The following is a 57,671-nucleotide window of genomic DNA, read 5'->3' as shown; positions in this document are numbered from 1 at the left end:
AAATCGTGGCTTATTGGCAAGCCAATAAAATAAACAAACAAATAAATACATAAAGATGACAATCAAGCATTTAGCATAAACATTGGCATTAACTTTTTAAATGATAGGAGCTGTCCATGCCAAAAAAAATCATTCATACCAATGACGCCCCAAAAGCGGTGGGAACATATTCCCAAGCTGTCAAAGTGGGTAATACTGTCTATATTTCAGGTCAAATTGGACTTGACCCTGTCAGCATGACCTTGCGTGATGGATTTGTCGCCCAAGCCAAGCAAGTATTTGATAATATTGAAGCCATCGCCCAAGCTTCTGGTGGCAGTTTGGCGGATGTGGTTAAGTTTAATGTATCACTGGATGATTTAAATGATTTTGATGAATTAAATCAAATCTTTGAGTCTCGTCTGACCGCTCCTTATCCTGCTCGTGCCGCCCTAGAAGTGGCAGCCTTGCCAAAAGGAGCATTGGTAGAGATTGAGGCGATTTTGTATATTGAATGAACTTTTTAACTTATCGTGCAATCGTACATAAGGGCGAACACCGCCCTTATTTATTTGGTGTTTATTTGGTGTTAAAACATGTCCATCTTATGGTATGTGGGATATTTGCCATAAAAATGTCTGTTTAATACTCTGATGTTTAATAATGCCTTTATTTATAATGTCTTGTTTTTGTAAAGATGACACTATGTTAATCCAAGTTGCTCTGCCTGTACCGCTTTATCGTCTTTTTGATTATCGTGTGATAGGCGTGTTGCCCAAGGTGGGTGTGCGTGTCAAAGTACCATTTTCTCACCAAGAGCTGATTGGTATCGTGGTGGGGCATGTTCATCCTAATGACAGTGATGTGCCACAAAATAAGCTAAAATCGCTCATTGATGTGATTGATGATGAGCCGATTTTTGATGAATATTTTTTTAAACTTGCCAGATGGTTGTCATCTTATTATCATCATCCATTTGGCGATACGATGGCGGTCATGTTACCCACGCTTATCAAGGCAGGGGTGGATGTTAGTGATGACATACGGCGGTATCGGGTACCTGCCCATGTTGATGATGATTTTGTCAAAAACGTGTTAAGCAAAACCGCCAAAAAACAGCATGCCAATTTTGCCATTATTCGTGATAATCCCAATGCAACCAAATACACCTTGCACATGCTTGGGGTAACAGAGAAAAATTTGGCATTATTTGCCCAAAAAGGGCTGATAGAATGCCACACCACACCAAACACACCTCCCCCACAGGTTCAGATGGCACAAGAACCGCTGACCCTAAACGATGAACAACGCTCGGCACTGATGCAGATAAGCCAGAGCATTCATGATGGGTGTTATCGGGGCATCTTGTTAAATGGCATCACAGGTTCAGGCAAGACCGAAGTGTATCTACAAGCGATGGAGCAGGTGTTGGCACAGGGCAGGCAGGTACTGATTATGGTGCCTGAGATAGGATTAACCCCACAAAATCGGACACGTTTTTTGGCACGTTTTAGGGCGAATGTCGTTGTTTTGCACTCAGCACTCAATGACAAAGAACGACTGTTGGGATGGCAGGCATGTCGTCAAGGACAGGCTCAAATCATCATCGCCACACGTTCGGCACTGTTTTATCCATTTGCCAATTTGGGGCTGATTATCATCGATGAAGCTCATGACACAAGTTTTAAACAACAAGACCATTTACGATATCATGCCTGTGATGTAGCGTTGTATGTGGGTGTGCTAAAACAAATCCCCGTGGTGCTAGGCACGGCAACGCCCAGTCTTGAACAAATCAAACTTAGCCATGATAATAAACTGTATGAATGTAAACTGACCAAACGGGCAGGGAATGCGACACCGCCCACCTTTGACCTTGTGGACATGCGAGTAGGCACACTGTGGCAGACGGACATGGCAGGCGAGAGCCGTGATACTAAGTTGTCTCATCAGACAGTACAGGCGGTGCGTGATACTTTGGAGCGAGGTGAGCAGGTGCTGATGTTTTTAAATCGGCGTGGCTATGCTCCGATACTGCTGTGTGGGGCATGTGGCTGGCAAGCGGACTGTGTGCGGTGTAGCAGCCATCTGACTTTACATAAAAATCCCTTTAAAAAAGCACATCACGCCAATGAGCAGTATCTGTATGATTACCTAAAATGCCATCATTGTGGCTATCAAGTGGTCACCCCTAAGATTTGTCCAGGTTGTCACAGTCCCAATCTTGTGCATTTGGGTCAAGGAACAGGGCAATTATATGAAAGGTTGCATGGTATTTTTGCTAATCCTCAAACCGTCCAAACCCCTTATCCCATCGTGAAGATAGACCGTGATACGGTGCGTGGTCAAAGGGCGTGGGATAAGTTGTATGAGCGTGTCAGCACAGGCGAGCCGATGATATTGGTAGGGACGCAAATGCTGGCAAAGGGTCATCATTTCCCCAATGTAACGCTTGTGGTGATTGTCAATGCTGATGGTGGTTTTTTGTCACCTGATTTTCGCTCACCCGAACGCACCGCTCAGATGATCATGCAGGTGGCTGGCAGGGCTGGGCGAGCAGGGCGAGCAGGGAAGGTACTGATACAGACGCTAAATCCTGATAATCCGCTACTGCTTGATTTGATACGTCAAGGTTATGATAAATTTGCTCATGATTTGTTGGCAGAGCGATGCGAGTTGGGACTGCCACCTTATAGCCATGCGGTGCTGATTCGGGCAGATGGGAATCGGCTTGATGCTGCCAAAAATGCCATTATTGGAGCAAAAAATCATCTGCCCAATGCCCACCCTTTTGCTGTGCTTGCTCCCATTGATGCCCCAATGGTCAAAAAGAACAATCGTTTTCATGTACAAATGCTCATCCTTGCCAAAGAACGCAAAGCTCTGCATGATGTGCTGTCATGGTGGTGGCAGGGTGTGCTTGCCCTGCCCAGCTCTCGGGGGGTTAAGATGGCGATAGACATTGACCCTGTGGGGTGGTAGGCTTGATAAAAACGCCCAAACGATGTGGTTTGGGCGTTTTGTTGTTGGGTGGTTATTGGGCGGTAGTGGATGAGACTTGGATTTTTTGCAAATCTTCAGAGAGCCATTTCTTCTGAATCTCTGCCAAGCGTCCGTTTTCTTTGAGCTTTTTGATGCCAGCATTGATGTCATCTAACAGCTTGGTATTTTGTTTATCCACAATAACCCCAACGTGAGCTTCGGCGACAGATTGGCTTTCGTAGGGATTGCTTTCTAAGTTGAGCTGGGGAAAACTTTTTGCAAAGTGGTCAGCGATAGAACCTTGGATGGCAAAGACGTCAATCTTGTCTTGGGCAAGAGCTTCGACCAAACTATAAGGGGTGGGGTACTCGGTAAGCTCAGCATAACCACCCACCGCTTCGATGTCTGCACGCTGTTTACCGCCAACGATGATGCCAACACGCTTGCCTGCCAACGATGTCAAACCATCATAAGTGCCAGAGCCTTTGACATAATTTTTGAAAGGATTTGTAAAGTTTTGTGTGTACGATAGTTTTTTTGTTAGGGCGTGCCTGCCTTTGGTATTTGCCATGAAAAATGAGAAAAATCGCATGTTTTTCAAGGAAAAAACAAAGGCTGTGAGTTTTCTATCAGGCAAGTTTTTATTATGAAAAACAATCCGACCACTTAACTGGGTAAATTTTAAGATTTTCACTTAATTTTTAAATTAAATCTCTTTCCAAACTAAAAATAAACCCTTATAAGTATTGGGGTTGAAGTTTTTAAAAATCCATAAAAATCAGGATTTGGAAAGAAGTCTATTAAGTGGTCGGATAGCCATTTTTCATGCAAAAATTGATAAAAGCGTTAAATTTTCATCGTTTTTATAAAGAATGTTACACCCAACGAATTTGATATTTACCACAGGCTTTGTAGGGACGTGCTGAGCACGTCCTTTGATAATACACCAATTTTATAGGCGTGCTCAGCACGCCCCTACATCCATACAGCATTACGTTTATAGTAATTTTAAAGTTTATTGGGTGTATCAACGTTCAACACGCCCTAATCTTTTATGTAAAAAATAAGTCATGCTAATCGGATGTTGGCATGACTTGTGTTGAAAAGATGGTTTTTTAAGAATCACTCTTTACGTGGCACGCTATCCACGTCAATGGCGTCTTTCATGAGTTCGTCGCTGATGGTTACGCCTTGATTTTGGGCGTGTTTGGGGCTGACATAGAGCGTGAGCTTGTTCATGACCTCAGGGGCGATGTCGGTAGGCTTGGTGCCGTCTAGGGTCTGGGCGACCAGTTTGGCAGTGGTTACCCCAAAATCAAAATCATTAACCCCAAGCCCTGCACTCGCCCCACGTCTGACACTAAACTCATCGGATGCGATGACGGGGATTTTTAACTCATTGGCAACCCCAACCATGGCTTCCATTGCCGATGCTACGCCATTATCAAGGGACGTGTAAATCAAATCGGCACGCCCGCCCAAAGCACGAGTGGCGGCAGCGACATCAGATGAGCGGTTGGCAGGCACGTCCACAAGGGTCATGCCACGTTTGGGTAGTTCGATGGCAAGCTGTTCTTTGATGACCACAGAGTTCGCTTCACCAGGACTGTATACAAAGCCGATACGCTTGGCGTCAGGCTTGATTTGGGTGAATAAATCAAGCTGTGGTTCGAGCGGTAGCTGGCTAGACAGTCCGGTAATGTTCGCTTGTAGGGCTTGGTTGTTATTATCGATAAGTTTGGCTGCCACAGGATCGGAGACGGCAGTATAAATCAGGGGGATACTCTGGGTCGCCGCCGCTAGACTTTGGGCGGTGGGGGTGGTAATGGCAACGATGGCATCAGGGGCGTCGGCAGCGAACTGCTTGGAGATTTGCCCCATGGTCGCCATGTTGCCTTGTGCTGATTGGAAATTTACCGTTAAATTTTGCCCTTCTTGGTAGCCATTTTGCCCCAAGCCGTAAATCACCCCTTTTCTGATGTCATCAAGCGATGGGTGTTCCACAATGGCACTGATGGCAATGGTTTTGGGGGCTTTTTGGGTGGCGGTGTCTTGGGTGGTTTGTTCGGCAGGCGTGGTGGTAGGTTTGTCATTGCCACAGCCGGTCAGTAGGGTGATGGCGAGCGTTAGGGCGGATAAGGCGTACGTTTTCATAAAAATCCTTAATAAATAGGTTGCCTATACTCAACTTAATATTAGTGCTTGCTTTATTAAGGGCAAATGGCGATTTACCCCTGCAATTTAAAAACAATCATTGAACAATGAATAAGTTGTCATATTAAGTTGAGATTGGCGTTATATACTAAAACGCAGATAATTTAACATATTTAACCCAAAAATACAGCGGTTTTTGTAAAAATATTGTCATTTTATCATCGCTAAATTTTAATTATACCCAAAAATATGCTATTATTAATCGCAAATTTAATAAGATGAGCAAGCAGACATGAGCGAGAATAAAAGCGGATTTTTTGCCCGCATGAAAGCAGGATTGTCCAAATCCAGTAAGAATTTATCAGAAGGTCTGATGAATGCCTTAGTCGGTGGCAAAGAAATTGATGATGAGTTGTTAGAAGAAGTCGAAGACCAGCTTCTTGTGGCGGACATTGGCGTGGATGCGACCAACAGGATTATCACAAGCCTGACCGAGCAGACGGCACGGGGCGATTTGATTTATTCGCATTCGTTATATAAAGCCCTAAAAAAAGAACTGGTGGACATCTTAGAGCCCAAAGTTGCTCCGCTTGTCATTGACACGACCAAAAAGCCGTTTGTGATTCTCATGGTGGGGGTCAATGGCGTGGGTAAAACGACAACCATTGGTAAACTTGCCAAACGTTTACAAGGCGAAGGCAAGTCAGTCATGCTGGCGGCAGGCGACACCTTTCGGGCGGCAGCGACCGAACAGCTCCAAGTGTGGGGCGAGCGTAACGGCATTCCTGTGGTGGCACAGGGGCAGGGTTCGGACAGTGCATCGGTGATTTTTGATGCCATGCAGTCTGCCAAAGCCAAAGGCATTGATGTGCTGATTGCCGATACCGCAGGGCGACTACAAAACAAGACTTATCTTATGAATGAGCTTGAAAAAGTCATTCGTGTCATGAAAAAAGCAGACGAGACCGCCCCACATGAGTGCATGATTGTACTAGATGCTGGTACAGGTCAAAATGCCATCAGTCAGATTAATCTGTTTGGCGAGGTTGCTCCATTGTCAGGTGTTACCATCACCAAGCTAGATGGCACAGCAAAAGGGGGTGTGGTTTTTAATGTCGCCCAAACCACCGACGTGCCCATTCGTTTTATTGGGGTGGGTGAACGTATTGATGATTTACAGCCCTTTGATTCAAAAGAATTTGTAGATGCACTCATCGGCGAGGAAAAATGACAAAAAGGCGAATGTATTTCGCCTTTTATTATATAGGATAAATTAAAAACAAACTTATGATAACCACACACTATTATCCGCCCATAGATTTGCCGATGATTACTTTGACGGTAAAAGATGGCAAGTTATTGGCATTGGATTGGTATAATAATAAAACCGCCCAAATTTTTGATAAATTAAATCAGCATGCAGTTTTTATAAAACAGGCAGATTTAAAAAATGATGATAAAAATCAATCAATCGCCTTGCAGGTCATTACCCAGTTAGACGAGTATTTTAATGGTGAACGCATGGTATTTGAATTACCGCTTGATTTATCACATGGTACCGATTTTCAGATAAAAGTTTGGCAAACGCTCTGCCAAATCCCTTATGGACAAACGATAAGTTACAAAGCGTTGGCAACCATGATAAATAAGCCCACCGCACATCGTGCCTGTGCTAACGCCAATGGCAAAAACTTAATCTCGCTTATCATACCGTGTCATCGTGTGATAGCGTCGGACGGTACGCTGGGTGGGTATACAGGTGGGGTGTCAATTAAGCGAATATTGCTTGATTTGGAGAGTAAGAATTTGATATAAAAACCCAAAAACTTTATAGGGCGTGCCTGCCCCTTTATAACAATATTTACAATATAGAAATATTTTAGAAATAGACTAATCATTTTTGCATGAAAAATGGCTAAATCTTGTGGCTCGAAGTCAAAAGCTCGTTTGATAGAACGACTATCAAACTTCGCTTTTTCCTTGAAAAACGTGCAATTTTTCGTGATTTTAATTGCAAATACAAAAGGCAGGCACGCCCTAATATTTGAATCGGAAAATACAAGGTGGGTTATATCCATTTTAAATGCCAATAATGTCATAGGCAAAATATAACCCAGCTCTACAATCTTTATACAAAATTTACGGTCTGGCAGGTAAAATAAGTGGCAATAAAGCTCCATAACCCTCTTTTTGCATCTGTGCTTTTGGTATGAATTTTAGTGCATTGCCATTGATACAATAACGCAAACCCCCTCTGTCTTGCGGTCCATCAGTAAATACATGTCCCAAATGTGAATCCGCCACTCTTGAACGCACTTCTGTGCGAATCATATTATAACTGTCGTCTTTGTGTTCGGTGATGACCTCTGGGGTGATGGGTTTTGTAAAGCTTGGCCAACCACAGCGAGAATTGTATTTGTCGGTAGATAAAAATAAAGGTTCACCACTAACAACATCTACATACAAGCCGTCATCAAATAATTGGTCATAGTCATGACTAAATGCCCATTCTGTTTTTGCTTGTTGCGTGATGCGATATTGGGCATCGGTCAGGGTTTGTTTTAAATTATCTTTATCAAAATTTTGATAGCGTGTTGGTTCTAATGCTTCATCAACGGTCTTTGCCTCATCCAAAGTATTGGGGCTGTTTTTGGTGATTTTTTTATTGGCAAGACTTAAATCAACATGACAATAACCGTCAGGGTTTTTGGTAAGATAATCTTGATGGTAGTTTTCTGCCATGCTAAAATTGGATAACGGCAGGTTTTCAACGGCAATTTTTTGTTGGTACTTATCTTGTAAGGCGTTTAGTGCTTTATCAATGACCGCTTTATCTTGTGTATTGACGTAATAAATGCCCGTGCGATACTGTATGCCACGGTCATTGCCTTGCTTGTTGATGCTGGTGGGGTCAATAATGCGAAAATAGTACTGTAATAATGTATCTAAATCCACTTTGTCAGCATCATATGTTACCTTGACGGTCTCGGCATGACCTGAACCTCTGATGACCTCCTCATAGCTTGGATTTGGTAGATTTGGACTGCCATTGGCATAGCCACTTACCGCATCCAAAACGCCGTCAATGCGTTCCATATAAGCCTCAACACCCCAAAAACAGCCCCCTGCCAAATAGATGGTGCTCACGTTAGCCGTATTGCCATTACTGTTGTAATAGTTGGTGTTTTGGCTGGGTTGGGTCATGGTGCTGTTTTGTGTTTTTAAGGCTTCTAGGGCATTAGGATTATCTGCCAAATAGTTCATTTGTTCTTGGCTTAGATTTCCCCTGTTAAGATACACAAGTTTACCGTGTTTGTCTAATATTGCCCAACTTGGATAGGCTTGTACGCCCAGCTGAGTGATGATTTTCGCTTCTGTATCAATTAGTACAGGTAAGGTAGGATAGTCTGCTTGTAATACTTGATACCAATCTTTAAAGGCCTGAGTGGGTTTTTCTCCAAGGTGATTTGGGCTGACAACAGTAACAATATTAAAGTCTGAAAATTTGGGGTCGTTGTGCCAGTCTTGTGTTTCTTGTAGTGTGCCTAGGCACAGAGGACACCAACTTGCCCAGAATTTTACCAATGTGGGTTTATTTGGGTTAATGACATCTTTGCCTGTATCGCCCAATCCTGAGGTTATCTGAGGTAAGTTGTGCAGTTGCGATAATAACTCATTGGGTAATACATCGCTACTTTGGTGTAGCTCGGTTTGGTTGCCATGATGGTTACCGATGCCTTTGCCACAAGCGATGAGCGTAAAGATGCTTGTGGTGGCACTAAGTCCAAAAATGCCAATATTTTTGATGAATCGTTTGGAAAACATGCTTAATTTACTCCTGTTGTAACCTATTATCTAAATGGTGTCGCCAGCTGATTTTATCAATGATGCACGTGCGACACCGTGCCTATATTACGTTTAGTATTTGTACTCACTTGCCTTAAATGGGCCGTTCACATCTACCCCTAGATAGTCCGCTTGTTCTTGGGTGAGTTTGGTCATCACACCATTAAAACCTGCAACCATGGCAGCAGCCACCTCCTCATCTAGCTTTTTGGGTAGGACTTTGACATAGACGCTGTCTTGTTTTTTATCAGTTGGCAGGTTGGCAAAGGCTTCTTGATACAGATGAATCTGGGCAAGTACTTGATTGGCAAATGAACCATCCATGATGCGAGAGGGGTGTCCTGTGGCGTTGCCTAAGTTGACAAGACGACCTTCGGATAAAACAATCAGATAATCCATGTCATCATCGGAGCGATAGACTTGATGAACCTGTGGTTTGACCTCTACCCATTTCCAATGTTTACGCATAAAATCAGTGTCAATCTCGGTATCAAAATGCCCGATATTACACACCACGGCGGTGGATTTTAGAACCTTTAACATCTCGCTGTTGCACACATGATAGTTGCCTGTGGTGGTAACGACAAGGTCGGTATCCGCCATAAGAGCGGTATTAACCCCTTGATTTTGTTCACCATCTATAAATGGCGATACCAGCTCATAGCCATCCATACATGCTTGCATGGCACAAATGGGGTCAATCTCGCTCACACGCACAATCATGCCCTCTTGACGTAGGCTTTGAGCTGAGCCCTTGCCCACATCACCATAGCCGATGACAAGTGCACGCCGACCAGATAAAAGCATGTCCGTACCACGTTTGATGGCATCATTTAAAGAATGACGACAGCCGTATTTGTTGTCATTTTTGGATTTGGTAACAGCGTCATTGACATTGATGGCGGGGACTTTGAGTTCTCCTTTGTGAAGCATTTCAATCAAGCGGTGTACACCTGTTGTGGTTTCTTCGGAAATGCCGTGAATACTATCTAGCATTTGTGGGTATTTATTATGAATGAGTGCAGTCAAGTCGCCACCGTCATCTAGGATAAGGTTGGCGTCCCACAGTTTGCCGTCTTTGTGGATTTGTTGCTCTAAGCACCATTCGTACTCTTCTTCGGTTTCGCCTTTCCATGCAAAGACAGGGATACCCGCGGCGGCAATGGCGGCGGCGGCGTGGTCTTGGGTGCTAAAAATGTTGCATGACGTCCAACGAACTTCTGCCCCTAGTGCCACAAGCGTTTCAATCAAGACAGCCGTTTGAATGGTCATGTGGATACAGCCCGCAATCTTCGCCCCTGCTAGGGGTTGTTCGCTGGCATAGCGTTTGCGAATGCCCATAAGGGCAGGCATTTCGGTTTCGGCAAGTTTAATCTCTTTGCGACCAAACTCGGCAAGGCTAATATCGGCGACTTTGTAGTCGGTAAAATTTGACACTGCGTTCATGCAGTTTTCCTTAAAAATAAATTGATAAATAAAAAACACAGATGTCGTTGTTTTATAATGATTAAAATATTTTAAAAATATAGTTAAGAAGTTTAGGGTAAATTGCAATTTGCCCCTACAATCTTATCCAAATATAACCAAAGGACTTGAAAATTACCACAATTTATGATGTGTGGATGTAGGGACGTGCTGAGCACGTCCTTTGACAATGCCAATTTTATAGGCGTGCACAGCACGCCCCTACAAAGCTGTGGCAAACATCAAGTTCGTTAGTATACAATATTAAAATCATTAAACCAAGCCTGACTTAAAAAAGTTGCAACATCTCTTGGTGTGCTTATTATAGCCTAGTTAATAATAAATTTCAAAATAATAAAACAAATAACAAAGCCCAGACCAAGTAAATTTGCAATGTTTATGTAAAACAGCCATTTTTCATGCAAAAATTGGTTGAAGTTGTCAAACTTTACCATATTTTATAAAATTGTTATCAATGTTCAACACGCCCTATAAATTGTGTTATAAAGGTTCAATATGTCATGGATTACATGATAAAATAGCCGATTTTAAAAATAAGCTCATTATCAATTGATTTAATAAAACCACATTCATCATGCCTACCGTGCCAACATCTGTATTTCGTCCGATAGTTTTTATTAAGTCCTGCCTTGTCATCGTCCTAGCGGTGTTGTCCCTTGCCGTGCCTGTGGCAGGCTTTGCCAATGCCGCCTTGACCGACACCGCCCCAAAGAGCGAGACGCCCACGCCCCAAGACAGCTTTGGGCGAGACACACCACGCAGTACCATGCAAAACTTTGTCAAAGCCTTGTCGGATAAGGACGTGGAGCTGACAGTAAAGTATTTGGATTCTGACTTTTTAAAAAAGCAAAAAACGTCCGATACAGTCATCCACGACCTAAAACTTGCCCTTGACAAAGGCGGACGGCTACTACCTGATTTGTCAATCAGCGACAAAAGCGAAGGCGATTTGGCGGACAGATTGCCAAGCAATCTAGAAAAAGTCGGGACGATTGATGTTGATGATACCAAAATAGATTTATTGCTTATCAGAAAAACCGACAAAGACAACGTGGTTTATTGGCAAATTTATAAAGAAACGCTGGATAACCTGCCCAAAGATTTGACCGAAAATCGTACCACGCTTGCCGATGCCTTTGGGCTGGATTTTTTTGGCGACAGGCAACTGTTGGGGCATAAAATCTCGGATGTGGTGTCGCTCATCATCTTGATTGCTATTGGCTTATCGCTTTTGTGGGGTGGTCTGTGGGTAGTGTGGGGCGTGTTTGCGTTTTTGTATCCGAAGGTGCGTGGCAAACCCTTTGGCATACCCTCCAAAGCCTTGTTGCCGTTGGCGGTGGTGATTTTGGCGTCCATGCTCCCTGAGATGATGGTGCAAATGGCGGTGCCTGTTACGCTTCGCTCGGCGGTAACTCGGGGTATTGAAGTGGTGGCGTGGCTGGCGACTGCTTGGCTTGCCTTGCGTGTCATTGATGCGGTGTTTATGCGTGCCGAAGAAAACAGCCGAAAGCACAAACGGCTTGAACAGGTGTCTATTTTAAATCTGTTTAGAAAGGTTGCCAAAGCCTTTATGCTCATTTTGGCGATTATCATCATTTTTGGTAATTTGGGCTTTGATTTGACCACAGGGATTGCCGCTTTGGGGGTGGGGGGTCTTGCTCTTGCGTTCGGAGCTCAAAAAACCATTGAAAATCTCATCGGCTCGGTCATGGTCGTGGCGGACAGACCTGTGCGTGTGGGGGATTATTGTCGATTTGGGACGATGGAAGGGACGGTGATTGATATTGGTATTCGGTCAAGCCGTATTCGCACGTTGTCTCGGACGATTGTAACCGTGCCAAATGGCGAGTTTAGTGCCATGCAGATTGAGAATTATGACGCTCGGGATATGTTTTATTTTTATCATTTTTTGTACCTAAAACGCACGGCAAACCCTGATGAAATTGGCAGGCTTATCAATGACTTGCAGTTATTTTTGGAAAATCACGTTTATGTCAATAATGAATGGACACTGGTAAGGTTAAGTGAGTTACGCCAAGATGCTTTTGTCATTGAAATGCGGTGCTATCTCAATGCGTCCGATGTTACGGTGTTTTGGAAAAAACAAAGCGAACTGCTCATTGATGTGTTAAATGAAGTAGCACGATATGACGTAGAACACGCCTTGCCCAGTCAAGAGATTAAGATTAAAAAGGATAGTGAATTTGATGGGTTTGATGAGTTGGCAACATAAAAAGGGGTATAGCCCCCTTTTTTTGATTTGAATGCCAATGACACTAAAAATCAGGGTGTAAAAATCCCAACAAGCCAAATATATACCCTAGCACCATCGACGTTACGACAAAGCCAATCAAAGCACCAATGCTAATTAAGATGGGTTTTAGCCATGTTTTTCGCTCATACTCATCACCTATCTCATCTTTGACATAGGCAACCTGCTTTTTGCCAAGACCGAAATACCAAGCAAATAGGATGATAAGCCCTGTGGCATTAGGTAGACTAATACCTGTCGTCATTTCAAAAATCACCAAGCCAAACATGATGGCAAGTACAATAAATGCCAAAGTTTTGCTTTGCTGTGCTAATTCATCTTCGCCCAATTCCTGCCAGTTTAGAGCGTGCATATAAATGGCGACAGGCACGAAAATTAGGGCAATAAAGGTGGCTTTATTGGGGTTCCATAGATAGGGCGTGTAATATTCATCTGCACTAGAATCATAGCTTGGGCTTTGATAGGGGTTAAAGCTTGGCTCGGGTGATGGTTGGTTGTGATGAATGGGCTGTGGCGAGGTAAAAAAGTGAGGTTCTTGGGTTTGTAGTTTGGCGTCATAGCTTGGACGGACGGTGGGGTTTAGTAGCCATTCATTGACTGCTTTGATGACTTTGGGGTCCAAGGTCTGGGCATGGGTATTTAGAGCTTGGCGGATTTGCACATCCGTGGCGTGTGCCGACAATCCTAAGACTTGATAAAGGTTTATCATGTATTATCCTAATATTTCAAAATATAACCATATCATACCACAATATTACTATAAAATAAAAAGAAAAATTATTTATGAGTGATGATTTCTTATTAACCCATGAAAATTTATTATCAATGACCCAAAAAAGCTTTGTTTTGTAAAAATATTGTTACAATGCCCATCTTTATAAAAATATGGCAACAAAACAATCATGAACAAAAACACGCTTATCATTGGCTTTATGCTATTTGCCTTTTTCTTTGGTTCGGGCAATTTGATTTTTCCACCCAAATTGGGCTTTGAAAGTGGGCAATTTTTTATCCCTGCTATGTTGGGTTTTATCTTGACAGGTGTGGGTCTGCCTTTGGCGGTTTTGATGATTGGTTCAAAGTATGACGGTGGCTATCAGCATGCTCTTGCTAAGATTCATCCTTGGTTTTCGGTGGCATTATTGTCAGCGATTTATCTGACCATCGCTCCGTTTTTTGTCATTCCACGTACAGGAGCGGTGGCGTATGAGATGGCGGTGTTGCCATTTTTGCAGGCACCAAACTGGACAAGCCTGTTCATCTTTACCGTGATTTATTATGCCATCTCACTGTGGCTGTCTATCAATCCGAGCAAATTGGTTGACCGTATTGGAGCGATTTTAACGCCCATCTTATTTGTTACAGTATTGGCACTTATTATCATCGCATTTATTAAGTTGGGTGCTAATCCTGCCAGTATTGCCCTGCCAAATTATGATGGTAAGGCGTTTTTTATTGGTTTTTTAGAAGGATATAACACCATGGATATGATTGCATCTGTGGCGTTTTCAGTGCTGGTCATGAATGCCATTAGCCAAAAACTCGGTAAGCGTGCTGATTTGTTTGTTGAAACCACAAAATCAGGGCTGATTGCCATCTCTGCATTGGCACTCATTTACCTGTCGCTTGGCTGGATTGGCAACCATTTACCCCTATCGGCAGATGAGCTGATGCAAGTGGCGGACAAAGGGCAAAACATCGGCACGTTTATTTTGAATAAATCCGCGGTGCTAGGTTTTGGCTCATCAGGTGGGGTGGTGTTAGGATTGATTGCTTCTTTGGCGTGTCTGACCACAACCGTGGGTCTGACTGTATCAGCATCGGAGTATTTTCACAAAATTTTTCCCAAAATCGGTGCGGTGAAATTATCTTACAAATCCTATGCCATCACCTTTACACTCATCGGTTTTATTTTGGCAAATCAGGGACTAAGTGCGGTAATTGACAAATCCATTCCTGTGCTGTTGATATTGTATCCAATTACCATGACAGCGATGATTTTGCTTGGGCTAAATATCATAAGACCCGTGCCTGTTTTTGCCAAACGCATCAGCCTTGCATTAGTTACGCTTGTATCGGTGCTGTCTGTGGCGGGTATGAATATTCCTTTAAAAGAATATTCGATGGAGTGGCTACCATTTGCCATTGTCGGGCTGATTATAGGGCTTATTTTTGATAAGATTAAAAAATAAGTCAAAATAAACCCCAAACTTGCATATTTGGGGTTTATTTTTATTAAGGCATTTCTATTGCTGAGTATGTGCCTGTAAAGCCTTTTTTGCCCACACCCTTTTACTAATGCTATGAATGATTAAGGTAATCAGTAGCCCCCAAAAATAACTCATCATTTGATATATCATGCCTCCATGTCGCCATGCAATCGGCTCTACCTTATCATCAATGAGTTTATAATGATATTCGACGGGGTCGGCAAGGCTGTCGTTCCATGTTTTTAATAAATAGGTTTGGTCGGGATTTTGATGAAGTTTAAGTCGCCATACGCTATTTGTAGATTGTATGGGATTTTTGCATAATTGGTAATCGTTGGGTGCTTGTTCATACTCTTTTAGGATAACAAGTGGTAAAAGTTTGTCGTCTTTTGTGGTTGTTGTGGCACAAATATTAAAATAGTCGCTCGGCTGTCTAAATGCAGGTTTGTTAAATAGCGAGATAAGCTGGCTTAATGCTATCCATATTAAGATAAATAAGAAAAAGCGGACGATTTTGTATTGAAGTAATTTTTTCATGGGGTTGGGTTGAATTGGGTTATTGAATTTTTGTTTCATTGACGTGAGTTTAATCAATTATCAAATTTTAAAATAGGGCGAATTGCAATTCGCCCCTACACATCTATTTAAATAAAATAATGGGGCGTATATCTCATACATCAATTAAATCCAAAACATTATACAAAACCCACCCCACCCACGCAACCGCCCCAAATCAACGCTATGCAAATTCCCCCTATCTATATGCCATTTTTGCATTACCCTTTTTGACGGCTTTTTTTTACCATATCGCCATTAACAGCCAAACGGAACCAGCCATGTATCAATATTCCTATGCCGACCAAGCCCTTGTCAATGAACGTGTCGCCCAATACCGCCGTCAGACCGAGCGGTATTTGGCAGGCGAGTTGCCCGAAGATGAGTTTTTGCCCATTCGCCTACAAAACGGACTCTATATCCAACGCCACGCCCCCATGCTTCGTATCGCCATTCCCTATGGGCTTTTGGCAAGCTATCAAATGCGAACGCTGGCTCACATTGCCGACACTTATGATAAGGGCTATGGGCATTTTACCACTCGCACCAACATTCAGTTTAACTGGGTCAAATTGCCCGAAGTCCCCGACATCTTACAACTACTGGCGGACAACCAAATGCACGCCATTCAGACATCGGGCAACTGCATTCGCAACACCACGACCGACCCCTATGCGGGCATTCATGGCGATGAGATTGCCGACCCACGCCCCTACTGCGAGATTATCCGCCAATGGAGTACCTTTCACCCAGAGTTCGCCTATTTGCCACGCAAATTTAAAATTGCCGTCATTGGCACAACTGCCGACCGTGCCGCCACGCAGGTGCATGACATTGGGCTTCATGTGGTACAAAAAAATGGCGAGATTGGTTTTGAAGTCATCGTTGGGGGCGGACTTGGGCGGACACCGATGATTGGTAAAGTCATTAACGAATTTTTGCCACGCCGTCATTTATTAAGTTATTTGGACGCTATTTTAAGGGTGTATAATTTAGAAGGACGGCGTGATAATAAATACAAAGCTCGTATTAAGATATTGGTTGAGAGTATGGGTAAAGATGAATTTGCCAAAAAAGTGGATATAGAATGGCAATATTCCAAAGACGGCGATTTGACATTGACCGATGAGCATTTTAAAAAGGCAGAAAGTTATTTTAGCGAGCCTGATTATGAAACGATTGACCCATTAACTGCCAATGACATTTTGCAAAAACAATTAAATGCCGATAAAGAGTTTAAAAATTGGTATGAGCATAATACCGTCATTCATAAAATAAACGGTTATAAAGCGGTTGTGATTTCACTAAAAGCAGGCGTGATAAATGACAAATATATTCCAGCAGGCGATTTGACAAGTTACCAGATGAATAAACTTGCTGATTTGGCGGATAAATATTCCTTAGGCGAGATTCGTGCCACGCATCAGCAAAATTTGGTATTGGGCGATGTTAAAATCACCGACCTGTATGACTTATATCACGCCCTAAAAGAGCTTAATTTGGCACGAGCCAATATCGGCACGCTGACTGATATGATAGTTTGCCCAGGGTTTGATTGTTGTTCGCTTGCCAATGCCACCACGCACAATATCGCCCATAACATTGAAAATGCCTTTAATGATTTGGATTATTTATATGATTTGGGGCAAATTCGCCTAAATATGTCAGGCTGTATGAATGCCTGTGCTCATCATCATGTGGGCGATATTGGCATTTTGGGCGTGGACAAAAAAGGCGAACATTGGTATCAGATTAGTCTGGGCGGAAGTTCTGGGGCGGACGCACGACTTGGGCAGATATTGGGGCGAGCGGTATCGGCTGATGATGTGGCGGATACGATTTTAACCATTGCCAATGTTTATAAAAACAATCGCCAAGAGACGGCGGACGATATAGAAACCTTTGCCGATTATGTGCAACGAGCAGGTATTGCTCCATTTAAAGAAGCGGTATATGGTTAATATAAAAAGGATAAAAATATGAAATTGATTATTTTAAAAAATGACGTAATAAGCCAAGAAGTTTCGGACGTGGTGTTATATGCCACCAATATGTCCGATGATGAAAAAACGGCATTATCACAAAGTATTGATTTGACAATAAGCGATACATTGGCAAATAAAGAAAACACCCTAATCACCATATTAGCAAAAGATTATCAAGATAGTCATTTGGATTATCATATTTTATTAACGGCTGATGATAATGAACATGAATTGGCACAAAGTTTGGATATTAACACATTAAAAAATATCCTAATTTATGTCAAAGATTTTAAAGACGGGCGAGTCTTTAGCCTAATCCGCCAACTCCGCAAAATCAATGACCACGCCACGATAATCGTGGGCGGTGCGTTTGGGCTTGACCAGTCCAGTTATTTTGTCAAATCAGGGGCAAATGGTTTTATTGTAGATGATGATAAAGTAGATACACTGATATTAACCTTAAATGATTTAAAAACCGCCCAAAGCCGACAATCAGTCAATGCGTTGCCGATGTTTCGCTAGGTTTTAAATTTAAAATAAATTTTTGTAAAAATTAGAATTATAGAAAACCGTTCGTGGTGAGCTTGTCGAACCATGAAAAGGTTTTCTATCACCCTTCGACAAGCTCAGGGCGAACGGAAAACCTAGTTCAGCATACTTTTTGGACTACTGCCAAATGTAGATATGTAGGGGCGAATTGTAATTCGCCCAAATAAACTTTACCATAGGATAAATGATATTGTCCTATGGTTTTTTATATTTAAAAAATTTCAAAAATTAAATAAAAAATTTAATATGCCAAAACCGATTAACGATAGTAATTTTTATAAGATTACAAATAAAAAATTTCGTTTTATGATATATCCACCTTAGTTAATTGGAGCTTATCATGTCAAAAACTATTGTGAATGAACAAAACCTTGATGAATATAATTCATCACTTACTTGTAAAACGCCCCAAGAGATTGTCAAATGGGCATTATCCATTGCCAAAAATCCCATTATTACCACCAATTTTCGCCCTTATGAAGCGTCTATTTTGCATTTGGTGTCAAGCATTCGCCCTGATATTACCGTGCTATTTGTGGATAGCGGATATAATACCGTGCAAACTTATAAACACGCCCAAAAACTCATTAAAGAATTAAATCTAAATGTGGTTACTTATATCCCTGCCCAAACTCGTGCCTTTCGTGATGTGGCATTGGCGGACGTAACCATAAACGGTATTCCTGATGTGGATAGCGACTATCATGCCGAATTTACCGAACAGGTCAAATTAGAACCGTTTCGCCGTGCATTGGCGGAGTTAAATCCTGATGTGTGGTTTAATGCCATTCGTAAAGACCAAACCGAATTTCGTACGGCATTGGACGTATTAAGTCTATCCAAAGACGGTGTATTAAAAGTCGCTCCGTTGTTTTATTTATCGGCAGATGAATTAAATACCTATCAAGCCAATCATGGATTACCCACCATAGCAGACTATGGCGAAGATGATTATTTTGACCCAACAAAGGCATTGGCACACCGTGAATGCGGATTACATACGCAATTATAAAAAATGTCATATTTAAAAGGTTTTCCGTTCGCCCTGAGCTATGCCTTCGGGTGATAGAAAACCTTTTCATGGTTCGACAAGCTCACCACGAACGGTTTTCTTTTTAAACATTAACCAAATCAGCCAAAACGCCAATATGAATACCTTGCCTTTATTTTTTAATCTAAATCAAAAAACCGTACTCATCATTGGGGGCGGAGATGTCGCCCAAAGAAAAGCCACGTTATTAACCAATGCAGGGGCAAGGTTGGTTGTGCTTGCCAAAAATTTTGATAAAGATTTTAAAGAATTTTTGATTCATCATAATCATATCATCATTCAAAAATCCTATGAAAAACAGGATTTGATAGACATAAAAAATGAGCATGATATCATATTGGTAATTTGTGCCACCGATGATAATGAGTTAAATAAAATCGTTCATCAAAACGCCAAAGAAATTGGGCTGTTTATCAATGTCGTGGATACGCCAGAGTTATGCGATTTTATCTTCCCTGCGATTGTGGATAGAGACCCGATTACCATTGGCATTTCATCAAATGGTAAAGCCCCTGTATTGGCTCGCCTTATCCGTGCCAAAATAGAAAGCAGTTTGCCAAGCAATATCGGCGACATTGCCAAAAAAGCAGGCGAATTTAGAAATACTGTTAAAGAAAAATTAAGCACAATCAACCAAAGACGGCATTTTTGGGAAAAGATTTTTACCAATGCCTTAAATGACAAACCCATAAAAAATTTATCCGATGAATTAGATGATTTTATCAAAAATGACAATAAAAACACAGGCGAAGTCTATATCGTGGGGGCAGGGGCAGGCGACCCCGATTTATTGACCTTTAAGGCGTTGCGACTTATGCAACAGGCGGATGTGGTGCTGTACGATGCCCTTGTCTCGCCTGTCATTGTGGAGTTGTGTCGGCGTGATAGCGACAAGATTTTTGTCGGCAAAAAACGCAGTCATCACACCAAAACCCAAGATGAGATTAACACCCTTATCGTGCAGTATGCCAAGTGTGGCAAGCGTGTGCTACGCCTAAAAGGGGGCGACCCGTTCGTGTTTGGGCGTGGGGGCGAGGAGATGCTAGCGTGCCGTACTGCGGGCGTGCCATATCAAGTCGTGGCAGGGATTACGGCAAGCCTTGCAGGGGCGAGCGGGGCGGGCATACCGCTCACGCATAGGGGGCTTGCGACCAGTGTGCGGTTTTTGACGGCGTGCTATCAGGACAGCGAGTTTGACGGTCTAAAAAGCGTGTATCACAAGGACGAGACGCTCGTGTTTTATATGGGGCTTCATGCCATTGACAAAGTCGTGGCGAACCTGACCAAAAGCGGACTTAGCACGGATACGCCCATGGCGATTATCTCAAATGCCAGTTTGCCAAATCAAGCGGTACTGACAGGGTTGCTTTCAAATATTGTACAAAAACAAGCAGTTGCCAATCTGCCTGCCCCTGCAATTATCGTGGTGGGGAATGTGGTGGGGGTTTATGAGGGTGGGGGTTAGATTGTGGGTATAAATTTAAATTATTTGCCCCAAAAACAAAACCGCCCAAAATCATTTGAGCGGTTTTGTCAATTTTAAATCAATCTTGGGCGTTTTGGAGTTTGGGGTCAGCAAAAACCACCACTTCTTCTTCAAATTCAGGTTTGACACGCACCACAAAGTCTTCACGAGACAAGCCCATACGCAAAGGAATGGAGCTGGCAACATAGACCGATGAATACGTCCCTGCAATGGTGCCGATAAACTGAGCCAGAGCAAACCAAAACAGACCTTCACCACCTAAGAACAGCAATGCAAGCACAACCACAAAGACCGTACCAGAGGTCATGCAAGTACGGCGTAAGGTCTCAGTCAGAGATAGGTCAATGACTTGACGGGGCAGCAGTCCACGCACACGGCGAAAATTCTCACGGATACGGTCATAGACCACGATGGTGTCGTTCACCGAATAACCAATCAATGCCAACACAGAGGCAAGCACGGTCAAGTCAAACGGCCAACCAAAGATGGCAAAAAGTCCGCACACCACAATCACGTCATGGAACAGGGCGAGCGTTGCTCCCACTGCCAATTTGAATTGAAAGCGAATGGAGATGTACACCATCATTAGAATAAGTGCCAATCCTAACGCCATGAGCGACTGTGTATAGACTTCTTTACCCACTTGACTGCCGATGATGTTGACGTTATCCACTTTGGCAGGGTTGGCAGGTAGGTTTAGGGCATCGCTTAGGGCGTCGCTTAGACCTTCAGGGTCTTTGTTCTCTTGGGGTGGCAGGCGAATGAGTAGCTCTTGACGGGTGCCAAGATACTGCACAACCGCATCATTAAAGCCTTTGTCAGCTAGAGCGGAGGCAACTTGTGCCTGCTCCACAGGCTGACTGTACGCCACATCGGCAGAGATACCGCCTGTGAAGTCCAGTCCGAGATTTAGCCCCTTGGTGGTGATGGCAACCAAACTGGCAATCACCAAGATGGCAGAGAGAACCACCATGGGGATCTCTAATTTCATAAACGGGATAATGCGTTTATTACCCAGTAGTTTGACCCCACCTTCTTTTTCGGCAAACTCATCGGTTTGGGCGATGATGGCTTGATTGTCAAGGCTGGCATTGGCAGCGGCGTTACTGCCCTTACCGTCACGGCGTGGAGCACGACGACGGCGAGTCTCACCGGTGGTGTTAAGATTGTCGTTATTGTCTGTCATCTTCTACTCCTAGCCGATACTAATTTTGGTGAGATTTTTGCGATTGCCGTACCAGATTTGCATCAAGGCACGAGTGACAATGATGGCGGTAAACAAGGAAGTGATGATACCGACAGCAAGCGTGATGGCAAAGCCCTTGACAGGACCTGTACCGATGGCAAACAAGATAAAGGCAATCAGTAGCGTGGTTAAGTTACCATCAAAGATGGAACTAAATGCACGGTCAAAGCCTGTAACGATGGCGGACTTGGGCTTGGCACCACTGGCAAGCTCCTCACGAATCCGCTCAAAAATCAGCACGTTAGCGTCCACCGCCATACCCATGGTCAGCACGACCCCAGCGATACCGGGCAGGGTCAGCGATGAGCCGATGATGGACATCACCGCCGCCAGCGTGATGATGTTAAAGGCAAGGGCGATATTGGCAATCACACCACAAGCACGATAGAACACAATCATCCATAAGAACACGAGCAGATAGCCGATTTTGGATGCACTAAGACCTTTATCAATGTTATCTTGACCCAGTGATGGACCAATGGTACGCTCTTCGACAAAGTACATCGGTGCTGCCAATGCCCCAGAGCGAAGCAGTAGGGCAAGCTCGCCAGCTTCGGCAGGACTGTCTAGTCCTGTAATGACAAAGGATGAGCCCAACACCGCCTGAATGGTGGCACGGTTGATGACCCGAGTCTCACTATAAGGCTGACGCACTTCCTTAGTCTCGCCTGTGGCGGGGTCGGTCTCATAGCCGATGCGTTGCTTGTTTTCGATAAATAGCACCGCCATTTGCTTGCCCACGCTGGTGCTGGTGGCGTTTTGCATGAGACGACCGCCTGCGGTGTCTAGGGTAATAGATACCTGTGGGCGACCATTTTCATCAACACCGGCTTGGGCGTTTTGGACTTTATCGCCTGTCACGATGGTTTGGCGGTCAAGTAAGACGGGTGAACCATCAAGCGTACCAAAAGGGAAGGCTTCGGTGCCGGCAGGGGCGATACCGCCTGTGAAACTCTCCGCACCGTCTGCGACCATGCGAAACTCCAAGTTTGCTGTGCGACCCAGTACACGTTTGGCTTCGGCGGTGTCCTGCACGCCAGGTAGCTCTACAACGATACGGTTGGTGCCTTGCGACTGTACCAGTGCTTCTGCCACACCCAGCTCATTGATACGGTTACGCAAGGTGGTCAAGTTCTGACCGACAGCATACTCGTTGATTTGGTTTAGGGCTTGTTCGGTATAAGTGAGTTCTAGCACCGCCCCGTCATTACTGGCAAGGGGTCTTAGCGTGAAGTCCATCATGTTCCCTTGCAGGGCACTTTGGGCTTGGTTGCGTTCATCGTCGCTATTAAAGGTCAGTACCATGCCATCTTTGGTGGTTCTTAGGCTTTTGACGGCGATTTTGGCGGTACGCAGATTGCGACGCACGTCTTGGGTGGCAACCGTTAGGCGTTGCTCTAACGCTTTATCCATGTCCACTTCTAGGACGAACCGCACGCCCCCACGCAAGTCCAGACCCAGTTTCATCGGCTTTGCCCCGATGTTTTTTAGCCATTCGGGCGTGGTCTGGGCAAGGTTTAGTGCCACAACGTAGTTCTCGCCTAGGTTTTGGCGTAAGGTCTCTTGGGCTTTGAGCTGGTCTTCGGCGGTATTTAGGCGAATCAAGGCACTGTTATTGGCAAAGCTACCATCATGATGTGCCAAACCTGCCTTATCAAGCAGAGCCTGTGACTGCACCAACACGTCAGATGTCAGTTCAGTACCAGCACTGGCACCTGTGATTTGTACCGCAGGTTCATCAGGGTAGAGATTGGGTAGGGCGTAAATGCCAGAGACGACCAGCACCACAGCGATGAGTATGTATTTCCAAGCAGGGTAATGCATAAGGACTTCTTTACAAAGGTTGATGATGTGGGTTTGGCTTATTAATTAAATCATTTAAAAACTGCACAAACCAAACCCTTTAATAATTGACAATAATTTAAGTGTTAAATTATTGTTTGGTCTTGTTAAAATAGGGCTTATCCTTTTGCCTAGTGCATTTATTTAAAATGCACATTTAACAATACCGAATTTAGATATTTTCAATCGTGCCTTTGGGTAATACGCTAATCACGGACGCACGTTGGATTTTGACATCGGTGTTGTTGTTTAGGGCGATGACCGCATAGTCGCCATCAACTTTTTTGACGCGACCGACCAGACCGCCAGCAAACACCACTTCATTATCCACTGCCAACGCATTGACCATGGCACGGTGTTCTTTGGCACGCTTGGACTGGGGGCGAATGATGAGAAAATAGAAAATGGCAAAAATGGCAATCATCGGTAATAATTGCAAAAAAGCATTGGGTTGAGCCGGGGCGGTGGTCGCCAAAATAGAAAGTAGCATGAGTGTTCCTAAATTTCCAAAACGAAAAATAACGCATATCATACCATAAAACAAACGCATTTTATAAAATTTTACATAAGTCTTTGAAAAATTTTATAAATTTCCCAAAAAATACCGTTCTGCTCCCAACCCTAACCACGTTCATCATCATAAAATTGTCCACTTTATCCTAAAATACTTGCAGTTGTCATCATTTTAGCTTAATATTAGCGATTAATTTAAGTCACTCACTCTTTATATGCCCCGACCGCGATTTTTCCTTATTGCCATCTCTTTATTAGCCATCACGCCCATCATTGCCTTTGCCACAGCAGGCGAGAGCGTGGGGCAGGCAAGTAGCACCAATGTTATCTTGCTTATCTTTTATGTGGCGTTGTCGCTGATTGTTTCCTTTATTTGTTCTATTTCAGAAGCGACCCTTTTGACAATGACCCCAAGCTATATCGACACGCTAAGAGATGACAACCCCAAAACTGCCGACTTACTCAATGAAGTCAAAGTTAAAAACATCGAAAAATCCATCTCATCAATTCTCACGCTCAACACCATCGCCAACACCTTAGGCTCGCTTGGGGCAGGTTCGCAGGCGACGATTGTGTTTGGTAGTGCGTGGTTTGGGGTGTTTAGTGGCGTGATGACGCTTGCGGTACTCATGGGCAGTGAGATTATCCCAAAGACGCTAGGGGCGACTTATTGGCGACGTTTTGCTGTGCCTGTGGCGTACTATGTCAAGGGCATTAGTATTTTGCTGTTTCCCATCGTGTGGATTGCCGAGAAAGTCTCTCGCTTGCTCACTCAGGGTAATAACGAGAGTGGGTTTAACCGTCATGAGTTCATCGCCCTTGCCAATCAGGGCGAAGTCTCAGGGCAGATGAGTGAGTTGGAGACACGTATTATCAAAAACTCGTTGGCTCTGAGCATGATTCATGTGGAGAGTATCGTTACGCCACGCTCGGTGATGATTGCCTTTGATGAGAATATGACGGTGGGTGATGTGTTCGCCACGCACCCTAAATTGCCATTTTCTCGTTTTCCCATTTTTGATGAAGACCTGGATAATGCCACAGGTTTTGTCCTAAAAAGCGACCTACTTATTGCCAAAGCCAACCAAGAGATTCACACGCCCATTAAGCATTTTAAGCGAGACATTACTTTTGTCTTTGCCAAGATGAAGTTGTTTGATGTGTTAGATTTGATGTTAAAAGAGCGACTGCACATCGCCCTTGTCGTGGGCGAGTTTGGTGAAGTTAAAGGTATTGTGAGTTTAGAAGATGTGCTTGAAACCTTGCTCGGGCTTGAAATTGTTGATGAGATTGACCGTGTTGATGACATGCAAGCCCTTGCCAGACAGCTTATGGACAGACGCATGAGTAGGCTAGGCACGACCGTTGCCGATGATGAAAATGTGGATAATGTGCCAAATGATAATAAAGGCTAAATGTGGTTAATGGCAAGGTGTGCCATTTTATTCTTTTAAAATTTATAAATTAAAAACACAATCTTTGGGTTGTGTTTTTTTGATGCTAATAATTTATTTAACATAATCCAAAAGAAAATATTCCGCCATCGCAATCACCAATAAATGCACAGGATAAAACCAATAAAACAAGTAGCGACCGCCAAAGTCAGACCCCTTTCGTCCATTAAAGCCATAGATGATAAGGGCGGTGAGTATCATGCCAAAGTGCATATAGCCAAGCCCTACGGTGGTGTTAAAGCCGTAGATGAGTACATAGATGACAGGCAAGGATAAGAGATAAGCGATGATAAGGTAGTTAGGCTGATTTTTATAAAAATAATCAAACAGTAGCGTCATATAAATCATGGCAAAGCCATAATCACATAGGCTGATGATAGGATAGAGTAGGGCGATAAGGATTGCCTTTTCCCAAATATTAAAAACCTTATGGTGCCGAATCATCAAAGCAATGAGTGATAAAAACAGCGAAAACAGCACATTACCACGCATGAGACGTGTCATCACAGCCCAGTCGGTTTGTCCCTGATTTTCAATGAAGTTTTGAGATAGTAACACAGCATCGCTAATGCCGATATTAAACAGCCAAAAGGGTGGTTGTGAGATAAGGGCAAACAGCCCCAATCGCTTGGCATAGCCCTTGACGTCATGCGTGTGATAAAAGCCAACCACGAGCAAGTAACACATGAGTGGAGCTACCGCCCGCCCCATAAAGTGCAGTATCTCCGATAAATGCGTATCATACTCCAAAAAACGCCACGCCACATGGTCGGCGGTCATGAGTAGCATGGCAAGCCATTTGACATGAAAAGCGGTCAATGGTTGATAAGTTTGACGGCTTGTGTTGGTCATCTTAGGCTTTTGGGCTGATTGATGGGTTATCGTCCAATAATTATTGTGCCAATGGCGGTACCGTGTCAGGGGCGTGTTGTTGGTGGCGTTTGTTCCGTTGGTCGGGTAGGGTTTGGTGTTCGTTATCAAAGGCAACCAAGGGCAAAAATGCCACGTTTTGGGCGGGCAGTTTTTGGCTATGAGTCAGTCGCCATGAGCCAGCTTCTATCTCGGCAGTGCTATCGTCATCGTTGGTGATGTTAAGATAGTATTTGGCGGGTAGGGGGTCAAGCGTGAGTGTGCCAGTGTAGAGATTATCACTTTGGTAAGTCAGCACAAAATCACGGTCTTTGGCTTTGTCAGTGGCGTGTGAGACCTTGACATTGAGTGTGGCAGGATAACTCATGCTTTGGGCGGATTTTAATTCAAATCGCACGTCATAATCATCCGGCGTGCCGTCTAATCGCATGATGCCTGATAAGCCTAAATCATGGGCGAGCTTATCTTTGGAGGCGTCTTGGTAGAGGCTTTTGCCGTCCATGTACCAGTCATCACGCACGGGCGAGTCTTTGATTTTAAAGGCGTGTACGATAAAGAAAATGCAGCCAATGACTACGATGAGTGGCAGTCCGATGACGAACACAATGACCATGTAGTTTTTGTACCAAACATTGGCATTGGTGCTGGCAGTGGCTTGGGGGGTGTTGGGGGTTGGGGTGGTCGCTGACATGATGACATAAGGATAAAATTTGGCTTATTCTAGCATTTTTTGCTCAAAAAGCCAAAATTTTCCATGGCAAAGTGAGTTTTGATGAGTGTCAAAGTCAAATCGTGAATATTGGGGTGTTTGAACATTTGTAACAATTTTTAAAAATATCAGCAAAGCATTGGCATAACTGGGGTAAAATCTGTTAAAATAGCGTGTTGATAATTGCTTGTTGCTTTTATATTGTTTCTATTGTTTGTCATTTTATCTTATTCATCAAATTGTGGGGAATGACCATCATGATGACCATCGCTGGAAAGCCGTTTTTAACCCAGTTTCAGACAGACGCTCTCATCAAAGAGCTAAATACCAAAGCCAATTTACCCATTCGTGCCATCAAATCACAGCAGATTTATGTTTTTCCCAGTTATCTGACGGCTGATGCACGCCAAAAAGCGTTGAGTCTCTTAAATGACGGCTTGGAGGTTGATGAAGATACGGCAGGCGATGGCGAGCGTCAAGTGGTGGTGTCGCCACGTTTTGGTACGATTAGCCCGTGGGCATCCAAAGCGACTGATATTTTTAGAAACTGTGGGGTGGACATTGAGCGTGTCGAGCGTGTGGTGTTGTTTACCTTAACAGGCGATGGCGAGCTACCACGCAAACTGCCACAGGTCGCCCAAAATATCCTGCACGACCGCATGACCCAAAGCCTAAGCTATGAGTTGTCAGCGGTCAAAGCTCTGTTTGGTGATGACAAACCTGCAAGTCTCACGCACATTGACATCATGGGGCAGGGGCGTTCGGCATTGGTGCAGGCAAATCGTGAGTTTGGCTTTGCCCTGTCTGACGAGGACATGGATTATTTGGTCAAGCATTTTAATATCTTAGCTCGTAACCCCACTGATGTGGAGCTGATGATGTTCGCCCAAGCCAATAGCGAACATTGCCGTCATAAGATTTTTAATGCCGAATGGACAATTGATGGTAAAAAACAAGACAAATCATTGTTTAAAATGATTAAAAACACCCATGAAACCTCACCTGAGGGGATTTTGTCTGCTTATAAAGACAATGCGGCGGTCATGGAAGGTTTTACCGCTGAGCGGTTTTATGTCAATAAAAATAGCGATGGCGTGCATGAATACGACTTTCATGAAGAGCCTGTTGATATCTTGATGAAAGTAGAAACGCACAATCACCCCACCGCCATTGCTCCCTATGCAGGGGCGGCGACAGGCTCGGGTGGTGAGATACGAGATGAAGGGGCGACAGGGCGTGGCGGTAAGCCAAAAGCAGGCTTGGCGGGATTTAGCGTGTCGCATTTGCACTTGCCAGAGATGCCCGAAAAATGGGAAGTGAATACCAAAGCATACGGCAAGCCAGAACGGATGGCGTCCGCTCTTGAAATCATGACTCACGCTCCGCTTGGCAGTGCGGCATTTAGTAACGAGTTTGGTCGTCCTAACTTAACGGGCTATTTTAGAAGTTTTGAGCTTGACACCAGTGCCATGCAGGACGGCAGTCAAATGCGTGGTTATCATAAGCCGATTATGATTGCTGGTGGTTATGGCAATATCAAACGTGATTTGGTACAAAAAAATGCCATCAAGCAGGGCGATTTGCTCATTGTGCTGGGCGGTCCTGCCATGCAAATCGGTCTGGGCGGTGGGGCGGCAAGCTCGGTGGATAGTGGTAGCCTAGATGAGGGACTAGACTTTGCCAGTGTACAGCGTGATAATGCCGAGATGGAACGCCGTTGCCAAGAGGTGATTGATACCTGCTGGGCGATGGGGGCGGAGCATAATCCCATTGTCTCTATTCATGACGTGGGGGCAGGCGGTCTATCTAACGCCATGCCAGAGCTGGTGAACGACCATGAGCTTGGGGCGGTGTTAGAGCTTAGAAAAGTGCCATCATTAGAGCGTGGTATGTCGCCAATGGCAATTTGGTCAAATGAAGCCCAAGAACGCTATGTGCTAGCCATTGACCCTAAGGACGAGGGGTTATTTACTCAAATTTGTGAGCGTGAGCGTTGTCCTTTTGCGGTGTTGGGTGTGGCAACCGATGTGCGTCAGCTTAAAGTCAATGACGAGCTACTGCCAGAACAGCCGGTGGACATGCCCATGCAAGTGCTACTAGGTGGCACGCCCAAGATGAAACGTTCGGTACGTCGCCAAAATGCTCAGCTAACAGCACTAAATGTCGACGAGCTGGACATTGCCAGTGCTGTTCGAGATGTGCTAAGACATCCGACCGTGGCAAGCAAATCATTTTTGATTAGTATTGGCGACCGTTCTATCACGGGCATGGTGGTACGTGAGCAGTATGTGGGGCGTTATCAAGTGCCTGTGGCGGACTGTGCGGTGACGATGACAGGATTGCTTGCTGATACCGGCGAGGCGATGGCGATGGGCGAGCGTACGCCTGTGGCACTCATCAACCCCAAAGCATCGGCACGCCTAGCAGTGGGCGAGGCGGTAACCAACTTAGCCAGTGCCAATATCGCCAAGATATCAGACATCACCCTATCTGCCAACTGGATGGCGGCATGTGGTGATGATGGTGAAGATGTGGCGTTGTATGATGCCGTTTATGCGGTGGGCGAAGAGCTATGCCCTGCCTTGGGCATTGCCATTCCTGTGGGTAAGGATAGCTTATCCATGCGTGCCGGTTGGCAAGATGATGGCGTGGACAAAGCGGTGGTGTCGCCCATGAGTCTTATTATCACAGGTTTCGCCCCTGTTCAAGACATCAATAAGACATTAACGCCTGAGCTTATCAATATTGATAGTCGTCTGTATCGCATTGACTTGTCAAAAGGTAAATTCCGTCTAGGTGGCTCTATCCTTGCCCAAACCTTGGGTCAACTTGGTGATGACTGTCCTGATGTGGATAGTGCTGATGATTTAAGGCACTTTTTTGATTTTATCCAAAGTGCCAATCATCAAGGTCTTATCAATGCTTATCATGATATCTCTGATGGTGGTTTGATTGCAACAGTGGCGGAGATGCAGTTTACCGCTCGTGTGGCAATTAACTTATCATTAGAAAGTGCTAATACCTTAGGTGAATTATTTGCCGAAGAGTTGGGGGCGGTGGTACAAGTTCTGCCTGAGTATGCTTTTGATTTTGAAGAGTTGGCTCACAGTATGGGCGTGTCAGAGCTGGTAAGTGAAATCGGACAAGTCTTTGAAACCCCTGCCGGTGGTGCCGACCAAGACATTCTAAGCATACAGACAGCCAGTGTGGACTTGGAATTTATGCGTAGCGATTTGCAAAATGAGTGGACAAAGGTCAGCCACGCCATCGCTCGCTTGCGTGATAATCCTGTTTGTGCTGACCAAGAGTTTGCACTTATCAATGACATTGATCATCAAGGCTTAATTGCACAGGCAAATTATGACTTAAATCAAGCCATAGAAGTCCCATATGTGAATAATCGCACCAGTTACCCCAAAGTTGCCATTTTACGTGAACAGGGCGTGAATGGGCATTTGGAGATGGCGGCAGGCTTTAAGTTGGCAGGCTTTGAGGCGCTAGATGTACACATGAGTGACCTGATGAGCGGACGTGTCAATCTGCGCGATGTGGATGGACTGGTAGCCTGCGGTGGATTTAGCTATGGCGATGTGCTAGGGGCAGGCTCGGGTTGGGCAAATAGCGTGTTACATCATGAAGAGTTATCCATGATGTTCGCCAGATTTTTCCATCGTCCCGAGACCTTTGCATTGGGTGTGTGTAACGGCTGCCAGATGATGAGTCAACTCAAAGACTTGATGGTCGGGGCAGGGCATTTCCCACGGTTTAGCACCAACGTATCGGCACGGTTCGAGGCTCGCACCGTCAATGTGCGTGTAGAACGCACCAAATCTGTGTTATTAAAAGGCATGCAAGACAGTATTTTGCCGATTGCGGTGGCACATGGAGAGGGCTTTGCCAACCTTGATGATAAGGCAATTTTTGAGCTAGAAAACAGTGGTCAAATCGCCCTACGCTATGTGGACAGTCAAGGGCGACCCACTGAGCATTATCCTTTAAATCCCAACGGCTCACCGCAAGGCATTACAGGTGTTTGTAGTAATGATGGACGGGTAACGCTCATGATGCCACACCCAGAGCGGACACTGCGTGCGGTCAATCACTCATGGAAACCTAACGAGTGGGACAAAGATGGGGCATGGATGCGACTGTTCCGTAATGCCCGTGCGTTTTTACGATAACAACCCAAACCAAAAAAACATCGTCATGTTGGCGGTGTTTTTTTTGTGAAAACGTCAAATTTATCCAATGACTTGACGTGGTTATTTTTTATTTAAATAATTTTACAAAATATGCTATAATTGTAAGGTTAATCTGTCAGGATTAGCGGATACCTTATTATAATCTACTTTCATAAAATCACATGGGGTGATTTATGCCAGCCGAATGGTCAGCCATTGTCTATTTACTTGCCAGTCTAGGGCTTGTCGTCTTTATGCTTGTCGTGCCACGTTTGCTTGGTGGGCGGTCAAGCGGTTCTCAAAAACAAGAAAACTTTGAAGCGGGGGTGGTCTCAGCAGGGACGGCTCGCATTCGCTTGTCTGCCAAATTTTACCTTGTGGCGATTTTCTTTGTGATTTTTGACTTAGAAGCCTTGTATCTGTACGCCTATTCGGTAAGCGTGCGTGAAGTGGGCTGGGTGGGGTTTGCGACCGCTTTTGTCTTTATCGCCATTTTGTTTGTGGGGCTTGTCTATGAGATGAAACTTGGGGCGATGAACTGGGCTCCTGCTGATAAACGTGCCAAGAAAAAGCGTATCTATGAGCGTCCTGCCGACTTTGATTTGGCGAGCATTACCGCCTTTAATGGCATTGATGAGCTACACTCAGACCCCACAGGCAAGGTACCTGCCCAGTCATCGGGACGGATTTTTGCAGGGCGTAAAGACTTGCAAGCGGTACTTGAAAAGGACAAACAGGATATGGCAAACATTGACCATATCAATGAGACAGGACGTGTTACCACGCAGAAGTTTGATTAAGTTTGGAATTTGACCGTGGATGATATTAAGCAAAAAGCCAATGAATTAGCACAATATTTATATAAAAAACAAATTCTAAATCAAGAATTACCCAAAATAATGGGTAATGACTTGATGTTGTTTTTTGTGCAAATTAAGCAACAGCTCAATCTTGCTTTTCCAAACACCAAATCAACACCCAAAATGAAAAGTATCCATTACGCCAATGGATTTCAAGATGAAAAACTAAAAAACATCGCCTTTATTCTTGATGATATTGAAGAGATTTTGTCCCAAAATCACCATATCAATCACGATAAAGTGGTGAGCTTTTTTAATCAAACAATAACAGAAAGTAATTTTGAAGTCTCACCCAAAAATTTAGTTATTGTACATATAAACAGTCTTTTAAATTGTTAAAAATTTTAATAGTTTAAAAGACAAAATTCTTAAACGCCAGTTTTAAAAACAAGCAGTTACGATTATGAAATATACGTTCACTCGTGCCAACGAATCCGCCGACCAATACCCACACCAAACTCGCCAAGTGATTGACGACATCACCCAAGCCGAGATTGACAAAAACGTCTTTATGGGTAAATTGTCGGATTTGACGCACAACCTTGCCAACTGGGGGCGAAAAAATTCGCTGTGGCCGTTTAACTTCGGCACAAGCTGTTGCTATGTGGAATACGCCACGACCTTGACGGGCGTACACGATTTATCACGCTTTGGGGCGGAGGTTATCCGTGCATCCCCCCGTCAGGCGGACGTGATGATTGTGGCAGGGACGTGTTTTGTCAAAATGGCACCCGTGATTCTGCGATTGTATGAGCAAATGCTAGAACCCAAATGGGTCATCTCTATGGGGGCGTGTGCCAACTCGGGCGGTATGTATGACATTTATTCGGTGGTGCAGGGCGTGGACAAAATCCTGCCTGTGGACGTGTATATCCCTGGTTGTCCGCCACGCCCCGAGGCACTCATTCAGGCGTTAATGCTCCTACAAAACTCAATCCAAGAGGAACGCCGTCCGCTTGGCATTCATCTTGACCAAAACATTTATCAGCCGATGATGACACCAGAGCGAGATAGAAAACAAGCTAACCGCATTGCGGTAAAAAATTTAAGAAGTCCCGATGGGGTGGAGTGATATTACCATCCTACGATGTTTGTGATTTATTGTGTCATTGGATTTTGAAAATTAGCTTTATAGTTGTCATTTTAATGAGGATTTATTAATGGATAATATTTTATACTCTCAGTCTGAAATAGCCAAAATGCAAGATTGGTTAGGCGATATGGGGCGACAAATTTTAGGAAGATTTGATAGTGACAATACAAAGTTTCTGTGTTTATTTGCTCGCAAAGCATTTGTCCAAGGTATGGTAAAATTTTTACCAATAGCTTATGTGCAGGATAAGGCACAATATGATTTAGAGTGTTTTGCACAAGGTTTGAAAAATTACCTAGAATTAGCAATATCAGCTTGGGACGGAAAATTCAATACAGCCTACCCATTGTTGGTTGTATTTGAACCTATGCAATGTCCACTTTCTTTTAAAAGATATCATAAAAAATAAAATGGGACATAAAGACTATGGATTTAAGAAAATTTTACGGTGCTTTGATTGTCTTTTATTTTAGTGATATGGCATTACTGATTATGGTAATTTGGTTGTCTTATCAGACAACCAAAAACCCTTTAATTCTTGGATTGATATTATTTGTTAGTACAATCATTCCATTTGTATTAAAAAGGTTTTCCAAAATTAATTTATTGTCTCTTTCTGTTCACCATTTAATGCTTTCACGAATTTTGTTTTATTCCATTGTTTTTGTGTTATCAGCACTTAATCCATCAATTTATAGTTTCATCGGTCTTGCATTGATATCTGGATTATTGGGAGTTAGCATACTAAGTAATTATGAGACTTACAATAATTATCTTGTTGTTAATAACATTGTTTCTGCAAATAAAGCATCAAGATACATGCAAACCGTTATACAGATTGGTGCATTTGGTGGGGCAATGATAGGAGGAATGCTATTAAATCATTTATCTTTTTTTATTCAATGGCAAGTATTGTTTTAGTAGACATTGTTTTTGCCATTATTTTTATGATGTGGGCAAAAAATGGGTACTTTGCTAAAATAAAAATTAAAGAGAATAACAACAAACAAACTGTTAACCAACTTTATTTTTTAGATAAAAAACAAATTTATTTGTTATGGATTATATTGGGGTTTGTTGGTATTCATATTACCAGTTTTAATTTAACCACACCAATTATATTTCAAGAAATTAAACAATGGACTGCCCAAGATTTTGGTTTATCTAGTGCTTTTGCTGGTATGGGGGCTTTTTGTGCGGCTTTCATAAAAAGCAACACAAAATATTGTTTGGTAATGGCAATATGTTTGATTTTTGCTGATTTAATATTTGTTATGTCAAATATTAAGATATTGTCCCTAGCCATATGTTTTCTTATTGGATTTTTTATCAATAGTATTAGGATATTAATAAGAGAAAAATTATCCTTAATGGCAAAAGATACAGAACAAGCTGCTTTTATTGGGCAAAGCAGTGCTGTCTTTTATGTTGCATTTCAAGCAGGTGCTAGCTTGCTATTTGGATATATATTATCCATTATACAAAATGTGTATGCTACTCAAATATTTTTACCATTAGTAGCGTGTATTATTGCTATATTTTATATTAATATGCTTTTTACAGGCAAAATCTTTACCAACTAGGAGTGTGGTTGATGGATAAAGGTAAAATTTTAATTGTAGATCCTTTTTCTACTGGTGCATTATATGCACAAAAATTTTATGAGCTAGGCTATCAATGCTATGTAGTACTTACCAATTCTGATATAAATGATGGCTATTTTAGTTTTGATAATACCTATTTTATCAATAAGGTAGCTTATTCAGTACAAGAATGTAAAGAAAAATTTTGTAGAGATGAAATCTTGGCGGTGGTTATTGGTGCAGAAACAGGCGTACTCATTGGTGAGCAACTGGCAGAATATTTTGGAGTGGCAGGAAATTCTGTGCGTAGTGGCTTAAAACGAAGAGATAAATTTATAATGCAAAATGCTTTAAAAGAAAGTGGTTTAAAGCATATAAAAAGCCAGCTTATCAATGCTGGCAGTGAATATTTTTTTGACAGTGAAAGTGGTTATATTCTTAAACCTGTTAATTCAGCAGGCAGTGATGGCGTGATGTTTTTTGAAAATAAAAAAACGCTGTCTAATTATATAAAAAATATTAACTGGGAAAAGATTAATGCACTGGGAATAAAGAATGATAATTATATTTTACAATCATTTGAAACTGGTGATGAATTTGTTGTGGATATGATTGTGCAAGATGATAATATTTTTATTTGTAGTTTGTGTGTTTATAAAAAAGGTCATCATAATGGCAGTAAGTTTGTTTATGAAAATATGCAGATGTTAGATATTACAAATAAAGAATATCAAGCCATCATTCAATATGCAACACAGTGTATAAAAGCATTGGAGGTTAAATTTGGAGCGGTACATATGGAGTTATTGGCAAAATCAAGTACCGATGGATATGTCAATCCAGTAATGATTGAAATGGGGGCAAGACTGCACGGAGGAGTTGCACCCATTATTTTTGAAAAATGTTACCAACCAAACTTGCTTGAATTAAGTGTTTATAATTACTTAAATCAAGATTTGACACAGTTCTATGGAAAAACAAAAGGCAATATATTTTATTCGAAAATTATCAGTAAAGCCAAAGTGGTATTTTTAATCAATTACCAAAAGGAAAATAAATTAGATAAGCAACTATTCCTGTCAAAAATTCAAAGCCTACCTAGTTTTTATCAGGCTAAAATTCTCACTAATGGTTTAATGCCCGTAACAGTGGATTTGCTAACTTGTCCTGTTTTGGTGTGCCTAGTTGGAGAGACATCTGATATTGATGAAAATAAACTAAGAATAATGTTTGATGAGAGCATTTATTAATTTATATTATTGATAATTTTACTCCCTTAATTATGTTTTGGTTTTTAAAAATATAGACATTAGCGATGAAATTTTTTATTTTGCTTAAATTTTGGTAATCGCAAGCCAAAAATAAGTTGGAAATTATGAGCATTCACCACATTCACGATTTTGATGTTTTAAATCAGCTAAACGCTAAGTTTGAAAATCTTGTTATCCAAGAAACGGCAGACGGCATTCCGACCGTTTGGGTAGATAAAGGGGCGGTGCTTGATGTGCTGATGTTTTTACGCACATTGCCCAAGCCCTTTGTCATGCTTGTGGACTTATTTGTCTTGAAATCAAGATGATGACCATAGTAATTTAATTGCCATTAGCACGCAGGCAATAACCACCAAAGGACGCATAAGTTTTGCACCATTTTTTACAACTAAATGACTACCTAGATATACTCCAATTGTTTCGCCAATTGCCATTAAAATACCTGCCATCCACGCCATCTTGCCTAAATAAATAAAGACAAGCAAGGAAATTAGGTTGCTGGCTAGGTTAAGTACTCTTGAATATGCCATTGCTTTGGTAGCGGCAAAACCTAGTAAAGAAGTTACTGCAAGTAGGTAAAAAGTACCTGCACCTGCTCCAAAAAATCCGTCATAAAAAGCAATAACAGGGATAATTGTCCAAGAAAACAGAAATACACCCATCTTTGCTTTCTTTGTGGTATCTGACAAATTCTTGGAGAAATAAAAATATAAAGCCATTGCAATTAACAAAAAAGGGAGAATTTTTTCAAGGAGTGTACTGGGTAACAAAGATAAAGTGGCAGTCCCGATTGTACCGCCAATTATAGCAGGAGGCAATAAAGCAATGAGTAATTTTTTATCTAATACACCTTTGTTTAAATAATATTGGGTGGAGGCAATTGCTCCTACTGTTCCTTGTAACTTATTGGCGGCAATCGCCTGTGCGGGGCTAAATCCTGCGGTTAATAATACAGGAATAGAAATAAGACCGCCACCCCCACAAATCGCATCAATAAAGCCTGCAACACAAGAACCTATTAATAAAAAGACAACAATATCTATGCTAAGACCAAGTAATTCCATCACATTGCTCCCAATGTTAGTAACAGTTTATTGACTGAGTTATCATAAATACCAATATTTTTTAATGTATCCGTGTCTCTTAATATTTCTTGATAATTAGGAAAGTTAAGTATTCCAAAGATTTTTTCCCATTCTTTCATTTCAGTATGTGCAAATAAAGGTACGGTAGATTTTAGAGTATTAATGAATAGCGTTCTAGTTTCTTTGCTTTCATTTTTTAGTACTTCCAAGGCGACATGGCTAAATACACCAGAATGACTACGCTCATCAAGGGCGTGTCTCTTGGTAACTTCATAGCAGATATTTTGAATGGTGTTATCCTTGGATAGAATGTCTAGATAGTCAGTAATTAGTGTTTCACTAGCACACGCCACTGCAAATTGCACCAACCTTCTATTTTTTTCATCAAGTTGTTTATTTAGTGTCTCGTTTAGCCATTGTGAAAGGTAAAAATTATTCTCGCCTAAGTGAGGTAAATTTCGTTTTTGGTAAATATAGTTGCACGCACCAATAGACATCTTAGTGTGCAATGCTTCATCAAGCAATGCTTCGGCGATGACTTTTTGCACATCTGCCAAATTTTCTGTATTGGGGGGTATTTTAAGATATTCTCGCATGCTGGCGTAACAACATCACATTCTATATAGACTGTTTTCATGTTATACAGAATCCAAGCATAAGACAAGCAAGCATCTTTTTTGGGCTGTGGTGCATTTAGCCAAGCATCATGGTTGGCAAAAGGCAATAGACATTCAGCAAAGTCTTTTTTATCGGCAAAGAATTCAATATCATCATAATCACCATCAAAAGTATGTACAGTTGCATTCTGTTGCCAGTATTTTGATAGTTTTTTCAAGATAGTTTGCATATCTGCTACGGTTTTCATCGGGTACATCCTTAACCTAAGAAATTCCTCAATTTTATATCAAATAAAGTATTTATTGTCAAGATGTAGCCATCAATTATAAAATAAATTTATATCTCACAATGGTTTATCATTCAATTTTTCTCGTAATCTATCATAAATATGCTGTAAAAAAAGCGATTTTGCGTTATAATTTGCCATTTAGTTAAAGTGTTTGGAGACTGCAAGCCCCACGCAAGCGACCAATTTAACAAACATATTATAAAAAGTTGGCATTATGAGCATTAACCACATTCACGATTTTGATGTTTTAAATCAGCTAAACGCTAAGTTTGAAAATCTTGTTATCCAAGAAACGGCAGACGCCATACCAACCATTTGGGTGGCTTGTGATAAGCTGCTTGATGTTTTGCTGTTTTTACGCACATTGCCCAAGCCCTTTGTCATGCTTGTGGATTTGTCCGCCATTGATGAGCGTTTGCGTCAGTACCGCCATGGCTTGCCTGACAGTGATTTTACGGTGTTTTATCATTTGATGAGTTTGGAGCGAAATTCAGACATTCGAATTAAGGTTGCTTTAAAAGAAGGTGAGCATGTTCCATCTGCGACCAAGATTTATCCCAATGCCAACTGGTATGAGCGTGAGGTGTGGGACATGTTTGGGGTGGTGTTTGATGGGCATCCGCATCTGACACGCATTTTATTGCCCAAATACTGGGAGGGACACCCATTACGCAAAGAATATCATGCACGAGCCACCGAATTTACGCCCTATTTTTTAAACACCGCCAAACAAGAGTTTGAGCAAGAGAACTTACGCTTTGTGCCAGAAGAGTGGGGCATGAAACGCTCTGGGCGTGATGAGGATTTTATGTTTTTGAACATCGGGCCAAACCACCCATCTGCTCATGGGGCGTTTCGTTTGGTGTTGCAGCTTGATGGTGAGGAGATTGTGGATTGTATCCCTGACATTGGCTATCATCACCGTGGGGCGGAGAAGATGGCGGAGCGTCAGACTTGGCATTCATTCATTCCTTATACCGACCGCATTGATTATTTGGGTGGGGTGATGAATGAGTTGCCTTATATCATGGCGGTGGAGAAACTGGCAGGCATTAGCACCCCTGAGCGTGCCAATGTCATTCGCATCATGATGAGTGAGTTTTTTAGGATTACCAATAACCTGCTTTATTGGGGGACGTTTATCCAAGACGCTGGTGGCATGACCCCTGTGTTTTATATGTTTGCTGACCGTCAAAAAGCGTATGATGTCATAGAAGCGGTAACAGGCTATCGCATGCACCCTGCGTGGTTTAGGATTGGCGGTACGGCTCACGATTTGCCAAACGGCTGGCAGCGGTTGGTGCGTGAGTTTTTGGACTGGATGCCAAAACGCCTTGATGAATACTATAAGGCAACGATGACCAACACCGTGCTAAAAGGACGCACGCAAAATGTCGCCCAATATGATGCCAAACATGCTCTGGCGTGGGGCGTAACAGGGGCAGGACTGCGAGCGACGGGCATTGAGTTTGATTTGCGTAAAGCGAGACCGTATTTGGGCTATGAGAATTTTGACTTTGAAATTCCTGTGTTTTATAACGGCGATGCCTATGACAGATGTTTGGTAAAAATTGAAGAGATTCGCCAATCACTTCGTATCATTGAGCAATGCCTAAACAATATGCCAAGCGGAGCCTATAAAGCCGAACACCCGCTTGCCGTGCCACCACCAAAAGACCGCACCCTGCAAGACATTGAAACGCTCATCAACCACTTTGTGTCGGTGTCGTGGGGACCTGTGATGCCAGCAGGGGAGAGTGCCTGTATGGTAGAAGGCGTAAAAGGGCTAAACAGCTATTATGTAACTTCCGACAACTCAACGATGAGCTATCGCACGCGTATCCGTACGCCAACCTTTGCTCATTTGCAACAGATGCCCAGCGTGATTAACGGCTCTTTGGTATCCGATGCGATTATTTATTTGGCAAGTATTGATATTGTTATGGCGGATTGTGATAGGTAGGTTCATATGAGTATTTTTTTGATTGAAAGTGATAAATCAGAATTGTTGAAGCCAATTACCTTTAAAGAAGGAAATATGTTAGAAAAAGACATTCAAAATATCATTAAATCTCTTTCCAAACTAAAAATAAACCTTTATAAGTATTGGGGTTGAAGTTTTTAAAAATCCACAAAAATCGGGGTTTGGAAAGAAGTCTATTAAATCCAACCCTAGTATTTTAGGAGAAGAATTATTGATTGTGGGTGAAGAGTTATCACCTTTTGAAGACAGTAAAAAACGTTTAGATTTATTGGCGTTAGATGAATTTGGAAAATTGGTTGTTATTGAATTAAAAAGAGATAATGACGGTTTTCATATGGATTTACAGGCTATTCGTTATGCGTCTACGGTAAGATTGTTTAGTATTGATAAGATTGTTGAATTTTATGGTAATTTTCACAATTGTAATAATGAGCAAGCAGAAAAAGCAATTGATAATTTCTTGGGCGGAGATTATGCTCAAAAATTAGATTTTGATAATGTTCGTATTATTTTGGTTAATCAATATTTTTCAAAAGACATTACAAATACAGTATTGTGGCTAAATGAACAAGGGTTGGATATTAAATGTATAAAAATTAACCCTTATAAATTAAATAGTGAGAGCATTTGGGATATTGATACTATCATTCCTGTAAAAGAAGCTCAAGAATATCAATTGAAATTAAAAGAAAAGAAACATTCAGACCAAGAAACCAAGCGTAATAATAAAGATTTTAGCAAATATCAATTTAACGGTGGAATTTTTGGTAAAGGTCGCTTGGTTTTGGCAGTTGTGAGTGATTACTGTAAAAATAACCCTAATATTGACATTGTTCATCTGCAAGATACATTCCCCAAAGAATTGCAATCAAGACTTGAAACGGCAATTTTGTATTCAGATTTAGAAAATAATTCAAAATTTGCGGAGAGATATTTTAAAGATGACGTTATTACTTTAAATAATGCAAGTAAAATTATTGTTTGCAATCAATGGGGCGTAGGAAATATTGATAGATTTATTGATTGTGCTACAAAACTTGGCTATAAGATTGAAAAGCAATCATAAATACAGTTAGCAACCTAAAAATATTGATATTGTAAAAATCAACCCTAAACTTAAAAAGAGAAATAAATACCATGACCACACACCATATTTCCGAAGAATCACTCATCGCCTTTGCCGAAGAGACCCTAAACGAAGCCAAAGGCATGATGTATAATATGCTGACCAAAGTCGTTGAGATTGGGGCTTCGGATTTATTTATCACGGCAGAATTTCCGCCCAGCGTCAAACACCAAGGCTTGATGAAACCGCTTGGCAAACAAGCCCTATCGCCCGACAAAACCAAACTGTTTGCATACAGTATCATGAACGACCATCAACGTGATGAATTTGAACGTGAAATGGAATGCAACTTTGCCATTAACGTGCCAAATGTGAGTCGTTTTCGTGTCAATGTCTTTATCCAGCAACAGCAAGTGGGTATGGTGATTCGGGTTATTGCTGCCGAGATTCCCAATTTTGACAAATTAAAATTACCGCCCCAACTGCGTAACGTCATCATGGAAAAGCGGGGTTTGGTGTTGGTGGTGGGCGGTACAGGTTCGGGTAAATCCACGAGCTTGGCGGCGATGATTGATTATCGTAACGAAAACAGTGCAGGGCATATCATCACGGTAGAAGACCCTGTGGAATATGTGCATAAGCACAAAAAATCGATGATTACGCACCGTGAAGTGGGCGTGGATACGCACTCATGGCACCATGCGTTGAAAAATACGCTCCGCCAAGCCCCTGACGTGATTTTGATTGGTGAGATTCGAGATACCGAGACCATGGAGCACGCCATTGCCTTTGCCGAGACGGGGCATTTGTGCTTGGGGACGCTCCACGCCAACAACGCCAACCAAACGCTTGACCGTATCATCAACTTTTTCCCCGAAGAGCGTCGCCAACAGCTACTTATGGATTTGTCCAGCAACATGAAAGCGATTATCTCCCAACGCCTAATCCGTACCGAAGACGGCAAGGGGCGGCGGGCAGCGGTGGAGATCATGCTTAACACCCGCCTTATGGCAGATTTGATTTTAAAGGGTGAAATGCACGAGTTAAAAGCGATTATGACTAAAAGCCGTGAAGTGGGTATGCAGACCTTTGACCAAGCGTTGTTTGACCTATATGATGAAGGGGCTATCTCGTACGATGAAGCGATTCGTAATGCCGACTCGCCCAACGAGCTACGCCTACAAATCAAGCTCAAGGGTGCTCGCCGTGATGGACAAAATGAAGTGGCAAGCTCGTTATCACTTCACGCTGATGTCGAAGAGGCTGATGATAAAAAGGAGTGATTAAGGAAGAGGCATGGATATCTTGTCCTATTTTGAAAACATCAACGAACTTAACGAATATCTTACGCCATTTTCTGATAGCGATAAGCTATTTGTAGAAAATCAATCTTGGCCAAAAGAGCATTTTTTACCATTTATCAGCATTGATTTGGGTATGTAAATGATGATTGGCGTGGGCAAGTGGTGCATATGCTAAATCTATTTGAACCTTTGGAAGGGTATATTGGTATGAATACCCATGAATACCACAATGAGTTTACAGGCGAAAATTGGTTTGCTTTTAAATTGACCGATGATAACCAATATGAGTTTTTGGGTAATGAAGGGTATTTTGAGAGAAGTGCCATTCATGATCATAAACAGATGTTTGGCGATTGGTGGTTTGATGAAGAGCGTAAACACGTCCAAGAGTGTAAAGATGATTATCAAAAAGCCCAAGAATTATTTGCCAAAACCAATAAACTTGCCAATATTCATTCATCAGATGATGAAGAAATAGTGCAAAATGATTGGCTTGATGAAATGGGTGGAGATTTATCAGAGCAAGGCGGTAATTGGGCAAGTCCTACTTATGCACTCAAAGCCATTGATTTAAAATGGCAACAAGATAAATTAAACATCACTTGTCAAGGCAAGCCACTTTATTTTATCGCTAGTGTCCCTGCTTATCATTATGGGTGCAGTGGGGCGGATTGGATAGTATTATTATATGAGCCGATTGATAAAATTGTGGTATTTACATTTGATTGGTCATAAAATTTGCAAAAATGGAGCAAAAAATGCAATTAACCACAATTAAACAAAATGACGGTATTTTTATTCAAATACCAAAACATATCATGAAAGATATGGATAAGATTGTGTCTAGTTTTGATGATAACACACACCAAATTCACATTGCATTTTATCCAAAACAAGAGACAAACATCAGTCCAGAAGTTCAACAACTATCAGGCAGTCTTAATGCTTATATCGGCACAGATGCCGATGTGATTGCTGATGACGAAAAGGCATTTTTACAGTCTTTATTAGATGATGATAATCGTATAAAGGCAGGACAATAATGTTAAGTTTGGATACAAATGTATTGGCTTGTTATTTATTGGGTGATGATGTTGAACAACAAAAACAAGCCAATATTTTGATTTCAAATAATGACTGCTTTGTTTTAATGACGGTAATTATAGAATTGGCTTGGGTGTTAAAATCACAAAAAATAAATAAAGCCATAATTATCCAAAAATTGATAGAGCTAAGTAGATTGACAAATATTCATCTTGAAAATATAGAAGTATTCAAAAACGCAATGCGTTGGGAGATTACAGGTATGGATATTGCCGATGCCATTCATTTGGCATTATCACAATCTTATAAAAACTTACCAATGACAACATTTAATATTGCTTTTATTAAAAAATCACAAGCACTTGATGAAGTGGCAACTTGTCAAAATGTAAGTAAATTGATTAATAAGTAAAAATAGGATGTATATCATACACCAAAAAATTTAAACCAACCATTTGTTAAACTGATAAAATTAAGTTAGTTTTATCAATTTAATAAATAAAACCAAAACCGCAAGCTGACGCTAGCACAGGTAACTTTATGAAAATAGTAACCGACAAAACCCCCAAAGTGGACATTCACGCCATTTTAACGCCCCAAGAAATTGACGGCATTCATCATCACATTCATCACTACCCACAACCTAGGGCGGCGGTGCTTGATGCCCTAAAGCTCGTCCAAAAACGTAACGGCTGGGTGGACGATGCCCAAGTCCATGCCATAGCCCATATGCTGTCCATGCCTGTGGCGGACGTGGAGGGCGTGGCGACATTTTTTAACCGCATTTATCGTATGCCGGTGGGTCGCCATGTGATTTTGATTTGTGATTCTATCGCTTGCTATCTAAACGGCTATGAGGCATTGGCGGACGCTTTTAAACGTGAGCTTGGCATTGATTATGGGCAAACCACACAAGACGGTCGTTTTACCCTACTGCCCATTTGCTGTCTTGGCAACTGCGACAAGGGGGCGAGCGTGCTGATTGATGAGGATACTTATGGACCTGTGTTGCCGTCTGAGGTCGGTCTATTGTTGGAGCAATACGCATGAATAAACCAAATGTCGCCGAGCAAATCCACGCTCGTAAAAACGGACTTGCCCCAAGCCAACTAAATCGCCAAAAAACGCCAATCTGGGGCGTGGGATTGGCGGACGGTCAAGCACCGACTTCGCTCACACACCCCTTGACATGGCGACTGTATCATCATGATGCCCTGCTGACATTGGCGGATTATGAAGCCTTGGACGGCTTTGTTGGGCTAAAAAACGCCCTAGCCAAAGACCCAAGAGAAGTGGGCGAGATGATAAAAACCGCCAACGTGCGTGGGCGTGGCGGTGCAGGCTTTAACGCAGGGCTAAAATGGACGTTTATGACTCCGCCTGACGGTGGCGTGCGGTATTTGATTTGTAATGCTGATGAAATGGAACCTGGGACGTTCAAAGACCGCTTGCTTATGGAGCGGATTCCGTTTCAGCTCATTGAGGGTATGCTCATTACTGCTTATGCCATTGGGGCGAGCGTGGGCTATATCTTTATCCGTGGCGAATATATCCTAGCCGCCGAACGCTTACAAAACGCCATTAACGAATGTATCGCCAATAACTTGCTAGGCGAGGGTATTTTGGGGACGGAGTTTAACTTTGAATTGCACGTCCACACAGGGGCAGGGCGGTATATCTGTGGCGAGGAGACGGCTCTTATCAACTGCTTGGAGGGTCGCCGTGCCAACCCACGCACCAAACCGCCATTTCCCCAAGTCTCAGGGGCGTGGGGTCGCCCAACGGTGGTGAATAATGTTGAGACATTAAACAACATGCCTGCCATTTTGCTAAATGGGGTGGATTGGTATTTGGATTTGCCAAAAGCCAAGGGCAAATCCACCACCCCTGGCACCAAAATCATGGGCGTGTCAGGGCGTGTCAAAGATGCAGGGCTTTGGGAGTTGCCTTTTGGTCATACCGCAAGGGAGTTAATAGAGCTGGCAGGTGGCATGCAAGAGGGGCTTAGCTTAAAGGCATGGCTACCGGGCGGTGCGAGTACCGATTTTTTGACCGCAAGTGATGAGCATTTGGATTTGGTGATGGACTTTGACCCCATCATGAAAGCGGGCAGTCGTTTGGGTACTTGCTTGATGATGGTGGTGGACGAAAGCCAAGACATGGTGAGTTTGTCAAAAAATCTACAACAGTTTTTTCAGCGTGAAAGTTGTGGCTGGTGTACCCCTTGCCGTGATGGCTTACCGTGGGGCGTTAAAATCCTTGATGCCATGGATAACGGACAAGCCCAAGCGGACGACATTGACAAACTCTCCGAGCTGACACGAGATTTGTGGATTGGCAAAACCTTTTGCGCTCATGCCCCAGGGGCGATGGAGCCACTCATGAGTGCGTTAAAATATTTCCGTCATGAATTTGAACAAAAAGTGAACAACTCAAAACCACAACAAAATAAGGTGGGGGTGTAACATGGCAGTCATTCATATAGATGGCAAAACTTATGATGTGGACGGCTCGGACAATCTACTCTCAGCCTGCCTGTCGCTTGGCATTGATGTGCCTTATTTTTGTTATCACCCAGCCCTAGGTTCGGTCGGTTCTTGTCGTCAGTGTGCCGTCAAACAGTATAATAACGCCGAGGATTATCAAGCAGGCAAAGGGCGGTTGGTGATGAGCTGTATGGTTGCCCCCAGTGATGACATGTACATCTCTGTTGATGATGATGAAGCCAAGGCATTTCGCAAAAGCATTGTGGAATACTTGATGACCAATCACCCCCATGACTGCCCCACTTGTGAAGAGGGTGGTCATTGTCATTTGCAAGACATGACTTATATGTCAGGTCATCATCGTCGCCGTTACCGCTTTACCAAACGCACTCACCACAATCAAGAGCTTGGGCCTTTTATCGCTCATGAAATGAACCGCTGTATCGCCTGCTATCGCTGTGTGCGTTTTTATCAAGATTATGCAGGTGGTGATGATTTGGGCGTGTATGCGTCTAATAACCGTGTTTATTTTGGTCGCCCAGAAGATGGGCAGTTTGACAGTGAGTTTAGTGGTAATTTAACCGAAGTTTGCCCCACAGGGGTGTTTACGGATAAAACCCATTCTGAGCGTTACAATCGTAAATGGGACATGCAATATGCCCCAAGCATTTGCCATGGCTGTTCGGCAGGCTGTAATATTTCAGCAGGCGAGCGTTATGGCGAGCTTCGGCGTATTGAAAACCGCTATAATCACGATGTTAATGGCTACTTTTTATGCGACCGTGGGCGTTTTGGTTATGGCTATGTTAACCGAGAGGACAGGCCTGTCCATCCTCTTAAAAATGTGAATGGACAATTTGTCAAGACCAGTGCAGAGCTTGCTGTGGATGGCGTGGCGGACTTGCTAAAAGGTAAAAATGTGATTGGCATTGGGTCAGCCAGAGCCAGTTTGGAGAGTAATTTTGCCCTAAAAAGACTGGTTGGAGCAAACAATTTTAGCACAGGCGAGCGAGCGGCCGTTAAAGATGTGGTGGAATTGGGTGTGGCATTATTACGCCATGAAGCGGTGCATCAGGCATCATTGGCACAGATTGAGACGGCAGATGGCGTGTTTATTTTGGGGGAGGACATTACCCAAACGGCAAGCCGTGTTGCCTTGTCAGTACGCCAAGCGGCTAAGAATAAAGCCCGCCAAATGGCAAGTGCCCTAAAAACCGAGCATTGGCTTGCTGAACCTGTTAAGCGTATCGGACAAAGTGCGTACAGTCCGATTTATGTGGCGTGTGTGGCAGATACTAAGCTGTCCGACATCGCCAAAGTGTCCGCTGTTGCCACACCAGATGACATCGCCAAATTGGGCTTTATGGTGGGCGATGTCATCAAGGCTTATGCTGATACGCTAGATGAGATTGGCAAAAGTGAGAACGCCATTTTTGCCAAAGAAAAACAGACGGATTTGGTGATTGATGATGACATGGCGATGCAATTTTTGGCACATCATATCGCTTATGATTTGATTATGGCAAATCGTCCGCTTGTTGTTACAGGCACAAGTTTGACATCAAAAGCAATCGTTCAGGCCGCAGGCTACATTGCCCAAACCTTGACCGCCAAGCGTGCCAAAATCGCTCATTTGGAGCGTGAATTTATAGAAGTGCAAAACGCCAAAATCCGTGATGAGGTCGCCCGTCAGTTCATTGACCCTGATAAAAATGCCAAAACGGACGGTACGCACACCACAGAGCGAGACCCAAATGACTTTGAAAAAGAGCTGTCATCTCGCCTATTAAAGACAAATACTCTGTATGCTGATAAAACAGGCGTGTATGTTGCCATGCCAGAGGCCAATAGCGTGGGTGTGAATTTGTTGGGTGGGCAGGCGATGGAGGAGGTTTTGGCGCAAGCGTTTGAGGCGGTGGTCGTGTTAGAACATGATTTGTCAAATCTGACCCCAAGCCAATTTGACAAATTAACACAAAAAACACTCATCGTACTAGACCATCAGTCTTATGAATGGCATGATAAAGCTGATTTTGTGTTATCAAGTGCATCATTTGCTGAAAGTGATGGCACGCTTGTCTCTGCTGAGGGGCGAGCAGGGCGGTTTTTTGCAAGCTATGATAAAAAATATTATGAACCAACCAGCGAGCTAAAAGACAGTTGGCGTTGGCTACATGCTCTTGACAATGCCATGACAAACAAGATGGGTGAGTTTATCTGGCGTCATCTTGATGATGTCATTGATGAGCTGATTGTAGAGTATCCACACCTTGCCCAAATCAAAGATGTCGCCCCAGAGTCAGATTATCGCATTACAGGGCTAAAAGTTGCCCGTGAGCCACGCCGTTATTCGGGGCGGACGGTGTTACGCTCGCCCATTTCTATCCACGAACCCATGCAACCTAAGGACTTAGACAGTGGTTTGACCTTTTCAATGGAGGGTTATGTGGGCGATAAGACCAATCCAAGCCTCATCCCTTTTGCGTGGTCAGCAGGCTGGAACTCCCCACAAGCATGGAATAAATACCAAAATAAAGTCGGTGGGCGATTAAAAGGTGGCGATGTGGGCATTCGTCTGTTTGAGACACTGCCAAAGACGCAAATGGTGTTTGGGCGTGTTGATATTGATAATGTGAATGTTGCTACAAGCATTTTTGATGGTCGTGCGGTCGTTGTGCCTGTGCATAATCTATTTGCAAGCTCACGCATGATAAGCCGTAGCCCTGTGGTAGCAAGCCAAATCAAGCCCGCCATATGGATGATAAACCATGATGATGCAGAGCGTTGGATGGTTAAGGCGGGCGATAAATTAACCCTAAGCCAGCATGGGGCAGAGATTACCCTGCCTGTGGACGTGGTGGACTATGTGGCGGACGGCTGTATCGGCTATCCTGACGGGCTTGTGCCGTTTATGGTTGGTGTGCCGACAACCGTCAAAAAGGCGGAAACCGACACGCCTGCCTATGTGCCTGAATATCAAAAAAGCGTGGCAAATCTGGCTAATATCAAGCGTGAAAATATCTTTACGCCAAAAGCTGGGTTTAATAACGCACCGTTAGCAATGCAAGTGGGGGCATAAATGAGTATTCGTGTGATTCCTGATGTGCCGTCATGGCTTGGCGGTTTGTCCTTTGAGTGGTGGTCGCTTATTTTTATGACCGCCCAGACCTTGATTATCTTTTTGGGGCTTGTCATCACGGCAGCACTCATGATTGTCTATGAACGGCGTATGCTTGCCCTGTGGCAAGACCGCTATGGCCCAAACCGTGTGGGCTGGCAAGGGTCGCTACAACTGGTGGCGGATATGCTAAAAATCTTTTTTAAAGAAGACTGGACACCCAATTTTGCCGACAAACGCCTATTTACGCTCGCCCCTGCCATTGCCATGTTTACCGCGTTGGCAAGTTTTGCCATTATTCCGCTATCGCCCACGCTTGGGGCGGCAGATTGGAACATTGGCATTTTGTTCTTTTTTGCCATGGCAGGGCTTGCTGTATATGCCGTCATGTTTGGCGGTTGGGCAAGTGCCAATAAGTTCTCGCTCTTAGGCGGACTGCGTTCGGCAGCTCAGACGATTAGCTATGAAGTGTTTTTGGGCTTATCGCTCATGGGCGTGGTGGCTATGGCAGGCTCGTTTAATTTGCGTGAGATTGTAGAAGCCCAAACAACCGTCTGGAACGTCATTCCGCAGTTTTTGGGCTTTTTGACCTTTGTGGTGGCAGGGGTTGCCGTTACGCACCGACACCCCTTTGACCAACCCGAAGCCGAGCAAGAGCTTGCCGAGGGGTATCATGTGGAATACTCGGGCATGAAATTTGGTATGTTCTTTATTGGCGAGTATGTCAATGTCGTGGTAATTAGTGCCTTGATGACCTGCTTGTTTTTTGGTGGGTGGCTTGCTCCTTTTAACCTAGACATACCCTTTGTTCCGCCTGTGTTTTGGTTTTTGATTAAGACCTTGTTTTTTATGACCTTATTTGTGCTGGCTCGTGGCTCGCTCATGCGTCCACGTTATGACCAAGTGATGAATTTTGGTTGGAAAGTGTGTTTGCCTGTAACCTTGCTAAACCTTTTGGCGACTGCTTTTGTGATTTTGATGGTGAATTAAATGTTTGCAACTTTAAAAAATACGGCGGTGGGCATTTTTACCATAGTACGCTCTATGTGGATGGTAAATTCTCATGCCTTGCGTCCACGAGACACGATTTTGTACCCCGAACAGCCTGTGCCTGTACCGCCCCGTTTTCGTGGTCGCATTGTGCTGACCCGAGACCCTGACGGCGATGAACGCTGTGTGGCGTGCAACCTATGTGCGGTGGCGTGTCCTGTGGGCTGTATTAGCCTACAAAAGGCGGAGCGTGAAGACGGTCGTTGGTATCCTGAATTTTTTCGTATCAATTTTAGCCGTTGCGTGTTTTGTGGTATGTGCGAAGAAGCCTGTCCGACTACTGCCATTCAGCTGACCCCTGATTTTGAATTGGGCGAATACAACCGCCAAAATCTGGTCTATGAAAAAGAGCATTTGCTCATTAGTGGCGTGGGTAAATACCCAGAGTATAACTATTATAGAGTAACAGGCATGGCAACGGATGATAAGCCCAAAGGGTCGCACGAGCGTGAAGCAGAGCCTGTCAATGTACGGAGTTTGTTGCCATGATTGATGTGTTAAAAGGGTTTTTGGCAAATGGCGATGCGGTGGGCTTTTATGCCTTGTCGCTGGTGGCGATTTGGGCAAGCCTAAGGGTGGTTACGCACGCCAATCCCGTCCATGCCATTTTGTCCATGATAGTAAGCCTACTTGCGGTGGCGGGGATTTTCTTTATCATTGGAGCCCCATTTGCAGGCGTGCTTGAAATGATTGTCTATGCTGGGGCGATTTTGGTGCTGTTTGTGTTTGTCATTATGATGTTAAATCTTGGCACGGACACCACAGAAGAAAAGACGTGGCTGACTGCCAATGCGTGGGCGATGCCTGTGTGTCTTATGATGATTGTTGGGGCGGTGCTGATTGGTTTTATTGGCTATGGTACAGACCAATCCATACAGCTACAAAGCGATACCATCTCTGCCAAAGATGTGGGTGTACGCTTATTTACAGGGTATGTGTTGCTTGTGGAGGTGGCGGCATTTTTGCTTTTGGGGGCATTGGTTGCGGCATATCATTTGGGTAAAAAAGCACTTGATGATGAAAACATCAGCCACAGCCAAACATGCCCTGACATCGTCTCTAATACATGGGCGAATCAAGACAAAGAGCAACAGGAGAGAGCCAATGCAAAATTATAATGTGGATACACTAAATGTCCCCTTTGCTCATGAAGTCGTCAAAGTGGCGTCCGATATGGGCGTGCCTGCTCATCATGGGCTGATATTGGCGGCGATTTTGTTTGTCATTGGCTTGGTTGGGGTCATGGCAAGACGCAATGTGTTGTTTATGCTCATGAGCCTTGAGATTATGATGAACTCAGCCGCCCTTGCCTTTGTGGTGGGGGGTAATATGTGGGGCAAGGCAGACGGGCAGATTATGTTTATTTTTGTCTTGACGCTGGCAGCAGCAGAAGCGGCGATAGGGCTTGCCATACTCTTGCAGTTTTATCATCGCTTTAGAGGCCTTGATATCAATCATGCCAGTGAATTAAAGGGGTAGGACGGTATGAATTTGTTAGCATTGACCTTTATTTTCCCCTTGATTGGCTTTTTGATATTAGCCACAGGGCGAGATAGAATTTCAGAAAAACTTGCCACAATGATTGGCGTTGGGGCAATGGGACTGTCAGCGATATGTGCCTTTGTTAGTATTTTTGGCTTTTTGGCACAGGGGCAACAGGCGGTGTCTGTGCCACTTTGGACATGGCTGTCCGTGGGCGACTTTGCCCCCAAGTTTGGGCTGTATCTTGACGGTTTGTCTGTTACCATGCTTGGCGTGATTACAGGCGTGGGCTTTTTGATTCATCTGTTTGCCAGTTGGTACATGAAAGGCGAGACAGGATTTGCCCGTTTTTTTAGTTATCTAAATCTGTTTGTGGCAAGTATGTTACTGCTTGTGCTTGCCGACAACCTATTGCTGATGTATCTGGGCTGGGAAGGTGTGGGTATCTGCTCTTATTTGCTTATCGGTTTTTATTATCACAACCGAGCCAATGGACGGGCGGCTATCAAGGCATTTACCGTAACCCGTGTGGGCGATGTGTTTTTGGCAATTGGGCTGTTTTTGTTGTTTGTGGTGTTTGGCACGCTTGACATGACCGCCATCAATGCCAAAGCAGACACCATGTTCGCTGTCAATGACCCCATGCTCATGCTTATTGTGGCGATGCTTATCGGTGGGGCGTTTGGCAAATCGGCTCAAATTCCTTTGCATACTTGGCTTGCCGATGCCATGGCGGGCCCGACACCTGTGTCGGCTCTGATTCACGCTGCCACCATGGTAACGGCAGGGGTGTATCTGATTGCTCGTATGCACCCGCTGTTTGTGCTGACCCCTGAAATGCTCCTATATTGGGTGGGGGGTATCGGTGCGTTGTCCATGCTTGTGGCGAGCTTTTGTGCGTTGGCACAGACCGACATCAAGCGTGTGCTTGCTTACTCTACCATGAGCCAGCTTGGTTATATGTTCATCGCTTTGGGCGTGGGGGCGTGGCAAGTGGCGATTTTTCACTTGATGACGCACGCATTTTTTAAAGCGTTGTTATTCCTAGCCAGTGGGGCGGTGATTATTTCCACTCATCATGAGCAAAATATCTTTAAGATGGGCGGTCTGCGTAAAAAAATCCCCCTTGTGTTTTGGTCGTTTGTCGTTGGTGGTGGGGCGTTGGTTGCCTTGCCCTTTATCACGGTTGGCTTTTATTCAAAAGAAGCGATTTTGTGGGAGACTTATGCCACAGGACATATGAGTCTGTTTTGGGCAGGCGTGTTTGGGGCGTTTTTGACGGCTGTTTATACTTTCCGTTTGATTTATCTTGTGTTCTTTGGAGAGCAAAAAACGCATGGTGAGCCTTTAAAAGGAATAAGTTACGCCTTGCCTTTGATGGTGCTACTTGTGCTATCGACAGGGATTGGGGCGTGGATTCACCCGCCTTTGGCAAATGTCCTGCCAGCGAGCGTGGGTAGCACCCTAACAGACGGCAAGCATACTGCTGAGATTATCGCGGTGGGCGTAACCGCACTTGGCTTGGCGATGGCGTACTTTTTGTATGTGCTTGACAAGGGTAAGATTTTGACAAAATGGACAAATTCTGCCTTTGGTGGGGCGTGTACTTATTGGTGCTATCACGGGCTGGGCTTTGATGCTCTTTATGATATTGTATTTGTTAAGCCGTTTTTGGCAATTTGCAAATTCCTAAAAAAAGACCCTGTGGACAAGCTGTGGCATATCCTGCCCTTTGGGGTCAAACTTGGCAACAAGCTGTTGGTAAAAACCCAAACAGGGCGACTTGGCACGCACGCTGTGAGCTTTGGCGTGGGGCTTGCTGTGGTACTAATCTTGGCAATGATGATGGTGGTATAAGATGATAGAGCAAACATGGCTTTTGCCAAGTCTAATTGCAATCCCGTTGATTGCAGGATTTTTGTGTTGGTTATTTGAAAAAAAGGACGCACGACTGCCCAGATGGGTGGCACTTATTGGCATGACATTGACCTTTGTGCTGTCGCTCGTGCTGTATGCCAAAGGCGACTTTGGGGTGTTAAATGCCAGCACCGACAGCAGTCTGCCTTGGGCGGCAACCTTTGAAGTGCCTTGGATACCTGCCTTTGGTATCAAATTCGCCTTGGCGATGGACGGCTTGTCTTTACTCATGATTGTCTTGACGGCATTTTTGGGTATCATGGCGGTGGGCTGTTCGTGGGGCGAGATTAAGCACCGTGTGGGATTTTTTCACCTAAACCTACTGTGGTCGTTGGGCGGTGTCATCGGTGTCTTTTTGGCGATTGATTTGTTTTTGTTTTTCTTTTTTTGGGAAATGATGCTGCTGCCCATCTACTTTTTGATTGCCCTATGGGGGCATGATGTGCGTGATACTAATGGCAATATCATCAAGCCAAAATCGGCTGCCGCCACCAAGTTTTTTATTTATACCCAAGCGTCTGGGCTTATCATGTTCATTGGTATCAGTATGCTTGTGCTTATCAATTTTGCCCAAAAAGGCGTGCTAAGTTTTCATTATGAAGACCTGCTTGGTACGTATCTTGGCAAATATGAATACCTGATTATGCTGTGCTTTTTTGTGGGCTTTGCGGTCAAATTGCCTGTTTTTCCATTACACGGCTGGCTACCTGATGCCCACGCCCAAGCCCCAACGGCAGGTTCGGTGGACTTGGCAGGGATTTTGATTAAGACGGCGGCGTTTGGTTTGCTTCGCTTTGTGATTCCGCTTTTTCCAAATGCGTCTGCCGAGTTTGCTCCCATTGCCATCACGCTTGGCATGATTGGGGTGTTTTATGGGGCGTTTTTGGCGTTTGCCCAGACCGACATCAAACGCCTGCTTGCCTATACGTCTGTGTCGCACATGGGCTTTGTCGTGCTTGCCATCTATGCTGGCACGTTGGTGTCGTTGCAGGGCTTGATGGTGCAAATGCTCGCTCACGGCTTATCGAGTGCGGCACTCTTTATTATGGCAGGGCAAGTGTACGAACGCTTGCACACTCGTGATATGACGGTCATGGGTGGTATGTGGGGTCAGTTTCGCTATCTTGCTCCGTTTATGATGTTCTTTTGTGCCGCCCTTTTGGGTATCCCTGGTACGGGCAACTTCATTGGCGAGATTTTGATTTTGATGGGGTCGTTCAAGGCGTATCCTGTCATCAGCGTGCTATTGACCGTGAGTTTTGTGTGGGCGGGGCTTTATGCACTTATTTTGATTCACAAGGCGTTGTTTGGCGACAACACCACGCCCCATCTGCACGCCTTATACAAGGCAAAAGACGACACCGCCAAGCCTTTGCGTGATTTGGGCAGGCGAGAGCTGTCTTTGCTTGGTGTGCTTGTGGTAGGGCTTGTTTGGCTTGGGCTGTATCCACAACCCGTCCTAAACAAATCCGAGCAAGCAATGAGCTATATCAGCACCAAAATGCCCGATAGATATTCGGACGTGGATACCGCCATTGCAGGGCTAAAAGGCAATCAAAAGCCCATCTCGCCAGAAATTGTGCCGCAAGTCATTGAAATTAACCAAGGGGGCAACTAATGAGTGTATCTATTGAGTTTTCGTCTTTGCTCCCGTTGCTCCCTGCCATGATATTGGGCGTGGCGGTGCTTGTGGTCATGCTTACTATCGCCATCAAACGCTCACACAGTCTGATTGTTGGCTTGACTGCCCTTGGACTAAATGGGGCGTTGGCGGTGCTACTGTTGCAGTTTTTTGAAAAATTGCCCACTCATGTCAATCGGGGCGATGTCATGGGGCTGTTTTTGGTGGACGGCTTTGCCTTGTTTAATAGCCTTATCATCATCGTTTCGGCTTTGGCGTGTGTTACGTTATCGTATCGCTATTTTCAAAGTTTTAATAACAACAAAGAAGAGCTGTATCTGCTTCTTTTGACAAGTACGCTTGGGGCGGTTTTGATGACATCGGCTCATCATTTTGCTTCTTTCTTTGTGTCATTGGAGCTTTTGTCTGTGCCTATGTATGGTATGCTAAGTTTTGCTTACCTAAAACAAAAGTCCTTAGAATCGGGGCTAAAATACCTGATTTTATCGGCCACTGCTTCGGCGACTTTACTCATGGGTATGGCACTGATTTTTGCAGCAACAGGTGAGCTTGGCTTTACCCATCTTGGAGAGGCTTTGATGGCAGGTTTTGGGATACTGCCTTTGTTTGTGGTTGGGGCGGTCATGATGGTGGCAGCGGTTGCTTTTAAGTTATCGCTTGCGCCATTTCATGCGTGGGCAGGCGATGTCTATCAAGGTTCTCCTGCCCCTGTTACGGCATTTTTGGCAAGCGTGGGCAAGGTGGCGGTGGTTGCCCTTACCGTGCGTTTTTTGCTGACGAGTGCAACTCCTGCCATATCAGCTATTGATGCGATATTGGTTGCCATTGTTGGGGTGTCTATCATGGCAGGGAACTTGCTTGCTCTGACTCAAACCAACCTAAAACGCCTGCTTGCGTTCTCATCTGTGGCACATATGGGTTATGTGCTGATTCCTCTCATCGCCACAGGGGCAACGGCAGATGCTGACAGTGTAATCAGTATGTATATGCTTATCTATGCCTTATCCTCTGTTGGGGCATTTGGGGTGATTGTGCTGATGACAGGAGCGTACGGTGAAACCGACCGCAATAGAGCAACCCAAGAGATAGAAGATGAAGCGGACAGCATGGCGGTTTATCAAGGGTTGTTTTGGCGAAGACCTGTGCTGACAGCGGTTTTGACGGTGATGATTCTGTCCATGGCAGGCATGCCACTTACCGCAGGATTTATCACCAAAATGCAGGTGCTGTTCGCTGCCATTCAAGGTGGGCGATTTGGACTTGCCTTTATGGTGATTTTGGGCAGTGCCATCGGACTTTATTATTATCTAAAAGTGCTGCTTATCATGTTCAAACGCCCAATGACCATCGTGCCTTTTGATGTACCCAATGATTGGCGTGTTAAGGCAGGGGGGCTTGTACTGATTCTTATCACGGCATTTATTTTTGTGATGGGGATTTTGCCAAACACGCTCTTTAAAATGGCAAGTTTGGCAATTTTGGGGTAAATAAAAACAAGCACTTAGTTGGGTGCTTGTTTTTTTGTGGCGATGGTTTACAATAGCATGGATAAATTTAAAAAGAGAAAAACCATGTCCGACCAACACGCCACCCCCATTACCGTACTTTCCAAGACCGTCTGGTCACCCACGCTGTTTAGCTTTACCACAACACGCCCAGATGGATTTCGTTTTGATGCAGGGCAATTTGCCCGTTTGGGCATCAACCCCAGCGAGCTTGCCAATGCCAAAAACGCCCCCGATGAGCGGATTTTTCGTGCTTATTCGGTAGCGTCAAGCCCCTATGATGAGCAGTTGGAATTTTTCTCGGTGGTCGTGCCTGACGGGGCGTTTACCAGTCAATTACAGCATTTGACGGTGGGCGATACGCTCTATCTTAACCCCGAGCCGTTTGGTTTTTTAACCCTTGCTCGCTACCAAGAACCTGCCCCAAAGGATTTGTGGCTACTGGCAACAGGCACGGGACTTGCTCCATTTTTATCCATGCTTGGCGATTTGACCACTTGGCAAAATTACAGCGACATCGTACTGGTGTACAGTGCCAGAACGCAAGCAGAACTTGCCTATCTTGATAAAATTCATGAATTAAATCAGCAGTTTAGCGAACTGACCGACAACCCAGCTAAACTCCATTTTGTGCCGATTATCACTCGTGAAAAAGTGGAAAACTGCCTAAATGCTCGCATTCCTGCTTTGATAGACAGTGGCGAACTTGAAAACTTTGTCGGTTTAAACTTAAATCCTGCCACTTCTCATGTCATGCTCTGTGGCAATCCGCAGATGGTGGACGACACCAAAGAAAGTTTAAAAAACAAAGGTTTAGCGATGAACCGTAGAGGCGTGGGTAATATTGCAGTGGAGAATTATTGGTAGGCAATAAAAAACAGGGTGGTAAAAACAGGGCGGTAGTA

The 57,671-nt window shown here is 43.7% G+C and carries 53 protein-coding genes (1 of these 53 running past the window's edge); 39 read left to right on the top strand and 14 right to left on the bottom strand.

The genetic code is table 11. The features are described 5' to 3' along the window. The 3 genes from IM753_RS00805 to IM753_RS00795 form a co-directional block, all read left to right on the top strand. Positions 1–53, top strand: the end of a protein-coding gene (locus IM753_RS00805; protein WP_065256459.1) for a hypothetical protein. It extends 145 nt beyond the left edge of the window; only the last 53 of its 198 coding nucleotides appear in the window; the start codon falls outside the window, past its left edge; it ends in the stop codon at positions 51–53. A gap of 63 nt (positions 54–116) precedes the next feature. Then, on the top strand, positions 117–497 hold the full coding sequence (locus tag IM753_RS00800; protein ID WP_194108427.1) for a Rid family detoxifying hydrolase: 381 nt from the start codon (positions 117–119) through the stop codon (positions 495–497). 187 nt (positions 498–684) lie between these two features. Then, positions 685–2,961, top strand: a complete 2,277-nt coding sequence (locus IM753_RS00795) for a primosomal protein N' (RefSeq protein ID WP_194108426.1) — start codon at positions 685–687, stop codon at positions 2,959–2,961. A gap of 52 nt (positions 2,962–3,013) precedes the next feature. Here IM753_RS00795 and IM753_RS00790 read toward each other — a convergent pair whose 3' ends face one another. Then, positions 3,014–3,532, bottom strand: coding sequence for an ABC transporter substrate-binding protein (locus IM753_RS00790; RefSeq protein WP_172823650.1), 519 nt, complete (start codon positions 3,530–3,532; stop codon positions 3,014–3,016). Between the two features lie 551 nt (positions 3,533–4,083). After that, positions 4,084–5,115 (bottom strand): ABC transporter substrate-binding protein, encoded by a 1,032-nt coding sequence (locus IM753_RS00785; protein WP_194108425.1) that lies wholly within the window; start codon positions 5,113–5,115, stop codon positions 4,084–4,086. Between the two features lie 292 nt (positions 5,116–5,407). Here IM753_RS00785 and ftsY point away from each other — a divergent pair, with 292 nt between their 5' ends. Together ftsY and IM753_RS00775 are read left to right on the top strand one after the other, a co-directional pair. Continuing rightward, positions 5,408–6,346, top strand: coding sequence for a signal recognition particle-docking protein FtsY (ftsY, locus tag IM753_RS00780; RefSeq protein WP_065256455.1), 939 nt, complete (start codon positions 5,408–5,410; stop codon positions 6,344–6,346). Between the two features lie 56 nt (positions 6,347–6,402). After that, complete coding sequence (locus IM753_RS00775; RefSeq protein WP_062501409.1) at positions 6,403–6,930, top strand: methylated-DNA--[protein]-cysteine S-methyltransferase; 528 nt, start codon at positions 6,403–6,405, stop codon at positions 6,928–6,930. Between the two features lie 324 nt (positions 6,931–7,254). Here IM753_RS00775 and msrAB read toward each other — a convergent pair whose 3' ends face one another. Both msrAB and ahcY read right to left on the bottom strand, forming a co-directional pair. After that, the gene (gene msrAB / locus IM753_RS00770) at positions 7,255–8,940 is read right to left on the bottom strand and encodes a bifunctional peptide-methionine (S)-S-oxide reductase MsrA/peptide-methionine (R)-S-oxide reductase MsrB (RefSeq protein ID WP_065256454.1); all 1,686 of its coding nucleotides are present in this window, start codon (positions 8,938–8,940) and stop codon (positions 7,255–7,257) included. A 93-nt stretch (positions 8,941–9,033) separates the two neighbouring features. Continuing rightward, the gene (gene ahcY / locus IM753_RS00765) at positions 9,034–10,407 is read right to left on the bottom strand and encodes an adenosylhomocysteinase (RefSeq protein WP_194108424.1); all 1,374 of its coding nucleotides are present in this window, start codon (positions 10,405–10,407) and stop codon (positions 9,034–9,036) included. Between the two features lie 613 nt (positions 10,408–11,020). On the opposite strand from ahcY, the gene IM753_RS00760 reads away from it, so the two are divergent. Next, entirely contained in the window at positions 11,021–12,679 is a 1,659-nt protein-coding gene (locus tag IM753_RS00760) for a mechanosensitive ion channel family protein (protein ID WP_194108423.1), read from the top strand. A gap of 43 nt (positions 12,680–12,722) precedes the next feature. Here the strand turns inward: IM753_RS00760 and IM753_RS00755 are convergent, their stop codons facing one another. After that, positions 12,723–13,427 carry a hypothetical protein gene (locus IM753_RS00755; protein ID WP_194108422.1) on the bottom strand — a complete coding sequence of 235 codons (705 nt, stop codon included), beginning with the start codon at positions 13,425–13,427 and terminating at the stop codon, positions 12,723–12,725. 193 nt (positions 13,428–13,620) lie between these two features. Between IM753_RS00755 and brnQ the strand changes: the two genes are divergently transcribed. Further along, a complete protein-coding gene (gene brnQ, locus IM753_RS00750; protein WP_065256450.1) occupies positions 13,621–14,910 on the top strand; it encodes a branched-chain amino acid transport system II carrier protein in 1,290 nt (429 codons plus the stop codon). 54 nt (positions 14,911–14,964) lie between these two features. On the opposite strand, the gene IM753_RS00745 is transcribed toward brnQ, so the two are convergent. Further along, complete coding sequence (locus IM753_RS00745; protein WP_156065167.1) at positions 14,965–15,465, bottom strand: hypothetical protein; 501 nt, start codon at positions 15,463–15,465, stop codon at positions 14,965–14,967. Between the two features lie 299 nt (positions 15,466–15,764). Here IM753_RS00745 and IM753_RS00740 point away from each other — a divergent pair, with 299 nt between their 5' ends. The 4 genes from IM753_RS00740 to cysG all read left to right on the top strand — a co-directional run bounded on the left by IM753_RS00740 (position 15,765) and on the right by cysG (position 20,533). Next, entirely contained in the window at positions 15,765–17,444 is a 1,680-nt protein-coding gene (locus IM753_RS00740; protein WP_194108421.1) for a nitrite/sulfite reductase, read from the top strand. A gap of 18 nt (positions 17,445–17,462) precedes the next feature. Then, positions 17,463–17,990, top strand: coding sequence for a DUF934 domain-containing protein (locus IM753_RS00735; protein WP_065256448.1), 528 nt, complete (start codon positions 17,463–17,465; stop codon positions 17,988–17,990). A gap of 367 nt (positions 17,991–18,357) precedes the next feature. Then, on the top strand, positions 18,358–19,029 hold the full coding sequence (locus IM753_RS00730) for a phosphoadenosine phosphosulfate reductase family protein (RefSeq protein ID WP_065256447.1): 672 nt from the start codon (positions 18,358–18,360) through the stop codon (positions 19,027–19,029). 136 nt (positions 19,030–19,165) lie between these two features. Further along, on the top strand, positions 19,166–20,533 hold the full coding sequence (cysG, locus tag IM753_RS00725) for a siroheme synthase CysG (protein WP_065256562.1): 1,368 nt from the start codon (positions 19,166–19,168) through the stop codon (positions 20,531–20,533). Between the two features lie 79 nt (positions 20,534–20,612). Here the strand turns inward: cysG and secF are convergent, their stop codons facing one another. The 3 genes from secF to yajC all read right to left on the bottom strand — a co-directional run bounded on the left by secF (position 20,613) and on the right by yajC (position 24,132). Then, entirely contained in the window at positions 20,613–21,740 is a 1,128-nt protein-coding gene (gene secF, locus IM753_RS00720) for a protein translocase subunit SecF (protein ID WP_065256561.1), read from the bottom strand. A gap of 9 nt (positions 21,741–21,749) precedes the next feature. Next, complete coding sequence (gene secD / locus IM753_RS00715; protein WP_065256560.1) at positions 21,750–23,624, bottom strand: protein translocase subunit SecD; 1,875 nt, start codon at positions 23,622–23,624, stop codon at positions 21,750–21,752. Positions 23,625–23,814: 190 nt separating this feature from the next. After that, on the bottom strand, positions 23,815–24,132 hold the full coding sequence (gene yajC, locus IM753_RS00710; RefSeq protein WP_065256559.1) for a preprotein translocase subunit YajC: 318 nt from the start codon (positions 24,130–24,132) through the stop codon (positions 23,815–23,817). Positions 24,133–24,370: 238 nt separating this feature from the next. Between yajC and IM753_RS00705 the strand changes: the two genes are divergently transcribed. After that, on the top strand, positions 24,371–25,570 hold the full coding sequence (locus IM753_RS00705) for a CNNM domain-containing protein (protein WP_083108207.1): 1,200 nt from the start codon (positions 24,371–24,373) through the stop codon (positions 25,568–25,570). A gap of 93 nt (positions 25,571–25,663) precedes the next feature. Here IM753_RS00705 and IM753_RS00700 read toward each other — a convergent pair whose 3' ends face one another. After that, complete coding sequence (locus tag IM753_RS00700) at positions 25,664–26,461, bottom strand: TraX family protein (RefSeq protein ID WP_194108420.1); 798 nt, start codon at positions 26,459–26,461, stop codon at positions 25,664–25,666. 40 nt (positions 26,462–26,501) lie between these two features. Then, positions 26,502–27,170, bottom strand: a complete 669-nt coding sequence (locus IM753_RS00695; RefSeq protein ID WP_194108419.1) for a FixH family protein — start codon at positions 27,168–27,170, stop codon at positions 26,502–26,504. A gap of 272 nt (positions 27,171–27,442) precedes the next feature. On the opposite strand from IM753_RS00695, the gene purL reads away from it, so the two are divergent. From purL to IM753_RS00650, 9 genes are all read left to right on the top strand, one after another. Beyond that, positions 27,443–31,369: a phosphoribosylformylglycinamidine synthase gene (gene purL / locus IM753_RS00690; RefSeq protein ID WP_370582796.1), complete on the top strand. Its 3,927-nt coding sequence runs from the start codon at positions 27,443–27,445 to the stop codon at positions 31,367–31,369. Positions 31,370–31,563: 194 nt separating this feature from the next. After that, a complete protein-coding gene (ndhC, locus tag IM753_RS00685) occupies positions 31,564–32,169 on the top strand; it encodes an NADH-quinone oxidoreductase subunit A (RefSeq protein WP_194108417.1) in 606 nt (201 codons plus the stop codon). Between the two features lie 15 nt (positions 32,170–32,184). Continuing rightward, positions 32,185–32,568, top strand: a complete 384-nt coding sequence (locus IM753_RS00680) for a hypothetical protein (RefSeq protein ID WP_197035915.1) — start codon at positions 32,185–32,187, stop codon at positions 32,566–32,568. A 64-nt stretch (positions 32,569–32,632) separates the two neighbouring features. Then, on the top strand, positions 32,633–33,301 hold the full coding sequence (locus IM753_RS00675) for an NADH-quinone oxidoreductase subunit B (protein WP_194108416.1): 669 nt from the start codon (positions 32,633–32,635) through the stop codon (positions 33,299–33,301). Positions 33,302–33,389: 88 nt separating this feature from the next. After that, positions 33,390–33,731, top strand: coding sequence for a YqcI/YcgG family protein (locus tag IM753_RS00670; protein ID WP_194108415.1), 342 nt, complete (start codon positions 33,390–33,392; stop codon positions 33,729–33,731). A 17-nt stretch (positions 33,732–33,748) separates the two neighbouring features. Continuing rightward, positions 33,749–34,243, top strand: coding sequence for a hypothetical protein (locus IM753_RS00665; protein WP_194108414.1), 495 nt, complete (start codon positions 33,749–33,751; stop codon positions 34,241–34,243). Next, positions 34,225–34,905 (top strand): hypothetical protein, encoded by a 681-nt coding sequence (locus IM753_RS00660; protein WP_194108413.1) that lies wholly within the window; start codon positions 34,225–34,227, stop codon positions 34,903–34,905. The genes IM753_RS00665 and IM753_RS00660 overlap by 19 nt, the downstream gene beginning before the upstream one ends. Positions 34,906–34,916: 11 nt before the next feature. Continuing rightward, the gene (locus IM753_RS00655) at positions 34,917–36,155 is read left to right on the top strand and encodes an ATP-grasp domain-containing protein (protein WP_194108412.1); all 1,239 of its coding nucleotides are present in this window, start codon (positions 34,917–34,919) and stop codon (positions 36,153–36,155) included. Positions 36,156–36,280: 125 nt separating this feature from the next. Then, positions 36,281–36,484, top strand: coding sequence for a hypothetical protein (locus tag IM753_RS00650; RefSeq protein ID WP_194108411.1), 204 nt, complete (start codon positions 36,281–36,283; stop codon positions 36,482–36,484). On the opposite strand, the gene IM753_RS00645 is transcribed toward IM753_RS00650, so the two are convergent. Genes IM753_RS00645 through IM753_RS13165 form a run of 3 tightly spaced genes read right to left on the bottom strand, consistent with a single transcriptional unit; the run spans position 36,476 to position 38,126 of the window. After that, complete coding sequence (locus IM753_RS00645; RefSeq protein WP_194108410.1) at positions 36,476–37,240, bottom strand: TSUP family transporter; 765 nt, start codon at positions 37,238–37,240, stop codon at positions 36,476–36,478. The genes IM753_RS00650 and IM753_RS00645 overlap by 9 nt on opposite strands. Continuing rightward, positions 37,240–37,809, bottom strand: coding sequence for a diiron oxygenase (locus IM753_RS13170; protein WP_370582795.1), 570 nt, complete (start codon positions 37,807–37,809; stop codon positions 37,240–37,242). The genes IM753_RS00645 and IM753_RS13170 overlap by 1 nt, the downstream gene beginning before the upstream one ends. Next, the gene (locus IM753_RS13165; RefSeq protein ID WP_255518615.1) at positions 37,704–38,126 is read right to left on the bottom strand and encodes a diiron oxygenase; all 423 of its coding nucleotides are present in this window, start codon (positions 38,124–38,126) and stop codon (positions 37,704–37,706) included. Before IM753_RS13165 ends, IM753_RS13170 begins: the two co-directional genes overlap by 106 nt. A gap of 256 nt (positions 38,127–38,382) precedes the next feature. On the opposite strand from IM753_RS13165, the gene nuoC reads away from it, so the two are divergent. From nuoC to IM753_RS00545, 18 genes are all read left to right on the top strand, one after another. After that, positions 38,383–40,131: an NADH-quinone oxidoreductase subunit C/D gene (gene nuoC / locus IM753_RS00635; protein ID WP_194108409.1), complete on the top strand. Its 1,749-nt coding sequence runs from the start codon at positions 38,383–38,385 to the stop codon at positions 40,129–40,131. Positions 40,132–40,369: 238 nt separating this feature from the next. Further along, a complete protein-coding gene (locus IM753_RS00625; protein ID WP_194108407.1) occupies positions 40,370–41,218 on the top strand; it encodes a hypothetical protein in 849 nt (282 codons plus the stop codon). A 71-nt stretch (positions 41,219–41,289) separates the two neighbouring features. Beyond that, a complete protein-coding gene (locus IM753_RS00620) occupies positions 41,290–42,501 on the top strand; it encodes a PilT/PilU family type 4a pilus ATPase (protein WP_062499120.1) in 1,212 nt (403 codons plus the stop codon). Between the two features lie 13 nt (positions 42,502–42,514). Continuing rightward, positions 42,515–42,661 (top strand): hypothetical protein, encoded by a 147-nt coding sequence (locus IM753_RS00615; protein ID WP_194108406.1) that lies wholly within the window; start codon positions 42,515–42,517, stop codon positions 42,659–42,661. 68 nt (positions 42,662–42,729) lie between these two features. After that, positions 42,730–43,257 (top strand): hypothetical protein, encoded by a 528-nt coding sequence (locus IM753_RS00610; RefSeq protein ID WP_227713030.1) that lies wholly within the window; start codon positions 42,730–42,732, stop codon positions 43,255–43,257. A gap of 23 nt (positions 43,258–43,280) precedes the next feature. Continuing rightward, a complete protein-coding gene (locus IM753_RS00605; RefSeq protein WP_062499122.1) occupies positions 43,281–43,565 on the top strand; it encodes a hypothetical protein in 285 nt (94 codons plus the stop codon). Continuing rightward, positions 43,565–43,978, top strand: coding sequence for a type II toxin-antitoxin system VapC family toxin (locus IM753_RS00600; protein WP_194108404.1), 414 nt, complete (start codon positions 43,565–43,567; stop codon positions 43,976–43,978). The genes IM753_RS00605 and IM753_RS00600 overlap by 1 nt, the downstream gene beginning before the upstream one ends. A gap of 128 nt (positions 43,979–44,106) precedes the next feature. After that, the gene (nuoE, locus tag IM753_RS00595; RefSeq protein WP_194108403.1) at positions 44,107–44,616 is read left to right on the top strand and encodes an NADH-quinone oxidoreductase subunit NuoE; all 510 of its coding nucleotides are present in this window, start codon (positions 44,107–44,109) and stop codon (positions 44,614–44,616) included. Next, entirely contained in the window at positions 44,613–46,031 is a 1,419-nt protein-coding gene (gene nuoF, locus IM753_RS00590) for an NADH-quinone oxidoreductase subunit NuoF (protein ID WP_194108402.1), read from the top strand. The genes nuoE and nuoF overlap by 4 nt, the downstream gene beginning before the upstream one ends. A 1-nt stretch (position 46,032) precedes the next feature. Then, positions 46,033–49,131 carry an NADH-quinone oxidoreductase subunit NuoG gene (gene nuoG / locus IM753_RS00585; protein WP_194108401.1) on the top strand — a complete coding sequence of 1,033 codons (3,099 nt, stop codon included), beginning with the start codon at positions 46,033–46,035 and terminating at the stop codon, positions 49,129–49,131. Continuing rightward, a complete protein-coding gene (nuoH, locus tag IM753_RS00580; RefSeq protein ID WP_194108400.1) occupies positions 49,132–50,160 on the top strand; it encodes an NADH-quinone oxidoreductase subunit NuoH in 1,029 nt (342 codons plus the stop codon). Beyond that, the gene (gene nuoI / locus IM753_RS00575; protein ID WP_029102048.1) at positions 50,161–50,709 is read left to right on the top strand and encodes an NADH-quinone oxidoreductase subunit NuoI; all 549 of its coding nucleotides are present in this window, start codon (positions 50,161–50,163) and stop codon (positions 50,707–50,709) included. Further along, positions 50,706–51,338 carry an NADH-quinone oxidoreductase subunit J gene (nuoJ, locus tag IM753_RS00570; protein ID WP_194108399.1) on the top strand — a complete coding sequence of 211 codons (633 nt, stop codon included), beginning with the start codon at positions 50,706–50,708 and terminating at the stop codon, positions 51,336–51,338. Before nuoI ends, nuoJ begins: the two co-directional genes overlap by 4 nt. A gap of 55 nt (positions 51,339–51,393) precedes the next feature. Continuing rightward, positions 51,394–51,699, top strand: a complete 306-nt coding sequence (nuoK, locus tag IM753_RS00565) for an NADH-quinone oxidoreductase subunit NuoK (RefSeq protein ID WP_227713032.1) — start codon at positions 51,394–51,396, stop codon at positions 51,697–51,699. Positions 51,700–51,705: 6 nt separating this feature from the next. Next, a complete protein-coding gene (nuoL, locus tag IM753_RS00560; RefSeq protein WP_194108397.1) occupies positions 51,706–53,559 on the top strand; it encodes an NADH-quinone oxidoreductase subunit L in 1,854 nt (617 codons plus the stop codon). Between the two features lies 1 nt (position 53,560). Then, complete coding sequence (nuoM, locus tag IM753_RS00555; protein WP_194108396.1) at positions 53,561–55,237, top strand: NADH-quinone oxidoreductase subunit M; 1,677 nt, start codon at positions 53,561–53,563, stop codon at positions 55,235–55,237. Then, complete coding sequence (locus IM753_RS00550; protein WP_194108395.1) at positions 55,237–56,748, top strand: NADH-quinone oxidoreductase subunit N; 1,512 nt, start codon at positions 55,237–55,239, stop codon at positions 56,746–56,748. The genes nuoM and IM753_RS00550 overlap by 1 nt, the downstream gene beginning before the upstream one ends. A gap of 84 nt (positions 56,749–56,832) precedes the next feature. Further along, positions 56,833–57,633 carry a ferredoxin--NADP reductase gene (locus IM753_RS00545; protein ID WP_194108394.1) on the top strand — a complete coding sequence of 267 codons (801 nt, stop codon included), beginning with the start codon at positions 56,833–56,835 and terminating at the stop codon, positions 57,631–57,633. The last annotated feature ends 38 nt before the right edge of the window (positions 57,634–57,671 follow it).

The organism is Moraxella sp. K127 (assembly GCF_015223095.1).
GTDB lineage: Bacteria > Pseudomonadota > Gammaproteobacteria > Pseudomonadales > Moraxellaceae > Moraxella.
Note: the sequence above shows the minus strand (reverse complement) of the source record. Positions and strands in the feature narration are given on the sequence as shown.

What these genes read in the sequence shown, in the direction of transcription:
- IM753_RS00745 (WP_156065167.1), bottom strand. Translation starts at nt 15,465, where the DNA reads ATGAAAAAATTACTTCAATACAAAATCGTCCGCTTTTTCTTATTTATC.
- IM753_RS00655 (WP_194108412.1), top strand. Translation starts at nt 34,917, where the DNA reads ATGGATAAAGGTAAAATTTTAATTGTAGATCCTTTTTCTACTGGTGCA.
- cysG (WP_065256562.1), top strand. Translation starts at nt 19,166, where the DNA reads ATGAATACCTTGCCTTTATTTTTTAATCTAAATCAAAAAACCGTACTC.
- IM753_RS00545 (WP_194108394.1), top strand. Translation starts at nt 56,833, where the DNA reads ATGTCCGACCAACACGCCACCCCCATTACCGTACTTTCCAAGACCGTC.
- IM753_RS00755 (WP_194108422.1), bottom strand. Translation starts at nt 13,427, where the DNA reads ATGATAAACCTTTATCAAGTCTTAGGATTGTCGGCACACGCCACGGAT.
- IM753_RS00650 (WP_194108411.1), top strand. Translation starts at nt 36,281, where the DNA reads ATGAGCATTCACCACATTCACGATTTTGATGTTTTAAATCAGCTAAAC.
- nuoM (WP_194108396.1), top strand. Translation starts at nt 53,561, where the DNA reads ATGATAGAGCAAACATGGCTTTTGCCAAGTCTAATTGCAATCCCGTTG.
- nuoL (WP_194108397.1), top strand. Translation starts at nt 51,706, where the DNA reads ATGAATTTGTTAGCATTGACCTTTATTTTCCCCTTGATTGGCTTTTTG.
- msrAB (WP_065256454.1), bottom strand. Translation starts at nt 8,940, where the DNA reads ATGTTTTCCAAACGATTCATCAAAAATATTGGCATTTTTGGACTTAGT.
- IM753_RS00645 (WP_194108410.1), bottom strand. Translation starts at nt 37,240, where the DNA reads ATGGAATTACTTGGTCTTAGCATAGATATTGTTGTCTTTTTATTAATA.
- IM753_RS00700 (WP_194108420.1), bottom strand. Translation starts at nt 26,461, where the DNA reads ATGACCAACACAAGCCGTCAAACTTATCAACCATTGACCGCTTTTCAT.
- IM753_RS00730 (WP_065256447.1), top strand. Translation starts at nt 18,358, where the DNA reads ATGTCAAAAACTATTGTGAATGAACAAAACCTTGATGAATATAATTCA.
- IM753_RS00605 (WP_062499122.1), top strand. Translation starts at nt 43,281, where the DNA reads ATGCAATTAACCACAATTAAACAAAATGACGGTATTTTTATTCAAATA.
- IM753_RS00695 (WP_194108419.1), bottom strand. Translation starts at nt 27,170, where the DNA reads ATGTCAGCGACCACCCCAACCCCCAACACCCCCCAAGCCACTGCCAGC.
- IM753_RS00705 (WP_083108207.1), top strand. Translation starts at nt 24,371, where the DNA reads ATGCCCCGACCGCGATTTTTCCTTATTGCCATCTCTTTATTAGCCATC.
- IM753_RS00620 (WP_062499120.1), top strand. Translation starts at nt 41,290, where the DNA reads ATGACCACACACCATATTTCCGAAGAATCACTCATCGCCTTTGCCGAA.
- IM753_RS00785 (WP_194108425.1), bottom strand. Translation starts at nt 5,115, where the DNA reads ATGAAAACGTACGCCTTATCCGCCCTAACGCTCGCCATCACCCTACTG.
- nuoF (WP_194108402.1), top strand. Translation starts at nt 44,613, where the DNA reads ATGAATAAACCAAATGTCGCCGAGCAAATCCACGCTCGTAAAAACGGA.
- IM753_RS00740 (WP_194108421.1), top strand. Translation starts at nt 15,765, where the DNA reads ATGTATCAATATTCCTATGCCGACCAAGCCCTTGTCAATGAACGTGTC.
- nuoE (WP_194108403.1), top strand. Translation starts at nt 44,107, where the DNA reads ATGAAAATAGTAACCGACAAAACCCCCAAAGTGGACATTCACGCCATT.
- nuoG (WP_194108401.1), top strand. Translation starts at nt 46,033, where the DNA reads ATGGCAGTCATTCATATAGATGGCAAAACTTATGATGTGGACGGCTCG.
- IM753_RS00670 (WP_194108415.1), top strand. Translation starts at nt 33,390, where the DNA reads ATGGATAATATTTTATACTCTCAGTCTGAAATAGCCAAAATGCAAGAT.
- ndhC (WP_194108417.1), top strand. Translation starts at nt 31,564, where the DNA reads ATGCCAGCCGAATGGTCAGCCATTGTCTATTTACTTGCCAGTCTAGGG.
- secD (WP_065256560.1), bottom strand. Translation starts at nt 23,624, where the DNA reads ATGCATTACCCTGCTTGGAAATACATACTCATCGCTGTGGTGCTGGTC.
- IM753_RS00760 (WP_194108423.1), top strand. Translation starts at nt 11,021, where the DNA reads ATGCCTACCGTGCCAACATCTGTATTTCGTCCGATAGTTTTTATTAAG.
- nuoK (WP_227713032.1), top strand. Translation starts at nt 51,394, where the DNA reads ATGGGCGTGCCTGCTCATCATGGGCTGATATTGGCGGCGATTTTGTTT.
- yajC (WP_065256559.1), bottom strand. Translation starts at nt 24,132, where the DNA reads ATGCTACTTTCTATTTTGGCGACCACCGCCCCGGCTCAACCCAATGCT.
- IM753_RS00610 (WP_227713030.1), top strand. Translation starts at nt 42,730, where the DNA reads ATGAATACCCATGAATACCACAATGAGTTTACAGGCGAAAATTGGTTT.
- IM753_RS13165 (WP_255518615.1), bottom strand. Translation starts at nt 38,126, where the DNA reads ATGAAAACCGTAGCAGATATGCAAACTATCTTGAAAAAACTATCAAAA.
- secF (WP_065256561.1), bottom strand. Translation starts at nt 21,740, where the DNA reads ATGACAGACAATAACGACAATCTTAACACCACCGGTGAGACTCGCCGT.
- IM753_RS00775 (WP_062501409.1), top strand. Translation starts at nt 6,403, where the DNA reads ATGATAACCACACACTATTATCCGCCCATAGATTTGCCGATGATTACT.
- nuoJ (WP_194108399.1), top strand. Translation starts at nt 50,706, where the DNA reads ATGATTGATGTGTTAAAAGGGTTTTTGGCAAATGGCGATGCGGTGGGC.
- brnQ (WP_065256450.1), top strand. Translation starts at nt 13,621, where the DNA reads ATGAACAAAAACACGCTTATCATTGGCTTTATGCTATTTGCCTTTTTC.
- IM753_RS00660 (WP_194108413.1), top strand. Translation starts at nt 34,225, where the DNA reads ATGGCAAGTATTGTTTTAGTAGACATTGTTTTTGCCATTATTTTTATG.
- IM753_RS00665 (WP_194108414.1), top strand. Translation starts at nt 33,749, where the DNA reads ATGGATTTAAGAAAATTTTACGGTGCTTTGATTGTCTTTTATTTTAGT.
- IM753_RS00600 (WP_194108404.1), top strand. Translation starts at nt 43,565, where the DNA reads ATGTTAAGTTTGGATACAAATGTATTGGCTTGTTATTTATTGGGTGAT.
- ahcY (WP_194108424.1), bottom strand. Translation starts at nt 10,407, where the DNA reads ATGAACGCAGTGTCAAATTTTACCGACTACAAAGTCGCCGATATTAGC.
- nuoH (WP_194108400.1), top strand. Translation starts at nt 49,132, where the DNA reads ATGAGTATTCGTGTGATTCCTGATGTGCCGTCATGGCTTGGCGGTTTG.
- IM753_RS00795 (WP_194108426.1), top strand. Translation starts at nt 685, where the DNA reads ATGTTAATCCAAGTTGCTCTGCCTGTACCGCTTTATCGTCTTTTTGAT.
- nuoC (WP_194108409.1), top strand. Translation starts at nt 38,383, where the DNA reads ATGAGCATTAACCACATTCACGATTTTGATGTTTTAAATCAGCTAAAC.
- IM753_RS00735 (WP_065256448.1), top strand. Translation starts at nt 17,463, where the DNA reads ATGAAATTGATTATTTTAAAAAATGACGTAATAAGCCAAGAAGTTTCG.
- IM753_RS00550 (WP_194108395.1), top strand. Translation starts at nt 55,237, where the DNA reads ATGAGTGTATCTATTGAGTTTTCGTCTTTGCTCCCGTTGCTCCCTGCC.
- IM753_RS00615 (WP_194108406.1), top strand. Translation starts at nt 42,515, where the DNA reads ATGGATATCTTGTCCTATTTTGAAAACATCAACGAACTTAACGAATAT.
- ftsY (WP_065256455.1), top strand. Translation starts at nt 5,408, where the DNA reads ATGAGCGAGAATAAAAGCGGATTTTTTGCCCGCATGAAAGCAGGATTG.
- IM753_RS00675 (WP_194108416.1), top strand. Translation starts at nt 32,633, where the DNA reads ATGAAATATACGTTCACTCGTGCCAACGAATCCGCCGACCAATACCCA.
- IM753_RS00790 (WP_172823650.1), bottom strand. Translation starts at nt 3,532, where the DNA reads ATGGCAAATACCAAAGGCAGGCACGCCCTAACAAAAAAACTATCGTAC.
- IM753_RS00800 (WP_194108427.1), top strand. Translation starts at nt 117, where the DNA reads ATGCCAAAAAAAATCATTCATACCAATGACGCCCCAAAAGCGGTGGGA.
- nuoI (WP_029102048.1), top strand. Translation starts at nt 50,161, where the DNA reads ATGTTTGCAACTTTAAAAAATACGGCGGTGGGCATTTTTACCATAGTA.